Here is a 57,671-nt window from a genome sequence, read left to right as displayed (position 1 = left end):
ACGGCAGAAATGCCGCTGGAAATCGAGTCGGCGAGGGCGGTGCGAAAACGGTAGGGCACGATCGGCGGTTGACCAAATAGTTGCCCCGCATCCCGAGCCAGAAGGATCACATCGGCAAGCCGTTGACGTCCCGCGAGCGACGAAGCTACAACACAACACCCCACGTCAGAGAGGCTCTCTGGTGTCGGGGCACGTTCGGGGATCCGGCCCTGCGCAGCACCCCGATCGCCTCGCTCACCGATTGAGCGCGGCGCAACATAGCCGACGATCGCCGGTTAACCAAACCGGCGAATGCACGCTACAACTGGAGCCATGGCAGCACGATCTCTGGAAATAGGGCCCGCAGGAATGCTGGCGGCTCGCACCATCGAAATCCTTCGCACGGAACGCGGCCTTGGGCAGCGCCAACTCGCCGCGCGGTGTACCGCTTTGGGCCGTCCTATGTCCAACACAATGCTGTCCCGCATCGAACTCGCCAAGCGGCGATGCGATATCGACGACCTCGTCGCCATCGCCACAGCCCTGCAGGTGTCACCCGCCGCCCTCCTCCAGGGGCCGGGTGCCGCCTGAGCCGCCCACGCAGCCCTCCCCAACCTCCCGACCAGGAGCCGCCCCCTTGCACCGATCCACGCCCGCGCCCGTCCCCCACAGGCCGTCCGACGCCCCTCCACCCCGCCTCTACCGCCCCGAAGAGATCGCCGACACCCTCGGCTGCTCGGCCTGGTGGGTCAAGGACCGAGCGCGACGGCGCCTGATACCGCACACCCGGGTCGGTCGTGCCTACCGCTTCACCGCCGAGCACCTCGCCGAGATCATCCGCCTCTACGAGCAGCGGCCGGCCCAGCCCGCGCAGACACCCGCACGGGCGACCGAGCCGCTCTCCGAGCCCGGTACGCAGACCGGCTCCGCGCAACCTCGCCGCCCTGCCGTTGCTCCGACGACCCGCCTACGGGCCCGCCCGCCGCGTCGACAGCAGCAGTACGGCACTGTCGCGTGACCCGATCGAACCTGCCGTAGCCGAGGACAACCAAGAGGGGGACAGCGGAACTTGGGTTTCGCGGAGAAGCGCGGAAACTACTGGCGTGGCCGGTACAAGGTCGCGCCCGGCAAGCACAACACGGTCGTCGACAACAACGGCAAGGCGATCAGGTTCGCCACCAAGGGCGAGGCCCAACGGGCAGCGGCCGAGGCCGAGAACAAGTACCGTCGCGGCGACTGGCGCGACCCGGCCCTCGGCCAGGAGACCTTCGGCGAGTACGCGAACCGCTGGTACGAGGCCCAGGACCTGGCCGCCTCGACCATGCAGAACTACAAGCGCCACATCGAGGAGCACCTGCTCCCCGAGTTCGAGGACAAAGCGCTCGCCGGCATCCTGCGCACGGACGTCGACCTGTGGGAGAAGAAGGAGAAGGCGCTCTATGCCGCTTCCAGCGTAAAGACCTGGCGCTCGACGCTCCACCTGATCTTCGAGGACGCGATCGACGAGGGCCTGATCACGTCCAACCCGGCCGCTCGGCGGCGCGGACGGGGTAAGCGCGCCGGCCGCTCCCGAGACCGTGGTCCGGAGAAGGTGGTCACCGACGCGCTCGGCATCCTGCTGACCGCCGAGCGCGCCGCCCTGCTCTCCGGCCGCGACGACGAGTTCGTCGCCGTGGTCCTCAAGGGATACACCGGCATGCGCTGGGGCGAGATCGTGGGCCTGGAGACCGCGTTCGTCCGCCCTGGAGCCGTCCGGGTCGAGTGGCAGCTGTACGAGCTCGACACGGGGGAGCTGGTGCGCTGCCCGCCGAAGGACGACAGCTACCGCACCATCGACTCGATGGACTGGCTGTCGGCGCTGGTCGCCAACCACATCGCCCGCACGAAGCCCAAGCCGTGCCCCTGCCACGGCAAGACCTACGTCTTCCGAGGACAGGGCGCGGCCCGCACAGGCGGCCACCAAGGCGCGAAGCTCGTCGACGTCGCCCGCCGTGCCGACGTCTCGACCGGCACGGTGTCCAACGTGCTCAACCACCCGGAACGGGTCACCGAGGCCACGCGAGAGAAGGTCGAGCAGGCCATCGCGGACCTGGGGTTCGTGCGGGGCGGCGTCGTACCGGAGCATGCCGCCCACTGGCGCAGGAACGGCTTCGCGACCTGGCTGTTCACGCCGGCGGTCTCCGGCTGGTACCCGAAGAAGGCGCCGCAGGAGCCACGGCCGGTGCCCCTACTCGGCGAGCCGTGGCCCGGCGTTCCGGCTCGAGGCCGAGGTGCCACCGATCGGGCCGACGCCTGCTGGCTCCCGATAGCCAAGGGACTTACGCCCCACGGCCTTCGCCACACCCACCGGACGATGATGGAGGACCTGGGAACCGAGAAGGTGCTCATGGACGAACGCATGGGCCACATCGACGGCTCGGTCTCGGCACGCTACGCGCACGTCACCCATGGCATGCGAAAGCGGCTTATGGTCGGGCTGACCGAGCAGTGGGAGATGGCACTCGACGCCCGGCTGGCGATTCATCCCGCGTCCCCGGTGCGCGTCCTTAACAATCTCCTGCACGCGCGGGAGGAGTCCGCAGTCTGACGACGCCTAAGTGATGCGTGACACCCGCCCCCACGCGATTCACCGTGTGGGGCACAGTGCTTGCTTCGTGTAACCGCTGCTTCGATTGTCTGGGATGAGATGGCGAAAGCTTCACTCCCGTACGAGGCAGTGACAAGGGTTCATGACCTGTGGCGCGTTCGAGCGGTTCCTCGTCGTATCGGCGGACGGCGCGAGTGCGCATCGAACTGGATAAGTCCGAGCCCGAGGAGGAGCCAGTAGATGTGCTCGCCATGGCGGACTAGGAGAAGGAACTGGGCCCGGACTGACGGCGCTTACCGGAACGTACCGCAGCAAGATCGCGGAACCGCAGGTGCCCGGCAAGGCGGAGGCGCCGAGCCGGAGGATTCGCCAAGTAGTCGTTCATGCGCTCCCAATCTTGCCGGTCGATCGGAAGGGCCTCATACCAGGCAACACCGCGCATGTTGCATCCGGCGCACAGGAGGCCCCGGACACACCCGCCGCAAATGAAGTCCCACGGCTGACAGCACTGGTGGTCGTGGTCGACGTGCCAATACGAAGTCTCTTCGTCTCCTCGGGGCCCCCGCCCACACAATGCACATACATGGTGTTGGTGTTCCAGGATGGCGTGCATGTCGCTCGCCTCTAGGTTGTACCGCCGCGCCTGACGCGCTATGACGCTACAGCTCAGGCAATGGCCCCTAACCCGTCCGCCGACGCCAAACCGGTAGGGGGCATCGCACGCCTCACAGTCCAGCAACGACTCGTCGGTGAGCGGAATCCCGTAAGACATGCCCTGACAGTAGCGGGAGCCACTGACACCAGTTCACTCTCGATCGCGCAGGCTTCACTCACCGCGCACGGGAAACGCGGGGGCTGAACTCTGCGTGAGTGGATCACTGCCGAACAGATTGAGACCCTGGAGCCGACGTTCATCGGGCCCACGCGACTGAAGGACTCTGACGGCTTCTGGACATTGCCCGATTGCCCCCTTGGCTGTAGATCGCGGGTTGGTGTGCTGAGTCCTCATTGGGGAGGATGGCGGCCGCTGGCGCTCCCCCGGGCCTTTGGCTGCGGCTGGCCTGAGGAGCCCGTTCCGCGCTGCTTCCGCAGAGCCGCCGGTTCCGGCTGGTCCGGATGATGACCGTGTTCCGGGTAGGGGCGTCCGCGTCAGTGATCTCCGCCCGACACTTCCCATTTTGCTGGGCATGGTGATCAGGCGCCGCTCCTTGAGCGCGCGGGCGGCGAGAGCGAACCCGGGCTGTCCGATGTGACGGAGCCGGTTCTGTCCCCGACCCGAGTGAGGGGTGTGAGCTGCCGGTCACTCATCCCGCTGGGAGCCCCTGGGGAGCCGCTCCCCGAAGTCGGCTCCCAAATGGCTCCCAAAACGGGGCCACAAAGCAAATCAGGCCCGGTGCTGATCTCTCAGCACCGGGCCTGACCTGGTGTTTCTCTGTCGGGGTGGCGGGATTTGAACCCACGACCTCTTCGTCCCGAACGAAGCGCGCTGCCAAGCTGCGCTACACCCCGGTGTCGCTGCTTCCCGCGGCGACGACGTTTACTTTAGCCCACTGGGGGCTGTAGACGAAATCCGGTTCAGAGGCGGTGGCGGGTGGGGGACGGGCGGGTGTGGTCCAGGGCCACCAGGAGGACCGCCAGGGCGTAGATCCCGAGGCCCAGGAGGAGGGCGTTCGCCAGGGTGCCGCGGTAGCCGTGGGCCGTCACGTCCAGGAAGGGATAGAGGTGGCGGGAGGGGTCGGACGGTGACAGGAGCGCGGCCCGGGTGAAGGTGAAGGCCAGGTAGGCCAGGGGGTACAGGAGCCAGGCCGCTGCCTGGCGCAGACGCAGGCGGGCCGCCGGGGTGAGCAGGAGCCAGTCCAGTACGGCCGCCGCCGGGACCAGGACGTGGAGTACCTGGAGCGCCGTCCACTGGGAGTGCCAGCGTTCCGGGGCCGTCGTCGCGCCGGTCATGGAGAACGGCGGCGTCGTGTGGGCCAGGAGCAGGTGGTAGACCAGGGCGCCGATCACCACGTAGAGGAGCGCGGCACCGGTCACCGCCGGCGGGAGGGGGCGGCGGGCCCGCCAGGCCCTCGTCGCCGACAGGAACGTGATCACGGCCAGCAGCGCGGTGGCCTGGACGCTGAAGTAGCTCAGCATGCGGGGCGGGCTGCCCAGCAGCAGTTCCAGCGCGACCCCGCCCGCCGCCGTCACCGCGATCAGCAGGCGGAACACCGCGGCCGTCGGGCGGCGCACCGGGGCCACCACCGCCGTGGCCGGGACCGGGGCGGGCAGCAGGACGGGCGGGCCCGGGACCGCGGGCAGGTCCGGGATGTCCCTGGGTATCGGGGCGGTCATGCCCTTCACGCTAGGAGCGGGGGAGGGGGGCGGCCAGGCGGATTGGGCCGGGTGGGTTACGGAACGGCGACCGGCTTCTCCGTCATGCCCGCCTGTCCGTCACGCCGGCTTCTCCGTCATGCCCGTCTCTGCGTCAAGCCCGCCTCTGCATCAAGCCCGCCTCTCCGTCACGTCGAACTCCCCGGCCTCTCCGCCCGTCACAGGCCTCTCCGCCCGTCACACCTTCTCCACCAGCGTCAGCAACGTCGCCTCCGGCGGGCAGGCGAAGCGGACCGGGGTGTAGCGGTTGGTGCCGCAGCCGGCCGAGACGTGGAGGTAGGACGTACGGCCCTGCGCCGTGTGCGTGGACAGGCCCTTCACGCGGTCCGTGTCCAGGTCGCAGTTGGTGACCAGGGCGCCGTAGAACGGGATGCACAGCTGGCCGCCATGGGTGTGGCCGGCCAGGATCAGGGGGTAGTCGTCCGCCGTGAACGCGTCCAGGACCCGCAGGTACGGCGCGTGGACCACGCCGAGCGAGAAGTCGTACGCCCCGGAGGGTCCGCCGGCCACCCGGGCGTAGCGGTCCCGCTTGATGTGCGGGTCGTCCAGGCCGGTCAGCTCGATGGAGACGCCCTCGACCTTGAGGACCCCCCGCGTGTTGGTCAGGTTCAGCCAGCCCGCCGCGTCGAAGCCGTCCCGCAGGTCCTCCCACGGGTTGTGGATCGCGCCCACCGCCGGCGCGTTGCCGTTCAGCCCGTGGCGTCCGCTCGCCTTCTCCAGCAGGTAGCGGGCGGGGTTGCGCAGCTTGGGGCCGTAGTAGTCGTTGGAGCCGAAGACGTACGCACCCGGGAACTCCATCAGCGGGCCCAGTGCGTCCAGCACCTCCGGGACGCCCTCGGGGTCGGACAGGTTGTCGCCGGTGTTGATCACGAAGTCGGGGCGCAGCCCGGCCAGCGACTGCAGCCAGCGCTGCTTCTTGCGCTGGCCGCCGACCATGTGGATGTCGGAGACCTGGAGCACACGCAGCGGGCGCATGCCCGGGGGCAGGACGGGGACGGTGACCCGTCGGAGGCGGAAGGAACGGGCCTCGAAGCCCGCCGCATAGACCAGGCCGGCGGTGCCGGCCGCCACGATTCCCAGGGGGATTCCATATCGCGCGCGCATCTGTCCATCGTGTCAGACGGGTTGGGCGCGCCGGGACCGGCCGCCACCGGTCGAGCGGACGGACCGACAGGTGGGCGGGTGGGTGGCGGCGGTCATGAGGGGGCGGGCGCGGGTGACCGCCCGCCCCCGGCTAAATGGACGGGCACGGGTGACCCCGCACCTGCGACAATCGGGCCATGACCACCACGCTCAAGTCGAAGCTGCAGGACGACCTCAACGCCGCGATCAAGGGGCGCGACGAGCTCCGCTCCTCGACGCTCCGGCTGACCCTCGCCGCGATCACCAAGGAAGAGGTCGCGGGCAAGGAGAAGCGGGAGCTGTCCGACGACGAGGTCCTCAAGGTGATCACCCGCGAGGCGAAGAAGCGCCGTGAGGCGGCCGATGCCTTCGCGCAGGGCGGCCGTACCGAGCAGGCCGAGCGGGAGAAGGCGGAGGGCGAGGTGCTCGCCGACTACCTGCCCAAGCAGCTGTCCGACGAGGAGCTGAACGAGATCGTCGCCCAGGCGGTGGCGGAGGCCAAGGCGGCCGGTGCCGAGGGGCCGCGGGCCATGGGTGCCGTCATGAAGATCGTGAACCCGAAGGTGGCCGGCCAGGCCGAGGGCGGCCGGGTCGCCGCCGCGGTGAAGAAGCTCCTCCAGGGCTGAGCCCCGGGGCCGGTCCCTTTCCGAGCCGAGCCCCCGGGCCGGCCTCTTCCAGGACCGGCCTCTGTCTCCCTTGTCTCCCGTTTCTACGACGTCGTCGGCGTCGTCTCCACGGCATCTCTACGGCCGCGGGGCCGCACCCCTCCCAGAGGTGCGGCCCCGCTCACCCGGCTCCGAACTTGATCGGCCGGCCCGTCCTAGTGCCGCCGGCCCCCGTTGCCGTTGCCGTTGTTCCCGCCGATGCCGCCGCCGTTCCCCTGCCCCTGGATGATGTTCTCGGGGAGGGAGAACGTCGGCGTCGGGAACGAGCCGCCGAGGGCTCCCGCGGTGGGGCCGCCGTCAGCGGTGCCGCCGTTCGTCAGGCCGCCGAGCAGTCCCCCGGTCACCCGCCCCCTCGTGTCCCCGTTGTGGTCGTCCGTCTCCCCCCGGTCGCCTTTTCCCTCGTCGTCCTCGTCGTGGCTGTCGTCGGGAAGGTCGACCAGATGGAAGTCCGGGGCGGGCCGGCCCTCCAGCGCGCCGGACATCATGTCGCGCCAGATCGGACCCGGCACCTCACCGCCGTAGACCTTGTCGTGCGGGACGCCGCCGATGGTGATGTTGGTCATCTTGCGCTTGTGCTGCGGGTCGCCGACCCAGACCGCGCCCGCCATGTTCGGGGTGTAGCCGACGAACCAGGCCGCGAAGCGCTCGTCCGTCGTACCCGTCTTGCCCGCGCTCGGGCGGCTGCCGAGGCCGGCCTCCTGGCCCGTACCGTCCTCGACCACGCCCTTGAGGAGCGTGCTGATCGTGTCCGCGGTGTTCTCCGACATCGCCCGTGAGCAGGTCGACTTCGGCACCTGGAGGGATTTCTGCTCGCTGCCGACCTTCTGGGTGACCGACTCGATGGCGACCGGGGTGCAGTACATGCCGCGCGAGGCGAAGGCGGCGTACGCGCTCGCCATCGTCAGCGGGGACATCTCCTGGGTGCCGAGCGCGATGGAGGGCGCCTGGACGATCTTGCGGCCGTCCGCGCGGGCCACGCCCATCTTCTTGGCCATGTCGATGACCGGGCAGATGCCGATGTCGCTGATCAGCTGCACGTAGTAGGTGTTGACCGACTTCGCGGTGGCCTCCGCCATGCCGTACGGGCCGCGCTCGGAGTCGTTCTCGTTCTTCAGCTTCTCCGGCCGCCGCGGGTCGTTGCGCCACACCTTGCCGTCGCACGCGGCCACCGGGCTCGGGTACGCCATCTCGTACGGCGACGAGTACTCCTGCGTCGCGGGCTTGCCGCCCTCCACGGCCGCCGCGGCGACGATCGGCTTGAACGTGGAGCCGGGCTGGTAGCCGGCGCCGCCGCCCATGTCCTGGTCCACGGACAGGTTGATCGTCGTCTCGCCGTTGTTGACGTTGACGCCGTACGGGCGGGACTGGCCCATGGCGAGGATCTTGCCGGTGCCGGGCTCGACGATGGTCGCGGCGGTCGCCACGGCGTCGCTGCGGTAGACGTGGTCCTTGACGGAGTCCTGCACGGACTCCTGCGCCTGCGGGTCGAGCGTCGTACGGACCGTCAGGCCGCCCCGGTTCCAGAGCTTGGCCCGCGCCTCCTTCGTCTTGCCGAAGACCGGGTCGGTGAGGATGACCTGGCGGACGTAGTCACAGAAGAAGCCGGCGCCCTTGACCGCGGTGATGCAGCCGTTCTTGGGGCGGCTGGTGTGCAGGCCGAGCGGTTTCCGCTTCGCCTGGTCGGCCTCCTGCTGGGAGATGTCGCCCAGCTCCGCCATCCGCTGGAGCACGATGTTGCGCCGCTTGGTGGCCTCGGCCTCGTCGTTGACCGGGTCGTACCGGCTCGGGGACTGCACGATGCCGGCCAGCAACGCCGACTCCTGGAGGGTGAGGTCCTTCGCGTGCTTGGAGAAGTAACGCTGGGAGGCCGCCTCGACGCCGTAGGCCTGCTCGCCGAAGAACGTGATGTTCAGGTAGTTCTCGAGGATCTTCTTCTTGCCGAGCTTGTCCTCGATCTGAATGGCGTACTTCAGCTCGCGGATCTTGCGGCCCAGGGTCTGCTGGGTGGCCTCGGCGACCTTCGTCGGGTCGTCGCCGGCCTCCTCGATGAAGTAGTTCTTCACCAGCTGCTGGGTGAGCGTGGAGGCGCCCTGGGCGACCCCGCCCTCCTGCGCGTTCTTGTTCACGGCGCGCAGCACGCCCTTGAGGTCGACGGCACCGTGCTTGTAGAAGCGCGAGTCCTCGATCGCGACGATCGCCTTCTGCATGTACGGCGAGATGTCCTTGAGGTCCACCACCGTACGGTCGCGGGAATAGACGGTCGCGATCTGCTTGCCCTGGCCGTCCAGGATGGTGGTGCGCTGGCTCAGCTGGGGGCTCTTCAAGTTGGCCGGGATCTCGTCGAAGCCCTTGACCGAGCCCTTGGCCGCGAGGCCCAGCGCTCCGGCCGCGGGCAGCGCGATGCCCGCCATGACGGCTCCGGCGAGCACACTGACACCGAGGAACTTGGCGGCCTGCTGCATGGGCGACAGGCCACCGCCCGAGGGCTTCTTTGGCATGGAGGCAGCCTAATCCGTACTGTTGAGCGTTCCGAGGGAGCGACCGCTTCTCGGGATGTTCCGAGTGCCGATCGTGACGTACCGCCGAGGGCTCGCCGGTGCGCCGGCCTCCGTCATGGCCCCGTGAAGCGGCCCGCGAAGACGCCCCCCGTGGAGACGCCCCGCAAAGACGGCCCCGTGCAGACGTCCCGCAAAGATGCCCCGCAATGATGCCCCGCAAAGAGGGGATGTCCGCGTTCCCATTCGCCGGACACGCGCACAGGCATTGGCCTAAGCTGCTCTCGACTGTCACAACCGTGCGGTCGCCCATTCCTGCGTCCGGCTCCCCCGAATCGTTCCGGACACGGCCGGGAATTCCGGGGCAACGGCCCTGTTTCCCTGTCGGGGACCGGCACGAGCCGCGCCCCGAGTGCCGTCCGGCGCCTGGTGCGGCCCACCGCGACTGCCCCGGTTTGCCGGGATGATCACGCATGTCGCCAGGTCACTCCCGCGGGTGATCTGCCGCTTACCCATAGTCCGTTCGGGCCATTCAAGATTGGGCCCGAAGGGGGTGTTGCACTGTCCCCACCTTCCGTAACGTCCTCAACTGGCGGCGGTGAATATGCCGCTGCCGCCGTGGGGGAGCCTCGATTCGGGAGAGGACGGCGCCGGTATGGGCTGGGTAACCGACTGGAGTGCGCAGGCCGCCTGCCGCACTACCGATCCAGATGAACTGTTCGTTCAGGGAGCAGCGCAGAACAGGGCCAAGGCGGTGTGCACCGGATGCCCGGTACGCACCGAATGCCTGGCCGACGCGCTGGACAACCGCGTGGAGTTCGGCGTGTGGGGAGGCATGACGGAGCGTGAGCGCCGTGCGCTGCTGCGTCGGCGGCCCACCGTGACCTCTTGGCGCAGACTCCTGGAAACCGCCCGCTCGGAGTACGAGCGGGGAGCGGGGATCGTATCCCTCGACAACGACGAGGTGTACGAGAACTACGCCGCGGTGAGCTGAGGGCTTCCCCGCTCGGGCTCGCCGCGTCTTCCCGTGGTGCCCACACACAGGTACGTGCCGCACGTACGCCTGTACGCCTGTTCGCGTGACGCGAGCCGTGGCCTAAGCCGCGACGCAAGCCGTCTGCGTGTCCGTCCGCGCCGATGCAAGCCGCGGTGCGGTGCCGTGGGGTGCCGTGGGGTGCCGTGGGGTGTCGTGGGGTGCCTATATGTGCTCCGTTCGTTCAGGTCGTCGGGCCGCCAGCCGGTCTCCGATGTCGCGCAGGCCCGCCAGGTCGTGGACATCACCGGGCAGCGCGGGTACCTCGACCATCGCCACCTCGGGGTGGCGGGCGGTGAAGCGGTCGCGTGTGCGCCGCTCGCGGGCGAGCAGCCGCATGCGCTCGGCGTGCAGCCTCAGCAGGCCCGCGGTGAGCCGGTCGACCGAGCGCTCCGTGTCGGCGGGGGAGCCTTCCTCGGGAGCAGGGGCCGCGGTCTCCGGTGCGGAAGAGTGCGAACTGCCTTGCGTGTCGGGAGAGTTACGAAGTCCAGCTTTCCCGCCCCCCTGATCCACAATGCGGGGGTCCTCAAGATTTTCCGCGGCCGCGAGCGCCCGCTCGGCCGACAGCGAGCCCGCACCGCTGCCATGGACGCGGTTCAGCACCAGGCCCACCAGGGGCATGCGCTCCGCGGCCAGCCGCTCCACGAAGTACGCGGCCTCGCGCAGCGCGTCCCGCTCCGGGGCGGCCACCACCAGGAACGCCGTGCCGGGCGCCTGAAGAAGCTTGTAGGTGGCGTCCGCGCGGGTGCGGAAGCCGCCGAACGTGGTGTCCATGGCGGCCACGAACGTCTGCACGTCCTTCAGCAGCTGACCGCCCAGCAGCTTGCCCAGCGTGCCCGTCATCATCGACATGCCGACGTTGAGGAAGGCCATCCCGGCCCGGCCGCCGAGCTTCGCCGGAGCGGTCAGCAGGCGGATGAGCCGGCCGTCCAGGAAGGAGCCGAGCCGCTTGGGCGCGTCCAGGAAATCCAGCGCCGAGCGGGAGGGCGGGGTGTCGACCACGATCAGGTCCCACTCGTCCCGCGACCGCAGCTGGCCCAGCTTCTCCATCGCCATGTACTCCTGCGTGCCCGCGAAGCCCGCCGAGAGCGACTGGTAGAAGGGGTTCGCCAGGATCGCGGCGGCCCGCGCCGGGTCCGCGTGCGCCTCCACGACCTCGTCGAAGGTGCGCTTCATGTCGAGCATCATGGCGTGCAGCTCGCCGTCGCCCTCGGTGCCCTTCACCCTGCGGGGCACGTTGTCGAGGGAGTCGATCCCCATCGACTGGGCCAGCCGCCTGGCCGGGTCGATGGTGAGGACGACCACCTTGCGGCCCCGCTCGGCGGCCCTGAGCCCGAGCGCCGCCGCGGTCGTCGTCTTGCCGACCCCGCCCGAGCCGCAGCACACCACGATCCGGGTCTTCGGGTCGTCCAGCAGCGGGTCCACGTCCAGCACGCGCGCGGAAGACAGGCGGCGGGCCCGCTCGGGCTCCTGTGCCGGCTCGGATGCCTCGGCCGGGTCCGGACTCATGACAACCCCTGCTTCCGCAGCTCGGTGGCGAGTTCGTACAGGCCCGCCAGGTCCATGCCCTCGGCGAGCCGCGGGAGTTCGTGCAGCGGCAGGCCCAGCTCGGTGAGGACCGCGCGCTGCTCCTGCTCCAGCGTGTACCGCTCGGTGTACTCCGCGGCCTGCTCCAGCAGCGGGTTCACCAGCTTCTCGGCGTTCCCGCCGCGCCGGGCCCCGCCCAGCCCGGCCGCCGAGAGCGCCTGTGCGACCGAGGAACGCTCCACGGTCCGTACGAGTTCCAGGTCGGCCGCGTCCAACACCTGCGGCCGGACCATGTTGACGATGACCCGGCCCACCGGCAGCCGGGCCGCGCGGAGTTCGGCGATGCCGTCGGCGGTCTCCTGGACCGGCATCTCCTCCAGCAGCGTCACCAGGTGCACCGCCGTCTCCGGCGACTTCAGCACCCGCATCACGGCCTGCGCCTGATTGTGTATCGGGCCGATCTTCGCCAGGCCCGCCACCTCGTCGTTCACGTTCAGGAAGCGGGTGACACGGCCGGTCGGCGGGGCGTCCATGACCACGTAGTCGTACGCGAACCGCCCCGAGCGGTCCTTGCGGCGCACCGCCTCGCACGCCTTGCCGGTCAGCAGGACGTCCCTGAGACCGGGCGCGATGGTGGTGGCGAAGTCGATCGCGCCGAGCTTCTTCAGGGCCCGGCCCGCGCCCCCGAGCTTGTAGAACATCTGGAGGTAGTCCAAGAGGGCCAGTTCGGGGTCGATGGCCAGGGCGTACACCTCCCCGCCGCCCGGAGCGACCGCGATCTTCCGCTCTTCATAGGGCAACGCCTCCGTCTCGAAGAGTTGTGCGATGCCCTGCCGGCCCTCGACCTCCACGAGAAGCGTCCGCTTCCCCTCGGTCGCGAGGGCCAGCGCGAGTGCGGCGGCGACCGTCGTCTTTCCGGTCCCGCCCTTGCCGCTGACGACCTGGAGCCTGCTCACGTCTTCGAGACTAACCAGTCCGGCCGACGGTCACGCGCGAGGCTGTGGATAACGCAGGTCACCGTCCCCGTGGCCACAGCGGCTACAGTCGGCCCATGACCAAGTGGGAATACGCAACCGTGCCGCTGCTCGTCCACGCCACGAAGCAGATCCTGGACAACTGGGGCGAGGACGGCTGGGAACTCGTCCAGGTCGTCCCCGGGCCGAACCCGGAGCAGCTGGTGGCCTACCTGAAGCGGGAGAAGCAGGCGTGAGCGCGGTCGAGGCCAGGCTGGCCGAGCTGGGCCTGACCCTGCCGGAGGTGGTACCGCCGCTGGCCGCCTACCAGCCGGCCGTGCGGTCCGGGGCGTACGTGTACACCGCCGGGCAGCTGCCGATGGTGGAGGGCAAGCTGCCGGTCACCGGCAAGGTGGGCGCCGAGGTGACGCCGGAGGAGGCCAAGGAGCTGGCCCGCACCTGCGCGCTGAACGCGCTGGCCGCCGTGAAGTCCGTCGTCGGCGACCTGGACAGCATCGCGCGCGTGGTGAAGGTCGTCGGCTTCGTCGCCTCCGCGTCCGACTTCACCGGGCAGCCCGGTGTCGTCAACGGCGCCAGCGAACTGCTCGGCGAGGTCCTGGGCGAGAAGGGCGTGCACGCCCGCAGCGCGGTCGGCGTCGCGGTGCTGCCGCTGGACGCGCCCGTCGAGGTCGAGATCCAGGTGGAGATCGCCCAGTAGACCGCCGCCCTCCCCGCCGGCCCCGGGCACCTCTCGAACAATCGCCCGGCACGGGATAGCCTCCGGCCATGGCGAACGGTCAGTGGTATCCCCCGGAGTGGCCGGACCGCATCCGCGCGCTCGCGGACGGCTCGCTCACCCCGGTGGCCCCCAGGCGCGCGGCCACGGTGCTGCTCCTCAAGGACACCCCGGACGGCCCGGTCGTCCACATGCTGCGCAGACGCGCCTCCATGGCCTTCGCCGGAGGCGCGTACGCGTATCCCGGCGGCGGTGTCGACCCGCGCGACGACGACCGGCAGATCCGCTGGGCGGGCCCCCCGCGCGCGTGGTGGGCACAGCGGCTCGGCGTCGACGCCGCGGCCGCCCAGGCGATCGTGTGCGCGGCCGTACGGGAGACCTACGAGGAGGCCGGCGTGCTGCTCGCCGGTCCCCGCCCGGACTCGGTCGTCGGCGACACCACGGGGGACGACTGGGAGGCCGACCGCGCCGCCCTGGTCGCGCGTGAGCTGTCCTTCGCGGAGTTCCTCGACCGGCGCGGCCTGGTGCTGCGCTCGGACCTGCTGGGCGCCTGGGCCCGCTGGATCACCCCGGAGTTCGAGGCCCGCCGCTACGACACGTGGTTCTTCGTGGCCTCCCTTCCCGAGGGGCAGCGCACCCGCAACGCCTCCACGGAGGCCGACCGCACGGTGTGGATCCGCCCCGCCGAGGCCGCCGCCGGGTACGACCGGGGCGAACTGCTGATGATGCCGCCCACCATCGCCGCCCTGCGCCAGTTGCTGCCCTACGGCACCGCCGCCGAGGCACTGGCCGCCGCGCCCGCGCGCGAGATGACGCCGGTACGGGCGACCGCCCGCCTCCAGGGCGACGAGATCGTCCTCTCCTGGCCGGGGCACGAGGAGTTCACCAAGCACATCCCGGCGGCTGCGGAGCCGGTGCGGCCCACGGACCCGGGGTCGATGGGGCCGACGGGGTCGACGACCGCCGAGCCGTCGCGGCCCACGGCGCCGGAGACAGCCGTAGCGCCCACGACGCCGACGGTACCTACGACGCCCACGACGCCTACGACGTCCGAGGCGCCCACGGTGCCCGGGACGCCGGCGGGCGGTCCGGCGGGCGCCTCGGCCGGCATCCGCCCCGCCGTGCCCACGACCATCCCCACGACCACCCCCTCGACCCCCGGTGGAGGTCCCGCATGACCGACGCCAGCGCGCTGCCGGGTCAGCCCCGGGGCGGAGCGCTGTCCGGGCCGGCCACCGCACGGGCGGTGAACGTCCTCGCGCCCAACGCCTCCGCGATGACCCTGGACGGCACCAACACCTGGATCGTCGCCGAGCCCGACTCCGACCTGGCCGTGGTGATCGACCCCGGCCCGCTCGACGACGGCCACCTGCGCAACGTCGTGGACACGGCGGAGAAGGCCGGCAAACGCATAGCCCTGACCCTGCTGACCCACGGTCACCCCGACCACGCCGAGGGCGCCGCCCGGTTCGCCGAGCTGACCCGTACGCGCGTGCGCGCCCTGGACCCCGCCCTGCGGCTCGGCGACGAGGGCCTGGCCGCCGGGGACGTGGTCGCCGTCGGCGGCCTGGAGCTGCGGGTCGTCCCCACCCCCGGGCACACCGCTGACTCGCTGTCCTTCCATCTCCCGGCCGACCGGGCGGTGCTGACCGGCGACACCATCCTCGGGCGCGGTACGACGGTCGTGGCGCACCCGGACGGCAGGCTCGGGGACTATCTGGACTCCCTGCGGCGACTGCGGTCCCTGACGGTGGACGACGGCGTGCACACCGTCCTGCCGGGCCACGGTCCGGTCCTGGAGGACGCCCAGGGCGCCGTGGAGTTCTACCTCGCCCACCGCGCCCACCGGCTCGCCCAGGTGGAGACCGCGGTGGAGAACGGCCACCGCACCCCGGCCGAGGTCGTCGCCCACGTCTACGCCGACGTGGACCGCTCGCTGTGGCCGGCGGCGGAACTGTCGGTCCGGGCCCAGCTGGACTACCTCAGCGAGCACGGGCTGATCTAGCCCGGGCACGACAGCGGGGCCCGGCTCGTGCGAGCGGGGCCCCGGGGACGTACGGCGGAGGCCGGCGTCAGCGCGACCGCTTGGCCAGCCGCTCCACGTCCAGCAGGATCACGGCGCGCGCCTCCAGGCGGAGCCAGCCGCGCTGGGCGAAGTCCGCGAGGGCCTTGTTCACGGTCTCGCGGGAGGCGCCGACCAGCTGGGCCAGCTCCTCCTGGGTGAGGTCGTGGACGACGTGGATGCCCTCCTCGGACTGCACGCCGAAGCGGCGCGAGAGGTCCAGCAGGGCGCGGGCCACCCGGCCGGGGACGTCGGAGAAGACCAGGTCGGACATGGCGTCGTTGGTCTTGCGCAGACGGCGGGCGACGGCCCGCAGCAGGGCGCCGGCCACCTCGGGACGGGCGTTCAGCCAGGGCTGGAGGTCACCGTGGCCGAGGCCGAGCAGCTTGACCTCGGTCAGCGCGGTCGCGGTGGCGGTGCGGGGGCCCGGGTCGAACAGCGACAGTTCGCCGATGAGTTCGCCGGGGCCGACGACGGCGAGCATGTTCTCCCGGCCGTCGGGGGAGGTGCGGTGCAGCTTGACCTTGCCTTCGGTGACGACGTACAGCCGGTCCCCGGGGTCGCCCTCGTGGAACAGGGAATCGCCGCGTGCGAGGGTCACCTCACTCATGGAGGCGCGAAGCTCCGCGGCCTGCTCGTCGTCGAGAGCCGCGAAGAGCGGGTTGCGCCGCAGAACGTCGTCCACGAGTTCTCTCCTTGTCGACCTGCTCAGGGGATCTTGCTCCCCCGTGTGCCAGGGGACCGTGTTCCCCATTTTGCCGGACGGTCCAAACAGTGTGATCTGTCACAAGGATGCCGCACCCGTCTCCCGGGGTAAGCGTCAGGGGTCCGATCGGGGGCCGCTTCGCGGGGTCCGGGGCGGATGTCGGTGCCGGGCTTTAGGCTGGCCGGGTGTCCAAATCGCCGGTGACAGCACAGGACAAGGGGGCTGGGCGGGTGGTTGTACGTCGCGATTCCGCTGTGGGCGAACGCGAGCCCGATGGAAGTAGTAAAACGGGCAAATCGGCTAAAAAGGCTGTCGGTGCGGAGGGCGGGACCGCGTCGGTGAAGAAGACCGCGAAGAAGGTCACGAAGCGGGCCGCCACGCCCGCCGCGAAGTCCGCCGAGACACCGACCGAGAAGCCGACCGAGACGCCGACCGGGAAGCCGACCGGGAAGAAGGCGGCACCGGCGGCCAAGAAGACGACCGCCGGCAAGAAGGCGGCTCCCGCGAAGAAGGCCGCGCCTTCCGAGTCCGCCGCCGAGAAGAGCGCGCCCGCCAAGAAGGCCGCGGTCACCAGGAAGGTGAAACCGGCCGACGTGGTCCTCCCCGCCGATACCGCCGTCAAGGCCGATGCCGCCGGCAAGAAGGCCGCGTCCGTCAAGAAGATCGCCGTCCGGCCGCCGGGCGGCGAGTCCCCCACGGCCCTGGTCCGCCGCGCCCGCCGCATCAACCGCGAGCTGGCCGAGGTGTACCCCTACGCCCACCCCGAGCTGGACTTCGAGAACCCCTTCCAGCTGCTGGTCGCCACCGTGCTGTCGGCCCAGACCACCGACCTGCGCGTCAACCAGACCACCCCGGTGCTCTTCGCCCGGTACCCCACCCCCGAGGACCTCGCCGCCGCCGACCCGGAGGAGGTCGAGCAGATCCTGCGCCCCTGCGGCTTCTTCCGGGCCAAGACGAGGTCGGTCATAGGGCTCTCCAAGTCGCTCGTCGAGAACTTCGGCGGCGAGGTGCCCGGACGGCTGGAGGACCTGGTCACGCTGCCCGGCGTGGGCCGCAAGACGGCCTTCGTCGTCCTCGGCAACGCCTACGGCCGGCCCGGGATCACCGTCGACACCCACTTCCAGCGGCTCGTGCGGCGCTGGCGGTGGACCGACGAGACCGACCCCGACAAGATCGAGGCCGCCGTCGGCGCGCTCTTCCCGAAGAGCGAGTGGACCGACCTGTCCCACCACGTGATCTGGCACGGCCGGCGCATCTGCCACGCCCGCAAGCCCGCCTGCGGCGCCTGCCCCATCGCCCCGCTGTGCCCGGCGTACGGCGAGGGCGAGACCGACCCGGAGAAGGCGAGGAAGCTGCTCAAGTACGAGAAGGGCGGCTTCCCGGGCCAGCGCCTGAACCCCCCGCAGGCCTATCTCGACGCCGGCGGCAAACCGGCGCCGCCCCTGGGGGCCGCGTGACGGAACGATCTCGGTGCCCTCGGGCGTTGGAGAGGGCAGGACGACGGGGGTGGCGATGACGAGGACGAGCGGTACACAGGACGGTCCGCTGACGCTCAGCAGCGCGGGGCTGCCGGACTGGCTGGCGCCGATCCTGCGGGTCGCGGAGACGGTCGAGCCGACGCAGCTGAGCCGCTTCCTGCCGCCGGAGAACGGCTCGGGACGGCAGTCGGCCGTGCTGATCCTGTTCGGCGAGGGCGAGCGCGGCCCGGAGCTGCTGCTCATGGAGCGCGCGGGCTCCCTGCGCTCGCACCCCGGCCAGCCGTCCTTCCCGGGCGGCGCGCTGGATCCGGAGGACGGCGATCCGCAGGGTGACGGGCCGCTGCGGGCCGCGCTGCGCGAGGCACGGGAGGAGACCGGGCTGGATCCGGCGGGCGTGCGGCTCTTCGGCGTGCTGCCCCGGCTGTACATCCCGGTCAGCCGTTTCGTCGTCACGCCCGTGCTGGGCTGGTGGCGCGAGCCCAGCCCGGTCGGCGTGGTCGACCCGAACGAGACGGCCCGGGTCTTCACCGTGCCCGTGGCGGATCTCACCGACCCCGCCAACCGCGCCACCGCCGTCCACCCCAGCGGCCACACCGGCCCGGCGTTCCTGGTCGAATCCGCCCTGGTGTGGGGCTTCACGGCCGGGGTGATCGACCGCCTGCTGCACTACGCGGGCTGGGAGCGTCCCTGGGACCGGGGAAAGCAGGTCCCGCTCGACTGGCGCGCGTGACAGGGTGATCCCCGTGCTGAATCCCCGGGGGGCGGCCCCGGGCCCGGCCGAGCTGCTGGGAGCGGAGTGAGTAGGCGAGGCCTGAAGCAGTGAACGTGCTGGACATCCTGTTGCTCGTCGCGGCCGTGTGGTTCGCGGTGGTGGGTTACCGCCAGGGCTTCGTCGTCGGCATCCTGTCGGTGACCGGGTTCCTCGGCGGCGGTCTGCTCGCCGTGTACGCGCTGCCCGTGATCTGGGACGCGACGACCGGCAAGGAGGAGGTCGGCACCACCGCCGCCGTCGTGGCCGTGGTCGTCGTGATCGTCTGCGCCTCCGTGGGCCAGGCCCTGACCACCCACCTGGGCAACAAACTGCGCCGGCACATCACCTGGTCCCCGGCCCGCGCCCTGGACGCCACCGGCGGCGCCCTGGTCAACGTCGTCGCGATGCTCCTGGTGGCCTGGCTGATCGGGTCCGCCCTGGCCGGTACGACCCTGCCCACGCTCGGCAAGGAGGTCCGGAGCTCCAAGGTGCTGCTCGGTGTCTCCCGGGCGCTGCCCGAGCAGGCCGACACCTGGTTCGCGGACTTCTCCTCCGTGCTCGCGCAGAACGGCTTCCCGCAGGTCTTCAGTCCGTTCGCGGACGAGCCGATCAAGGACGTGCGGCCGCCCGACCCGGCCCTCGCGGGCAGCCCGGTCGCCCAGCGCGCCCGGAACTCCATCGTCAAGGTCACCGGGACCGCCCAGAGCTGCGGCAAGGTCCTGGAGGGCAGTGGCTTCGTCTTCGCCGACCGGCGCGTGATGACCAACGCGCACGTGGTCGGCGGCGTCGACGCGCCACGGGTGCAGATAGGCGGTGAGGGCCGCAAGTACGACGCCCGGGTGGTGCTGTACGACTGGGAGCGCGACATCGCCGTACTCGACGTGCCCGACCTGCGGGCGACCGCCCTGCGGTTCACCCGTGAGGACGCGGCCGGAGGGGACGGCGCGATCGTCGCGGGCTTCCCCGAGAACGGCGCGTACGACGTGCGCGCCGCGCGCGTGCGCGGGCGCATCACGGCCAGCGGCGCGGACATCTACCACCGCGGCACGGTCCGCCGCGATGTCTACTCGCTGTACGCCGTCGTCCGGCAGGGCAACTCCGGTGGCCCGCTGCTCACTCCGGACGGAGAGGTGTACGGAGTGGTGTTCGCCAAGTCACTCGACGACGCGGACACGGGGTACGCGCTGACGGCGGACGAGATCCGGGCCGACATCGAGCGGGGTCGTACGGCGAACGAGCAGGTGGGTACGGACAGCTGCGCCCTGTAGTGCGGCGCGGTGGCGGTCAGCCGCGCGGGTGACGCAGACGCACCGAGACCCAGCGGGCCCGGCGGCGCAGGATGCGCGGAATCCCCACCCTGGGGTCGGCTACCGCCAGTTGCGGCGTGACCCGCTGGGGCGTGCCCGGGCTCATGGCCGAGCGGCGGTTGCGGGGTGCGTCACTGTAGTCGTGCGTCCAGCCCATACCCCGACGTGTGCCCCCGCCCGAAGGTCGATAACCTCCCGCGCGCCCCCTAATTGGCCTATGCGCAAGGCATGTGGCGGTTTAAGGGACACGGGTGTGCAGCCGGATGCCGGACGCGGCGGAACCCGCGCCGGACGGTCACCGGTCCGGCTCGGGATCCTTCAGCCAGTTGACCAGTTCCGTGGAGAACGCGGCCGGGTCCTCCTCGTGCGGGAAGTGGCCGAGACCGTCGAACAGGCGCCAGCGGTACGGTGCTTCGACGTACTCTCCGGAACCGGCCGCGCTGCGGGTCCGGGTCACCGGGTCCAGCGAGCCGTGCAGATGCAGCGTCGGCACCCGTACGGGCCGTTTCATCCTGCGGTAGAACTGCACACCGTCGGGGCGGGCCAGGGAGCGCACCAGCCAGCGGTACGGCTCGATGGAGCAGTGCGCGGTGGAGGGGATGCACATGGCCCGCCGGTACGTCTCCACGGCCGCGTCCTCCGGCGGCCGCGGCCCGGACCAGTCCCGGATCAGCCGGCCCACCAGCGCGCCCCCGTCGGCGGTCAGTTGGCGCTCGGGCAGCCACGGCCGCTGGAATCCCCAGATGTAGGAGTTGGCGGCCGTCTGCCGGGCGTCCCGCAGCATCGCCGCGCGCCAGCGCCGCGGGTGCGGCATGGACACCACCGCCAGGCGCCGGACCAACTTGGGCCGCATGGCCGCCGCCGTCCACGCCAGATAGCCGCCGAGGTCGTGGCCGACCAGCGCGGCGTCCGGCTCGCCGAGCGAGCGGATCACCCCGGTGACGTCGAGCGCCAGGTTGGCGGGGTCGTACCCGCGGGGCGTGCGGTCGCTGCCGCCGACGCCCCGCAGGTCCATCGCCACCGCCCGGTAACCCGCGCCGGCGAGGGCGGTCAGCTGGTGCCGCCACGTCCACCAGAACTGCGGGAAACCGTGCAGGAGCAGCACCAGGGGCCCGTCGCCCAGCTCGGCGATGTGGAAGCGGGCGCCGTTGGCGGCGACATCCCGGTGCGTGACCCGTGTCCCGTCCGGGAGGTCGATCCGCACGGGCGAGGGGGCGGCTGGGTCCGTCATGACGACGAGCGTGCCACAGCCTCGATGGCGGCGGGAGCCGGTTCACCGGGCAGCTCCGGACGCGGGTGCGGCTTGGCGTTCTGCAGGACGCCCGCCGACTCCTTCATCGAGGCGGCCACCTTCTGCGGGCCCTTGCCCTTCTTGGCCTTCTTCGCGAACACCACGCCGATGAGCCCGAGCAGACCGGCCACCAGCACGTTGGCCGCGAAGGACAGCACGAAGCAGATCGCCAGGTTCCAGTGGCTCCAGGTGCGGATGCCGTACGCCAGGGCGAAGTTGAGCATCGGCAGGGAGAACACCAGGACCGCGCCCGCCATCGAGAAGGCGCCACCGCTGACCGCGCCGCGCTTCACGTCCTGCTTGAGCTGGGCCTTGGCCAGCGCGATCTCGTCGTGCACCAGCGCCGACAATTCGGTCGTCGCCGAGGCGAACAGCTGGCCGATGCTGCGTTCGGCGCCGACCGGGCTGCCGTCGGGTGCGCTCATCGCGTTCTCCCTCAGAGGTTCTCGTGCCCACATGCGCTGTGGGGACGGCCGTGGTGCTCGTACGGCCATCCGGGTAGCCGTCGCGCGTGCGGCCGTCTTGTTTTGTACCGTCTCGTCAGATCATGCCGGACGGTCGCTCTCCTCGCCTGCCCCGCCCGGCACTTCCGCAAGCCCGTGGCGTGCCTCGGCGGCCAGCCGGCGGTGTTCGGCGGCCTTGCGCTCGTGGATCTGCGCCATCCGGAGGTGGTACGCCGGGTCGCCCTGCTCGTAGACGTCCGGGATGCCGTCGAGGTCCTCGTCGCGCTCCTCTTCCTCGCACAGCCTGCGATACCGGTCGTTGCGCAGCTTCAGCAGCATCGTCGCGCACACCGCCGCGATCAGCGATCCGATGAGGACGGCCGCCTTCACCTCACCGGTCAGGACGGTGTCGCTGCCGAAGGCCAGCTCGCCGATCAGCAGCGACACCGTGAAGCCGATCCCGGCGAGCGAGGACATCGCGAAGACGTCGGCCCATGCCAGCTCCTCGCTGAGCCGCGCGCGGGTGAAGCGGACGGTCAGCCAGGTGCCGCCGAATATCCCGAGCGTCTTGCCCACGACCAGGCCGAGGACGACACCGAGCGTCTCGGGCTTCGCGAACACGTCCCCGAGCGCCCCGCCGGATATCGACACACCGGCGCTGAACAGGGCGAACAGCGGTACGGCGAGCCCGGCGGACAGGGGCCGCACCAGATGCTCGATGTGCTCGCCCGGCGAGTGCTGCTCCCCCTCCCGGGTGGTGCAGCGGAGCATCAGGCCCATCGCCACGCCGGCGATGGTGGCGTGCACGCCGCTGTTGTACATCAGCGCCCAGATGACGACGGCGAGCGGTACGTACACGTACCAGCCGCGTACGCCCTTGCGCAGCAGCAGCCAGAAGACGGCGAGCCCGGCGGCGGCCCCGCCGAGCGCGGGGAGGTTCAGCCGGTCGGTGAAGAAGATCGCGATGATCAGGATGGCGAAGAGGTCGTCGACGACCGCAAGGGTGAGCAGGAAGGCGCGCAGGGCGCTGGGCAGGGAGGTGCCGATGACCGCGAGCACGGCGAGCGCGAAGGCGATGTCGGTGGCGGTGGGCACCGCCCAGCCCTGGAGGGAGCCGTTCCCGGCGACGTTGGTGAGGGTGTAGACGAGCGCGGGTGCGGCCATCCCGCACAGGGCCGCCACCACGGGCAGCACGGCCGCCTTCGGGTCGCGCAGGTCCCCGGCGACCAGTTCGCGCTTGAGTTCGATGCCGGCGACGAAGAAGAACACCGCGAGCAGCCCGTCGGCGGCCCAGTGGGCGACGGACAGGTGCAGGCCCAGCGCGCCGGGGCCGAAGTGGAAGTGGCTGACCGTCTCGTAGCCGTGGTGCAGGCCGGGGACGTTCGCCCAGAACAGCGCGGCCACGGCGGCCAGGAGCAGCAGGACGCCGCCGACGGTCTCGGTGCGCAGCGCGTCCGCCATGAAGGTCCGCTCGGGCAGGGACAGGCGGCCGAGGGCCTTGCGGACGGTGGTGGGGGTGCGGGGCGCGGTCACGGGAGACCTCCGGAGGCAGGCAGGCGGAATCACATGCCGACCAGACTTCCCGGCGCACCTGACGTGTCACGTCACTGCGACACTTTCCTTAGTTTACCTAAAGTAGCGCGCGCCGGTCCGATGATCTTCACGGTAGCCGCCCCTGGGGCACCCGGCACGTTCGCCGGCCGAGTGCCCCGTAGGACGCCGTTCGACTCCTCCCGGTCCGCTCAGTCCTCGCTGGGGCCGGCGGGCAGCTTGGCCTGGATGAGGTCCATGACCGTGCTGTCGGTCAGGGTGGTCACGTCGCCGAGCTGGCGGTTCTCGGCGACGTCCCGCAGCAGGCGGCGCATGATCTTGCCCGAGCGGGTCTTCGGCAGCTCGGCCACCGGCAGGATCCGCTTGGGCTTGGCGATCGGGCCGAGGGTGGCGCCGACGTGGCCTCGCAGCTCACCGATGAGCGTCTCGGTCTCCGACGCCGAGCCGCGCAGGATGACGAAGGCGACGATGGCCTGGCCGGTGGTCTCGTCCGCGGCGCCCACGACGGCGGCCTCGGCGACCGCCGGGTGCGAGACCAGCGCCGACTCCACCTCGGTGGTGGAGATGTTGTGCCCGGAGACGAGCATCACGTCGTCCACCCGGCCCAGCAGCCAGATGTCCCCGTCCTGGTCCTTCTTCGCGCCGTCGCCGGCGAAGTACTTGCCCTCGAAGCGGGACCAGTAGGTGTCGATGAACCGCTGGTCGTCACCCCAGATGGTGCGCAGCATCGACGGCCACGGCTCGGTCAGCACCAGGTAGCCACCGCCGCCGTCGGGCACCTCGTTCGCCTCGTCGTCGACGACCGTCGCGCTGATGCCGGGCAGCGGGCGCTGCGCCGAACCGGGCTTGGCCTCGGTGACGCCGGGCAGCGGCGAGATCATCATCGCGCCGGTCTCGGTCTGCCACCAGGTGTCCACCACGGGCGTGCGGTCGGCGCCGATGTGCTTGCGGTACCAGATCCACGCCTCGGGGTTGATGGGCTCGCCCACCGAGCCGAGGACCCGCAGGGAGGACAGGTCGTACTTGGCGGGGATGTCGTCGCCCCACTTCATGAACGTCCGGATCGCGGTCGGCGCGGTGTAGAGGATCGTGACCCCGTACTTCTGCACGATCTCCCAGAACCGGCCCTGGTGCGGGGTGTCCGGCGTGCCCTCGTACATCACCTGCGTCGCGCCGTTGGCCAGCGGGCCGTACACGATGTACGAGTGGCCGGTCACCCAGCCGACGTCCGCCGTGCACCAGTACACGTCGGTCTCCGGCTTGAGGTCGAAGACGGCCCAGTGGGTGTAGGCCGCCTGGGTGAGGTAGCCGCCGGAGGTGTGCAGGATGCCCTTCGGCTTCCCCGTCGTGCCGGAGGTGTAGAGGATGAACAACGGGTGCTCCGCCTCGAACGCCTCCGGGGTGTGCTCGGCGGACTGCCGGCCCACCACGTCGTGCCACCACAGGTCCCGGCCCTCGGTCCAGGCGACCTCCTGGCCGGTACGGCGCACCACCAGCACGTGCTCGACCTGGGCGGCCTTGCCGAGCGCCTCGTCCACGGCGGGCTTGAGCGCGGACGGCTTGCCGCGCCGGTAGCCGCCGTCGGCCGTGATGACGACCTTGGCGTCCGCGTCCTGGATGCGGGTCGCGAGCGCGTCCGCCGAGAAGCCGCCGAAGACGACCGAGTGGGCCGCGCCGATCCGGGCCGTGGCCAGCATCGCGACCGCGGTCTCCGGAATCATCGGCATGTAGATGGCGACCCGGTCGCCCTTGCGCACGCCGAGCTCCAGCAGGGCGTTGGCGGCCTTGGAGACCTCGTCCTTCAGCTCCGCGTAGGTGATCGCGCGGCTGTCCCCGGGCTCGCCCTCGAAGTGGATGGCGACGCGGTCGCCGTGACCGGCCTCCACATGGCGGTCCACGCAGTTGTAGGCGACGTTCAGCTCGCCGTCCTTGAACCACTTCGCGAACGGCGGGTTGGACCAGTCCAGCGTCTCGGTCGGTTCCTTGGCCCAGGTCAGCCGGCGGGCCTGCTCGGCCCAGAAGCCGAGCCTGTCAGCCTTGGCCTGCTCATACGCCTCCGCGGTGACATTGGCGTCTGCGGCCAGGTCGGCGGGGGGCGCGAACCTGCGTTCTTCCTTCAGCAGGTTGGCCAGGCTCTCGTTGCTCACGACATCTCCCTTTCCAAGGGTGTCCGTTGTGTCCCAGGCCACAGCTCATCAGACCCGGGGGGCCGATGACAAGGGTCGCCGGAAAAATTGGTTTAGACCTGTCGAGAGGCTGTTGTCTGTCACCTCCGGCCTCTGGAGGGCCAGTTGGCCGGACCGTGCCCGGCCGCACCGATTCGGTAAAGGAATAGTAATGCCACGTAAAGGTACGGAATAGGTTTTCGGCGTAAATGGAGGAAAGGATCCCCTCTGGGAGTGAATTAATCATTTGATCGGCTTGTCATCTTCATCCCTTCTCGACCCCATGCGACCTTGGCCGCGCCGCCGGGACAAGTCCGGCACATCTCCAGAAACGGTCCAAGTCAGCGTGTGCCTGAGAGAAGGAAGAAGGTGGGCGGAACATGGCCGCCACCCAGAGGATCGCCGTCGGCGCCATGGTCGCCGCGGCCTGTGCGGCGTCACTCGCCGGCTGCGCGGGAGACGCCACCGCCGTGAAACCCGGGGCGCCCGGCCCGGAGCAGGGCGCCCCGGCGCCGGGCAGCGTGTTCCGGCCGATCGGCGACGGATCGACCGCGTACACCGGAGCCCAGCCGCATCTGCCCGGGCCGGAACGGCTGAGCCCTGGTCAGAAGCCCCCGCAGTTCGTCGTGTTCTCCTGGGACGGCGCGGGCGAGGACAGCCAGAAGCTGTTCTCGCACTTCCGCGAGGTCGCCAAGGAGAACAACGCGACCATGACGTACTTCCTCAGCGGGGTGTACCTGCTGCCGGAGGAGAAACGCGACCTCTACAAGCCGCCGCAGCACTCTCCGGGCCGCTCCGACATCGGGTTCAACGACGAGCGGGGCATCGCCGACACCCTTGAGCAGCTGCGGCTGGCCTGGCTGGAGGGCAACGAGATCGGCACCCACTTCAACGGCCACTTCTGCGGGCCCGACGGCGGGGTGGGCACCTGGTCGGTGGAGGAGTGGAAGAGCGAGATCGCCCAGGCCAAGAGCTTCGTGAAGTCCTGGCGGTCCAACACCGGCATGCGGGCGGAGGACCCGCTGCCCTTCGATTACGACAAGGAGCTGATCGGCGCCCGCACCCCCTGCCTGGAGGGGCGGAAGAACTTCGTGAAGGCCGCCCGCGACCTCGGCTTCCGCTACGACTCCAGCGGAGTCAACGACCAGGTCTGGCCCAAGAAGAAGGACGGGCTGTGGGACCTGTCGATGCAGCTGGTGCCCTTTCCCGGCCACACCTATGAGCAGCTGACCATGGACTACAACTTCATGGTCGGCCAGTCCGGCACCCAGACCCAGGGCGACCCCGACAAATTCGACTACTGGGGCGACCAGATGCGCGACGGACTCCTCAAGGGCTTCTACCGCGCCTACGACGGCAACCGCGCGCCCCTGATCATCGGCAACCACTTCGAGTCCTGGAACGGCGGCACGTATATGCGCGCCGTGGAAGAGGTGGTGAAGGAGGTGTGCACCAAGCCCGAGGTGCGCTGTGTCTCCTTCCGGCAACTGGCCGACTGGCTCGACGCCCAGGACCCGAGGACGCTGGCGCGGCTGCGTTCCCTGGAGGTCGGCGAGGCGCCCCGGCAGGGCTGGGCGTCCTTCCTGTCCGGCAGCCCGGCCCCGGCGCCCAAGGGAGTGCCCGGGGCGCCGGCGGACCGGCGGTAGGCGTCAGGCGGGGGTCGCCACACTCTCGCCGAGCACGAAGCCGGGGTCGACCTGCGCCGCCAGGTCGGCCCCGGTGCGCTCGTTCCCCCAGGACTCGGCGTTTTTCAGGTGGAAGTGCACCATCTGACGGGTGTAGCGCTCCCAGTCGCGCCGCTCGTACGTGGCGTCCACGGCGGCCCGGAGGGTCTCCAGGGCACGGGCGTTGGCCTCCTCCAGGAGGTGGAACCGGGGCGGACGGCCCTTCTCCATGGCGCGCACCCATTCCGAGCGCCCGACCGTCACGAGCAGGTCGTCCCCGACCTCCTCGCGCAGGAAGTCGATGTCGTCCGGTTCCTGGATCTTGTTGCCGACCACCTTCAGGGCCACGCCGAAGTCCCGGGCGTACTCCTTGTACTGGCGGTAGACGGAGACGCCCTTGCGGGTCGGCTCGGCGACGAGGAACGTCATGTCGAAGCGGGTGAACATGCCGGAGGCGAAGGAGTCCGAACCGGCCGTCATGTCGACCACGACGTACTCGTCGGGGCCGTCGACGAGGTGGTTCAGATACAGCTCCACCGCTCCCGTCTTGGAGTGGTAGCAGGAGACCCCCAGGTCGGAGTCCGTGAAGGGCCCCGTGACCATCAGCCGGACGGCGCCGCCGTCGAGTTCCACCGGACGCGCGCAGGCGTCGTAGACCGGGTTGGGCTCGCGCACCCGGACCAGCCGCGATCCCTCGCCGGGCGGGGTCGTCTTGATCATCGTCGCGGCCGAGGCGATGCGCGGGTTGGTGCCGCGCAGATAGTCCTTGATCAGCGGGAGCTGTTCGCCCATGGCGGGCAGCGCCGCCGCCTCGTCCTCGCCGAGGCCGAGGGCGGGGCCGAGGTGCTGGTTGATGTCCGCGTCGATGGCGACCACCGGGGCGCCGGCGGCGGTGAGATGGCGGATGAAGAGGGAGGAGAGCGTCGTCTTGCCGCTGCCGCCCTTCCCGACGAAAGCAATTTTCATGTTCACCAAGGGTAGTCGGGTGATAGCTGTATGTGTCACGCTCACGTGAAGAAGACCACTCCTTCGTGGGGTGGGCCGCCCGGGTGCGTACTGTCGTACCCATGAGTACGACAGGCGCGACCGCCGACCCGCTCTCCGCCTTGGGCGCACTGCCCGGTGTGGCCGAATCCGTGGAGTCCGTACGCAAGGCCGTGGACCGGGTCTACGGCCACCGCGTCATGCGGCGGCGCAGCAACGAGATCACCTCCGAGGCGGCCCTGCGCGGCGCCCGTGGCTCGGCGGCGCTGTCCGGGGCGGACTGGGCCCTGGAGGAGGTGCGGCGGCGCACCGACTTCGGCGTCGACGCGGAGGCCCGCGCGATGGGCGCGGCCCTGCGGCTCACCGCCGAGGCGGGGCAGCTGCTGTCCATCTGGCGCCAGTCTCCGCTGCGGGTGCTGGCCCGGCTGCACCTGGTGGCCGCGGCCGGCGCCGCCGAGCAGGTGGGCAGGCCGCGTCAGGCCGGCGAGCCGGTGGACGAGCCGTTGATCGAGCTGCCGCTGCCGGACGCCGGGGAGGTCTCCGGCCGCCTGGAGGGGCTGGCGGACCTGATCATCGCCGGCACCTCGGCCCCCGCGCTGGTGACGGCCGCCGTCGTGCACGGCGAGCTGCTGGCGCTGCGCCCCTTCGTGTCGTACAACGGCCTGGTCGCGCGCGCGGCCGAGCGGATCGTGCTGATCGGCAGCGGTCTGGACCCGAAGGCGGTCTGCCCGGCCGAGGTCGGCCACGCCGAACTGGGCCGCGCCTCCTACCTGGCCGCCCTGGAGGGCTACGTCTCCGGCACGCCCGAGGGCATGGCGGCGTGGATCGCTCACTGCGGACGGGCGGTCGAGCTGGGCGTGCGCGAGTCCACGGCGGTCTGCGAGGCGCTCCAGCGCGGCGCGGCCTGAGGGAACGAAGATGCGGCGGTACGAATTCTCGTACCGCCGCTGGCATGCCCACCGGGTTACCAAGCGTCCTCGATATGTCGCCCATCAGGTCGGGGTGCTTTGCCCGTCCTGGTGCGGCTGGCCCGTAATCGACGGGTCGACGTCGCGTGGGTGCCCGGTGTTCATGCGAGGTCCGTGGGCCAAGTGCGTTGAGACAGGGAATCCTCCCGGATGTCCTTTTGGTCTCGCGGGCCTACGTTCTTTGTACCGCGAGCCGGGAGGAAGCGGAACCCCTGCCCGCACTTCTTTACTTTCGCCTTCAAACAGGGTGAAAGGGGTTCCGCTCGGGGTGAAACTGGCGCTGCTCAGGCCGTGGCGCGGCGCCGGCTGGCGTACCAGACGAGCCCGGCGGTCGCCGCCGCCGCGCCTATGGCCGCGGCCGCGACCAGCGCGGGGCGCGGCGGTACCGAGAACGCCGGCAGCCGCTTCTTGAGCGGGACCGGGCGGCGGAACTCCAGGACCGGCCATCCGTGCGCGAGGGCTTCGCGGCGCAGTGCGCGGTCCGGGTTCACGGCGTGCGGGTGCCCGACGGCGCGCAGCATCGGCAGGTCGGTCGCCGAGTCGCTGTAGGCGTAGCAGCGGTCGAGGTCGTAGCCCTCGGACGCGGCCAGCTCCCGGATGGCCTCGGCCTTGGTCGGGCCGTAGGCGTAGTACTCCACCTCTCCGGTGAAGCAGCCGTCCTCGCCCACGACCATGCGGGTGGCGACGACCCGGTCCGCCCCCAGCAGTTCGCCGATCGGCTCGACCACCTCCGCGCCCGAGGTGGACACGATCACCACGTCCCGGCCGGCCATGTGGTGCTCCTCGATGAGGGAGGCGGCCTCGTCGTAGATGATCGGGTCGATCAGGTCGTGCAGGGTCTCGGCGACGATCTCCCGCACCTGCTGGACGTTCCAGCCGCGGCACAGCGCGGAGAGATACTCGCGCATGCGCTCCATCTGGTCGTGGTCCAGACCGCCGGCCAGGAACACGAACTGGGCATAGGCGGTACGCAGGGCGGCCCTGCGGTTGATCAGGCCGCCTTGGTAGAAGGACTTGCTGAAGGTGAGCGTGCTCGACTTCGCAATGACCGTCTTGTCCAGGTCAAAGAAGGCCGCGGCGCGGGGCAAGGAGTGGTTTTCCACACCCCTGAGCATAGGGGCCCACCATTCGGCGTAAGGTGGGGCGCGTGGGTTTGCCTGAGAGGGCTCTCGGGTACACCATGGAAGTCACGGATCGTTCGCGACCGTGCTAACCCGGTCCGACTCCTCCCCCCCCCCGAGTCGGCCGTGGGGACGACCCCCGCTCTCCCCCCCGGCGGGGGTCGTCGCATGTCCGGGCGGGTTTTCTCGCTCTTCCCCGTTCCTCACGCGGCTGTACGGCCGGCGTCACGCCCCCGTTGCCGCTCCTTCGGCATGCCCATGATCGCTTACCGAGAGTAATCGTCGGGCTGCTCTGTGGAAGTCGCCCGCGGATCGGCGCAGGGGTCACCGGTATGGGTGACGAAGTTATTCACAGGGCCTGGGTTGTCCACAGTTTTCCACCAAGATCCACTTTATTTCGCCGTTCGCGCCACCGTGTTTCCAGCGCGCTCCGGTCGCGGCGAGTTCTTGGCCGGTTCCGATTGCCCGCAGCGCGTATGGCCGGTTTCCGCCCGCCCTTCACAGGGAGGACGCCCGCCGGTTCTTCACACCTTTGGAAATCGCGTGGCCGAGGAAGTCACGCGGCCCACCCAGCGAAGGGGGAACACCCGTGACCGGAACCGTCACCCACGGCCCGCCACCCGGCCCCGCGGACCGGCCCGGACGGCCGCTCATCATCACCGAGGACGCCGACCTCCTGGACGATCTGCTGCGCCTGTGCGCGGCGGCGGGCGCCACTCCGGAGGTCCGCCACGACGTGCCGGATGCCGGCGGCGGCTGGGCGGCGGCCCCGCTCGTGCTCGTCGGCGACGACGCCGCCCGCCGGCTGAGCGGGGCCGCGCGCCGGCCCGGCGTGGTGCTGGTCGGCCGCGACCAGGACGACCCCGACGTGTGGAAACGGGCCGTCCTGATCGGCGCCGACCACGTCCTGATGCTTCCCGACGGCGAGGCCTGGCTGGTCGACCGCCTCGCCGACGTCGCCGAGGGCATCGGCCGTCCGGCCCTCACCGTCGGGGTGATCGGCGGCCGGGGCGGGGCCGGGGCGTCCACGCTCGCGTGCGCGCTCGCCGTCACCTCCGCGCGCGAAGGGCTGCGCACCCTGCTGGTCGACGCCGATCCGCTCGGCGGCGGACTCGACGTGCTCCTCGGCGGCGAGAGCGCCGAAGGGCTGCGCTGGCCCGCCTTCGCCGCCTCACGAGGCCGGGTCGGCGGCGGCGCCCTGGAGGAGTCGCTGCCCGCACTGCACTCCCTGCGCGTGCTCAGCTGGGACCGCGGGGACTGCGTCGCCGTGCCCCCGCCCGCGGTGCGGGCGGTGCTGGCGGCCGCCCGGCGGCGCGGCGGCACGGTCGTGGTCGACCTGCCCCGCCGGCTCGACGACGGGGTGGCCGAGGCCCTCGCCCAGCTCGACCTGGTCCTCCTCGTCGTCCCGGCCGAACTGCGGGCGGTCGCCGCGGCCGGCCGGGTCGCCTCCGCCGTCGGCATGGTCGTCCGCGATCTGCGGGTGGTGGTGCGCGGCCCCTACGCACCCGGACTGGACGACCACGAGGTGGCCCGGCTGCTCGGTCTGCCCCTGGCCGGCCAACTGCCCGTCGAACCGGTGTTGCTGCGCCCGCAGGCAAGCGCCAAGGCCCCCGGCGCGACCGGGCGCGGCCCGCTCGCCCGGTTCTGCGCGCACTTCTGGGAGCGCGTGCTGGTCGAGTCGGGAGGCACCCGATGAGCCTGCCCGGACTCGACCGGACCGACGGCGCGGCCCTGCTCGACGGCGTCCGCCGCTGGCTCGCCGAGAGCGGTGCCGAACCCACGCCCGCGCGCGTGGCCCAGGCGCTGCGCGAACAGGGCCGGGTGCTCGGCGACGCGGAGGTGCTCGGCGCGGCGGAGCACCTGCGGTCCGAACTCGTCGGCACCGGCCCCCTGGAGCCACTGCTCGCCGACCCGGACGTCACCGATGTGCTGGTCTCCGCCCCCGACCGGGTATGGGTGGACCGCGGCGGCGGCCTGGAGCTGACCACGGTCACCTTCCCCGACGCGGCGGCCGTACGGCGTCTCGCGCAGCGGCTGGCCGCGGTGGCCGGACGCCGGCTGGACGACGCCCGGCCCTGGGCGGACGCCCGGCTGCCCGACGGCACCCGGCTGCACGCGGTGCTGCCCCCGGTCGCCGTCGGCTGTACCTGCCTCGCCCTGCGCGTGGTGCGGCCCCGGGCGTTCACCGTCGGGGAACTCGTCGCGGCCGGCACGGTGCCGCCCGGCGGCGACCGGATCCTGGAAGCGCTGGTCGAGGCCCGGCTCTCGTTCCTCGTCAGCGGCGGCACCGGCTGCGGCAAGACCACCATGCTCAGCGCCCTGCTGGGACTGGTCGGACCGGGCGAGCGGATCGTGCTCGCCGAGGACTCGGCCGAGCTGAGGCCGGACCATCCGCACGCGGTCCGGCTGGAGACCCGGCCCGCCAACCAGGAGGGAGCCGGCCTGGTCACCCTCGAGGACCTCGTACGGCAGGCGCTGCGGATGCGGCCGGACCGGCTCGTCGTCGGCGAGGTGCGCGGAGCCGAGGTCGTGCATCTGCTCGCGGCCCTCAACACCGGTCACGCCGGCTGCTGCACGGTCCACGCCAACGCCGCCGCCGACGTACCGGCCCGGCTGGAGGCGCTGGCCACGGCAGCCGGGCTGGACCGGGCCGCGCTGCACAGCCAGCTGGCGGCCGCCCTCTCGGTGGTGGTGCACCTCGTGCGGGACCGGTCCGGGCGGCGCCGGATCGAGGAGGTCCACGTCCTGGAGCGGGACCCCACCGGGCTGGTGCGGACGGTACCGGCCCTGCGCTGGGGCGAGCGGGCGTTCGTCCGGGAGCGGGGGTGGGGTCGGTTGCGGGAGCTGCTGGGGCCTGGTGCGGAGGCCGGGGGCGAGTGAGGACCGGCCGGTGAGGGCCGGGGACGGACGTGATGCGGAAGGGGCGGGCGTGCCCCGGGACCGGCGGGGCCGCCAAGAGGCCGTGCCCGGAGCGACGAGAGAGGGCGAGGGGATCGGTCGGATGGCGATGGAAGTGATCGGCGCGGTGTCGACGGGGGCCGCGGTGCTCTGCCTCGGCGCGCTGGTCCGGCTGCTGGGCGGCCGGCACCACGGGGTGCGGCGGGCCCGGCTGCTGCTGGCCGGCGGCGGGGTGGTGGCGGCCGGACCGCCCGCCTGGCAGCAGGCCCTCATGGACCTGCGGCGAGGGCGCGGCCGATGGGGACCCGAGTGGGCGGCCCTCGGCGTCGGGCTGGTGATCGCCCTGTGGGGCGCCTCGGTGATTCCGGTCGTCGCGGGGGCGGCCGGGGTGCCGGTGCTGCGCCGGGTGCGGCTGGCCCGGCAGGCCCGGGACGCCCGGGAGCGGCGGGCCGGCGCGGTGATCGCCCTGTGCGGGGTGCTCGCCGGAGAGGTCCGGGCCGGACGGCAGCCGGGGGCGGCGCTGTCGCGGGCCGCGCGGGACTCGGACGGGCTCGGTGACGCCCAGGCCGCGGTGGTGGCGGCGGCGCGGTTCGGCGGAGACGTGCCGGGTGCGCTCGCGGCGGCGGCCCGGCAGCCGGGTGCCGAGGGGCTGCTGGCACTCGCCGCGTGCTGGCGGGTGGCCGTGGACCAGGGCGCCGGACTCGCCGCGGGCCTGGACCGGCTGGACGGTGCCCTGCGCGCCGAGCGGGACGGCCGGGCCGACCTGCGCGCCCAGTTGGCGGGCGCCCGGGCCACCACGGTGCTGCTCGCCGCACTGCCCGTCCTCGGGCTGCTGCTCGGCACGGCCATGGGCGCGGACCCGGCGCGCGTCCTGCTGCACACCGGGGCCGGCCTGGGCTGCCTGACGGCCGGGGCGGTGTTCGAGGCGGCCGGGATGTGGTGGGCGACGCGGATCGTCCGAGGGGCGGAGGCGGTGTGAGGGCGGAGGGGAGGGCCGTGGGAAAGCGGCTGGTCCGTGTGGCGGGGCGGGGAGATCGGTGCGGGACGAGAGAGGGGTGGGCCGGGTGAGCGGGGACGTTGTCCACAGGCTGGGGATGGTCGGAGCTTTCGTGCTGGCCCTCGGCTGGGGTGTCCGGCGGCTGGAGCTGGCGCGTCGGCGGCACCGGGCGCGGCGCCGGGTGGCCGGGTTGCTGGGGCGCGAGGTGCCGCCGGGTCCGGTGGGTGCGGTGCCGTTCGCGATGCCGCGTGGCGTAGGGCGGTTGCTGGTCCCGGCCGGTGCGGCGTGCGGGGCGTGGGCGTTGGTCGGCGGGGTCTTCGGAGTGCTGCTGGGGCTGGGCGTCGGGGTCGCGCTCTGGCGGTGGCGGGACCGGCGGGCGGCGGCCGGGCGGTTCGAGACGGTCGACACCGCCGAGGCCGCGCGCCGGCTTCCGCTCGCGGCCGATCTGCTGGCCGCCTGCATCGCCGCCGGTGCCGCTCCGGTGATCGCCGCGCACGCCGTGGGGGAGGCCCTCGGCGGGCCCGTCGGGCAGGCGTTGGCGCGCGGCGCCGCGGAGGTCCGGCTCGGTGGCGCCCCGGCGGACGCCTGGCGCGGCCTCGCCCTGCTGCCCGGCGCCGGTGCCCTGGCCCGGCTGCTGGAGCGGGCCGACGACTCCGGGCTCGCCGCGGCCGGCCCGGTCGCCCGTCTCGCGTCGGACGCCCGCGCGGAGTGGGCCCGTACGGCGACGGCCCGGGCGCGGCGGGCGGCCGTACTGATCTCCGCGCCGGTCGGACTGTGCTTCCTGCCCGCGTTCGTCGTGGTCGGGGTGGTGCCCGTCGTGATCGGTCTGGCGGGCGGAGTGACGGGAGGGGGGTGAGAACGAGGCGGAGACGAGAACGGACGAGCAGGAAGCCGTCCGGCAAGCACGGAGAACGACTGAAGACCCTAAAGACCCGAAACCTTACGGGGGTTGGGATGTTCGGAAAGATCAGGAAAGCGGCGGCGAGGCTGCGTGGGACGTGCCGGCAGGACACCGGAATGGTGACGTCCGAGTACGCCATGGGAATCATCGCGGCCGTCGGGTTCGCGGTGCTGCTCTACCAGGTGGTCACCAGCGGCCAGGTCCAGGCGGAGCTTCAGGCCATCGTGAAGAAGGCCCTCAGTGCGCGGATGTGAGGAAGGAGGAGAGCGGGGCGGGGACCACGGTTTCGTGACCGTGGAGGCGGCCATGGTGCTGTCCGTGCTGGTGGCGTTCACGATGGCGCTGGTCTCGGTGCTGCTCGTGGCGGCTGCGCGGATCGAGTGCGTGGACGCGGCCCGCGCGGGCGCCCGGGCCGCCGCCCGGCAGGATCCGCCCGACGCGGTGGTGCGGGTGACGCGGGAAACGGCTCCGCGAGGAGCGCGGGTGACCGTCGCCCGCGAGGACGACCGGGTCCGGGTCACGGTGGTGGCCCGGACCCCGCTCCTGAACCGGCTGCCCATCGAACTCCGCGAGGAGGCGGTGGCGCTCGCCGAGGACACCGTGCGCACGGGGGAGGAGGGGCGGTGAAACGCGGGTACGAGCCGACCGGCGGACAGCGGCCCGCCGACGGCGTAAGGGAAGACGCGAGGTCGCCCGGGCGCGGCCCGCTGGGCCGGTGGCGGGCCGGTCGACGGCAGGGTGAGGAAACGCCCGGTCCAAGGCGTGGCCGGCGAAGGTGTGGTGGGGCCCGTGAGCGCGGGCGTGCGCCGTCGGGCCGGTGGTGGGCCTGCGCGGAGGCGGGGCGGGCGGTGTCTTGGCGGCCGGGGTCCGGCCGGAGGCGTCGCGCGTCGGTGCCGGGCCGCGTGCCCGCGGGCGTGGCGCGGCGGTGGGGGACCGACCGGGGGTCGGCCACCGTATGGAGCCTCGGGGCGATGGCCTTGCTGTGCGCGGTGTTCGGCGCGGTGCTCGCTTACGGGCAGGCCGTCGCCGTACGGCACCGGGCGGCCGGCGGCGCGGACCTGGCGGCGCTCGCGGCGGCGGACCACTGGGCCGAGGGCGGCCCGGCGGCCTGCGCCCGCGCCGGACGGCTGGCGGCGGTCCAGGGGGTACGGCTGGTGCGGTGCGCGATCGTGGGCGACACCTCGGACGTGACGGCGACCGTGCGGACGGGGCCGTTCACGGCGCAGGCCAGGGCGAGAGCGGGCCCGCCGGGTCCGGTGCCGCCAGGGAGTCCTGAGGGACTCCAGGCCGTACCACCTGCGCCCGCACCGCCGGGGCCGCTGCCCCCGGATATCCCGGACGGGTTCCGGGCCCTGCCGCCCGCCGAGCTTGGACCGCCGGGGCCGGTACCGGTGCCGCCCGGGATTGCGGACGGAGTCCGGACCGTCACCGCCTGTCGGCCCCCGAACGCCGGGGCCGCTGCCGCCCGGGATCCAGGACGGCCCCCGGAGCGTGCCGCCCGCCGAACCGGGAACGCCGTCGGATCCGCCCAGCCCCTGACCAGCACCCGCCCTGTCCGTCAACCAACACCCGCCCCAACCCCTAACCGGCCCCCGCCCTCTCCGTCCCCTCCGTGGGCTCCGTCGCCGCTCCCCGCAGCAGCGCCGTGAGGAGGCGTACCGCGCCCCTCTTGTGCAGTGGGTCGTTGCCGTTGCCGCACTTGGGGGACTGGATGCAGGACGGGCAGCCGGCCTCGCACTCGCAGGAGGCGATGGCCTCGCGGGTGGCGGACAGCCAGGTGCGGGCGGTGTGGAAGGCGCGCTCGGCGAAGCCCGCACCGCCGGGGTGACCGTCGTAGACGAAGACCGTGGGCAGCAGGGTGTCGGGGTGCAGCGGCACGGACACTCCGCCGATGTCCCAGCGGTCGCAGGTCGCGAAGAGCGGCAGCATGCCGATGGAGGCGTGCTCGGCGGCGTGCAGGGAGCCGCCGAGGATCTCCGGGGTGATCCGGGCCTCGTCCAGCTGGTCCTCGGTGACCGTCCACCACACCGCGCGGGTGCGCAGCGTACGAGGAGGGAGGTCGAGTTTCGTCTCGCCCAGCACCTCGCCGGTGATGAGGCGCCGGCGCAGATAGGAGACCACCTGGTTGGTGACCTCCACCGAGCCGAAGCACAGGCGGCCGGAGCCCCACGGGATCTCGGTGTCCGTCTCCAGGATGGAGATCGACGTGGTGTCGCGGGCGACGGTCGAGTACGGCGGGTCGGCCTGCTCGACCAGGGCGACGGAGTCCTCCAGGTCCAGGGAGCGCACCAGGTAGGTGCGGCCCTGGTGCAGATGGACGGCGCCCTCGTGGACCGTGGAGTGCGCGGCGCCCGCGTCGACCGTGCCGAGCAGCCGGCCCGTGCCGGACTCCACGATCTGCACCGGGCGGCCCCCGGCGCCGCGGATGTCGGTGAGGTCGGCGGCCCGCTCCCGGCGGGTCCAGTGCCAGGCCCGGGTGCGGCGGCGCAGCAGCTTCGCGGCCTCCAGCTGCGGCAGCACGTCCGCGCAGCCGGGACCGAAGAGCTCCAGGTCCTCTTCGGTCAGCGGCAGCTCCGCGGCGGCGGCGCACAGGTGCGGGGCGAGGACGTAAGGGTTGTCGGGGTCGAGGACCGTCGATTCCACCGGTTGGTCGAACAGGGCCTCGGGGTGATGGACGAGGAAGGTGTCCAGCGGGTCGTCGCGGGCGACGAGGACCGCGAGGGCGCCCTGGCCGGCACGGCCCGCGCGGCCCGCCTGCTGCCACAGGGACGCGCGCGTGCCCGGGTAGCCGGCGATCACCACCGCGTCCAGGCCGGAGACGTCCACGCCCAGTTCCAGGGCCGTCGTCGCGGCGAGGCCGAGGAGTTCGCCGGAGTGCAGCGCGCGTTCCAGGGCGCGGCGTTCCTCGGGGAGGTAGCCGCCGCGGTAGGCCGCGACCCGCCGGACCAGGGAGCGGTCGACCTCGGCGAGCCGCTCCTGGGCGATGACCGAGATCAGCTCGGCGCCGCGCCGGGAGCGGACGAAGGCGACCGAGCGCACACCCTGCACGGTCAGGTCGGTGAGCAGATCGGCGGTCTCGGCGGTGGCGGTACGCCGTACGGGGGCGCCCTTCTCGCCCTGCAACTCGGTGAGCGGGGGCTCCCAGAGGGCGAAGACCAGCTCCCCGCGCGGGGAGGCGTCGTCGGCGACCTCCACCACGGGCAGGCCGGTCAGCCGGCGGGCGGCGGCCGCGGGCTCGGCGGAGGTCGCCGAGGCCAGCAGGAACACGGGGGAGGAGCCGTAGCGGGCACACAGGCGGCGCAGCCGGCGCAGCACCTGGGCGACGTGCGAGCCGAACACGCCGCGGTAGGTGTGGCACTCGTCGATGACGACGTACCGGAGCGACTTCAGGAAGGAGGACCAGCGCGGGTGGGAGGGAAGTACCCCGCGGTGCAGCATGTCCGGGTTGGTGAGGACGTAGTTGGCGTACTGGCGGATCCACTCCCGTTCCTCGAACGGGGTGTCGCCGTCGTACACGGCCGGGCGTACCGAGGTGCCGAGAGATTGTGAAAGTTCCTTCACCGACCGGCACTGGTCCGCCGCGAGCGCCTTGGTGGGTGCCAGGTAGAGGGCGGTGGCGCCGCGCCCGTTCGGGGCCTCGGCCCCGTCCAGAAGGGTGGACAGGACGGGCACGAGATAGGCGAGGGACTTGCCGGAGGCGGTGCCGGTGGCGACGACCACCGAGTCGCCGTCCAGGGCGTGCTCGGCCACCCGCGCCTGATGTGCCCAGGGATGCTCGATTCCGCACGCCTGGACGGCCGCGATCACCTCGGAGCGAATCCGGTCGGGCCAGACGGCATGGCGGCCCGGGCGCGGGGGCAAGTGCTCCGTATGAGTGATGCGCGCAGCCCGGCTCGGCCCGGAGGCGAGCCGGTCCAGGACCGCGCCCGGAGACGGTCGGGACGCCGGGTCCGCCGGGGTTCGATCGGATCGGTGATTCTTGGCCATCGGCACCGAGTGTGTCACTGGTGTGACGGACAATGGGGTCAAGGCGTCGTGCACGCCTGCCGGTAAGTGATTGAATGCCATCGCGGCTGGCGAAGCGTCCCGGGGGCCGCAAGCCGAGGTGCCCGAGGGACAAACGCTCGATAGCAAGGTGCTGGAGGATCCGTGGACCTGTCCCTGTCGACCGAGACCATCGGCGATCGTACGGTCGTCCGAGTCGGTGGCGAAATCGACGTGTATACCGCGCCCAAGCTGCGCGAGCAGCTGGTCGAGCTGGTGAATGACGGGAGTTTCCACCTCGTCGTCGACATGGAGAGCGTGGACTTCCTCGACTCCACCGGGCTCGGCGTGCTGGTCGGCGGTCTGAAGCGAGTGCGTGCCCATGAGGGCTCGCTGCGCCTGGTCTGCAACCAGGAGCGCATTCTCAAGATCTTCCGTATCACCGGCCTGACCAAGGTGTTCCCGATCCACACCTCGGTCGAGGAAGCGGTGCAGGCCACCGACTGATCGGCCGCGGGCCGATCCCGGACCTGTCGCCGGCGCGGGCTCCAGCCGGGGCCCGTCGTCGGCAGGTCCCGTCCTGGCCGCGCCGACGACCGCGCCGACGGCGCGGATGACGCAGACCAGACGCTGCGGACGGGGCGGCCCGGGGTACAGAAGGACACCAGGGGGTGCGGTCGCCCTGCGGCGGCCCCGACCCCGACCGCACGCCCGTAGTCGCGAGGGGGATGCATGGCCACCGTCGAACTCCGCTTCAGCGCGCTGCCCGAACACGTCCGGACCGCCCGGCTGGTGGCGGCCGCGGTGGCGCGCAGGGCGGGAGCGGACGAGGCCGTCCTGGACGAGGTGCGCCTGGCCGTGGGGGAGGCGTGCTCCCGCGCGGTCGGACTGCACCAGAGCAGTGGTGTCACGGCACCGGTGAAGGTGGCGCTGATCGAAGAGGAGAAACAGTTCTCCATCGAGGTCGGCGACGAGGCGCCGCACGCCGTCGCGGGCGGCGACACGCCCGGCACCGCGCAGGACGGCGAGACCGACGTCGAGGAGGACGAGATGGGCCTGGCGGTCATCAGCGGCCTCGTCGACGACGTGGAGGTCACCACCGGACCGAACGGCGGACTGATCCGCATGACCTGGCCGACCACACCGCCGGCCACGGCGCTCGTCTGACCGACGGCGTAGCCGCACCCGCGAGGGCCCTGCTGAGCAGGGCCCTCGTCGTATTTTCCGAGCGCTCCGGGAATTCGTGAAGGAATTCACGATCAATAGCCCGATAATTTGATCAAGCGCCAATGCGGCCGTCAATGCCCTGAGGGCATTACTTCTTTCGGGTTCCATGTCGTTCTCTCGATCATTTGCTGTAGAGCGCGAGCAGGCCGAATCCGTTTACCGTCCCCTGTTTAGATCACTCCGCGGTACCTACAATCCGTCCACATCTTGAGCTCAGCCCAAGCGTCAAGGAGGACGAATGGCGGGGCTTTCTACCCCTCATCTGGGCCATCCCACTTCTCTCGCAGCAGCGGTCCTGACCGACGACAATCGGATCATCGTCGCCGTTATCGCGGCCGTCGCCCTGGCCGCGCTGGTGGTCGCGGGGATCCTGGTCCGGCAGGTACTCGCGGCGGGCGAGGGAACCGACAGCATGAAACGGATCGCCGAGGCGGTCCAGGAAGGTGCCAAGGCCTATCTCGCCCGGCAGTTGCGCACGCTCGGCGTATTCGCCGTCGTCGTGTTCTTCCTGCTCATGCTGCTGCCCGCGGACGACTGGAATCAGCGGGCCGGCCGCTCGGTGTTCTTCCTGATCGGAGCGGCTTTCTCGGCGGCCACCGGCTATATCGGCATGTGGCTCGCCGTGCGCAGCAACGTGCGGGTCGCCGCGGCGGCCCGGGAGGCGACTCCCGCGGAAGGCGAACCCCGAAAGGATCTCACCACCGTCTCGCACACCGCGATGAAGATCGCGTTTCGCACCGGCGGCGTCGTCGGCATGTTCACGGTGGGGCTCGGCCTGCTGGGCGCCTCCTGTGTGGTGCTGGTGTACGCCGCCGACGCGCCGAAGGTGCTGGAGGGCTTCGGCCTCGGCGCCGCCCTGATCGCCATGTTCATGCGAGTGGGCGGCGGCATCTTCACCAAGGCCGCCGACGTCGGCGCCGACCTGGTCGGCAAGGTCGAGCAGGGCATTCCGGAGGACGACCCGCGCAATGCCGCGACCATCGCCGACAACGTGGGCGACAACGTCGGCGACTGCGCGGGCATGGCGGCCGACCTCTTCGAGTCGTACGCCGTGACCCTGGTGGCCGCGCTGATCCTCGGCAAGACCGCCTTCGGCGACTTCGGACTGGCCTTCCCGCTGCTGGTGCCCGCCATCGGTGTGATCACGGCGATGATCGGCATCTTCGCGGTCGCCCCGCGCCGCGCCGACCGCAGCGGCATGAGCGCGATCAACCGCGGCTTCTTCATCTCCGCGGTGATCTCGCTGGCGCTGGTCGCGGCGGCCGTCTACGTCTACCTGCCGGGAAGCTACGCCGGCCTGGACGGCGTCACCGACGCGGCGATCAAGGGCAAGGACGGCGACCCGCGCGTCCTCGCGCTGGTCGCGGTCGCCATCGGCATCCTGCTCGCCGCCGTCATCCAGCAGCTGACCGGCTACTTCACCGAGACCAACCGCCGCCCGGTGCGGGACATCGGCAAGACCTCCCTGACCGGGCCGGCCACCGTCATCCTGTCCGGCATCTCGGTCGGTCTGGAATCGGCCGTGTACACCGCCCTGCTCATCGGGCTCGGTGTGTACGGGGCGTTCCTGCTCGGCGGCACCTCGATCATGCTGGCGCTGTTCGCGGTGGCCCTGGCCGGCACCGGCCTGCTCACCACGGTCGGCGTGATCGTCGCCATGGACACCTTCGGGCCGGTCTCCGACAACGCGCAGGGCATCGCCGAGATGTCCGGCGACGTCGAGGGCGCGGGCGCGCAGGTGCTCACCAACCTGGACGCGGTCGGCAACACCACCAAGGCCATCACCAAGGGCATCGCCATCGCCACCGCCGTCCTCGCCGCGTCGGCGCTGTTCGGGTCGTACCGCGACGCGATCACCACCAACGTGCACGACGTCGGGGTCAAGCTGACCGGGCCGGGCTCGCCGCTCAGCCTGTCGCTGGACATCTCGCAGCCCAACAACCTGGTCGGACTGGTCGCGGGCGCCGCGGTCGTCTTCCTGTTCTCCGGGCTGGCCATCAACGCCGTGTCGCGCTCCGCCGGTTCGGTGGTGTTCGAGGTGCGGCGGCAGTTCCGCGAGAAGCCCGGGATCATGGACTTCACCGAGAAGCCCGAGTACGGCAAGGTCGTCGACATCTGCACCAAGGACGCCCTGCGCGAGCTGGCCACGCCCGGTCTGCTCGCCGTCATGGCGCCGATCTTCATCGGGTTCACGCTCGGCGTCGGCGCGCTCGGCGCCTACCTCGCCGGTGCCATCGGCGCGGGCACGCTGATGGCGGTGTTCCTCGCCAACTCCGGCGGCGCCTGGGACAACGCCAAGAAACTGGTGGAGGACGGCCACCACGGCGGCAAGGGCAGTGAGGCCCACGCGGCCACGGTGATCGGGGACACGGTCGGTGACCCCTTCAAGGACACCGCCGGACCCGCGATCAACCCACTGTTGAAGGTCATGAACCTGGTCGCGCTGCTCATCGCGCCGGCGGTGATCAGGTTCTCCTACGGCGACGACAAGAACCTCGGCGTACGGATCGGTATCGCGGTCTTCGCGCTCCTGGTGATCGTTGTCGCCGTGTACGTCTCCAAGCGGCGCGGCATCGCCGTCGGTGACGAGGACAACGCCGAGCGGGTCACCAACTCGCCCGACGCGGCGGTGGTCTCCTAGCCCGGACCGGCAGGACCCGGGTGACGGACGGGCGGGCGGCGCGTGCTGACGCGCCGGCCGCCCGTCTCGCCGTGTGGGCCCGGCCACGTCGTGAGCCTTCTCTCTCATGGCACAAAAGGTCATAAAAGCTGACCGATCTCTCGGCCGGTAGCGGGGCCGGGGCCGTCCGCCGTGTAGATTCCGGGGGCCGAGAGCCATGGAAGGGACCAATCCGGTGAACAAGAAGCTCGCGGCCGCACTGTCCGGCGGTGCGGTACTGGCAGTCACGGTGACGGGGTGTGGCGGCGGCGAAGACAAGGGGCCCGACCCCAAGCTGGTGTCCTGGGCCAAGACGGTGTGCGACGCCGTGCCCGCCCAGAGCGCCAGGATCAAGTCGGCCAACGCGTCGATCGCGTCCATCGCCACGGACGGCAACCTTCCGCCCAAGGACGCCCAGAAGACGTACGTCGAGGCCTTCCAGAACCTCGCCGACGGCTACAAGGCCCTCGCGGACGCCCTCGACAGCGCGGGAGCGCCCCCCGGGATCGACGGCGGCGCCAAGCTCCAGAAGGACGCCGCCAAGAACCTGGCCGGCCTCTCCACGTCGTACGCCGACCTGAAAAAGACGGTCGAGGGGATCGACACCAAGGACCAGGGCAAGTTCGCCAAGGGTCTCAAGGCGGTCGCCGGGCAGACCAAGGAGATCGGCGAGCAGGGCGACGACGGCACGGAGGCGCTGAAGCGGCTGGAGCAGGGCGAGGTCAAGGAAGCCATGGCCGAGCAGCCCAGCTGCAAGGTCGCCGCGTCCGCGGCGGCACAGCCCACGGCCCCGGCGACGACCGGCTGACGTCGGCGAACGGCCCGCGCGGAGTCCGCCCCGGCGGGCCGCCGCGGGCCACAATGGGGGCGTGACTGACACCGGACCCGCTTCCCTGCCCGCCGCCGACCGGCCCGACATCGCCGCGCGCCTGAGGGACGCGCTGCTGGCCGCCTCCTTCACCGCCGACGGACTGCTCGACCTGCTCGGCGCGCCCGCGTACGCGGCACTGGCCCGCAGCGAGACCGTGCCCGCCCTGCGGGCGACCCGCGGCGACACACCGCTGGAGACGCTCGTACGACTGTTCCTGCTCCAGCAGCCGGTGCCGCACGCGCGTGTGGCGGCCGTGCTGCCGGTCCGGGAGGCGCTGGAGGCCGGCTGGCTGCGGCGCGTCGGCGGCGACGAGGTGGCCGCGACCGTGGACGTACGGCCCTACGGCGGTCCCGGCGGCGAGGACTGGTTCATCGTCTCCGACCTCGGCTGCGCGGTCGGCGGGGCCGGTGGCATCGGGCAGCACGACGAGGGCGTCGTCCTGGGCGTCGGCGGAGCCTCCACCACCCTCGCCGGCATCACCGTGCGCACCCCCGTCGCCTCCGCCCTGGACCTCGGCACCGGCTCCGGCATCCAGGCGCTGCACGCCGCCCAGCACGCCACGCGCGTGACGGCGACCGACCTCAACCCGCGCGCGCTGCACATCACGGCGCTCACGCTGGCGCTGTCCGGGGCGCCCGCCGCCGATCTGCGTGAGGGCTCGCTCTTCGAGCCGGTCCGCGAGGACGAGAGGTACGACCTGATCGTCTCCAACCCGCCGTTCGTGATCTCCCCGGGTGCCCGGCTGACGTACCGGGACGGGGGCATGGGCGGGGACGATCTGTGCCGCTCGCTCGTCCGGCAGGCGGGGGAACGGCTGACCGAGGGCGGGTTCGCGCAGTTCCTCGCGAACTGGCAGCACGTGGCGGGGGAGGACTGGCAGGACAGGCTCAGGTCGTGGGTGCCGCGCGGCTGCGACGCCTGGATCGTGCAGCGCGAGGTGCAGGACGTCACACAGTACGCCGAGCTGTGGCTGCGGGACGCCGGCGACCACCGCGGGGACCCGGCGGAGTACCAGGCGCGCTACGACGCCTGGCTCGACGAGTTCGAGGCGCGCAAGGTCCGGGCGGTCGGCTTCGGCTGGATCACCCTGCGCAGGACCGGCTCCGCCGAGCCCGTCGTCACCGTGGAGGAGTGGCCGCACCCGGTCGAGCAGCCGCTCGGCGAGACGGTCCGGGCGCACTTCGACCGGCTCGACTACCTCCGGGCCCACGATGACGCGGCGCTGCTGGACAGCCGCTTCAAGCTCGCCCCCGAAGTGGTCCAGGAGCAGGTCGGGCTGCCCGGCGCCGAGGACCCCGAGCACGTCGTGCTGCGCCAGCACCGCGGGATGCGGCGGGCTACGAAGGTGGACACGGTCGGCGCCGGGTTCGCGGGCGTGTGCGACGGCACGCTGAGCGCGGGCCGCATCCTGGACGCCATCGCGCAGCTCGTCGGCGAGGACGCGGTACTGCTCCGCGACCGCACCCCCGCCCAGATCCGGCTGTTGGTGGAGCAGGGCTTCCTGGAGCCGGCGGCGGACTGAGCGGCCGCGTGCCCCGGTCGTCCACCGACGCACACCGACGTGCACCGCGCTCCGGGCCCCGGAAAAGGGTCCCGGAGCCGCGGGGCGCACCGCTCTTCGGAAAACGGCCGGAAAAATATGGCCGGGGATGCGGAGGGTGCCTGCCCGCTTGCATGTTCGATTATGCGCAGACCCTCCGTTCACCCCCGTGTCGCCCGTCCGTTCCCCGTGCGTGCCACTCTCCCCACGCCGGGCGGAGCCGGCGGCGGAAATGGGGTGGGCGGCCGATGGAGAGTGGACCGGCGATCTTCGCGGGAGCGGTGTTCGCCCTGTTCGGAGCCGGTGTGCTGACGTGGACCGGGGCGCGGCTGCGACACCGTGAACCGGTGGGCCTCGGTGTGAGCCGGATCGCATCCGCCGCCCTCGCGGGACTGGCCGGAACCGTCGCCCTAGCCCTGGGCGGGTACTGCCTGACCCGGCTCTGAGGCCGTGGAACGCCACTCCGGCGGGTAAGGGGAGCGTTACGCTCCGGACAGGGGTACGGAGGCGGCCGGGCAGTCCGGGCGGCAGGAATGCCGGTAGTCGGGTTACCGTTCGAGTGGCCGTTGTGGGCTTTTCCCGTTTGACACGGGGGCGGGATGTAGCGTCACACTCCGCAGCGTCACACGAGCCAGCAGTACGCCGCGACCCCGGGACCAAGGCCTGGGGAGGCCCCAGCGTCGACCGGAGAGAAGAGCGAAGTTGTCCCCGACCAGCGAGACCGCACACGGCGGTCGCCGACTCGTCATCGTCGAGTCGCCTGCCAAGGCGAAGACGATCAAGGGCTACCTCGGCCCCGGTTACATCGTCGAGGCGAGCGTCGGGCACATCCGCGACCTTCCCAACGGTGCCGCGGAGGTACCCGAGAAGTACACCGGTGAGGTCCGCCGCCTCGGTGTGGACGTAGAACACGACTTCCAGCCGATCTATGTCATCAATGCGGACAAGAAGGCCCAGGTAAAGAAGCTCAAGGACCTGCTGAAGGACTCCGACGAGCTGTTCCTCGCCACCGATGAGGACCGGGAGGGCGAGGCGATCGCCTGGCACCTCCAGGAGGTCCTGAAGCCGAAGATCCCGGTCAAGCGGATGGTGTTCCACGAGATCACCAAGGACGCGATCCGCGCGGCCGTCGCCAACCCGCGCCAGCTCAACCAGAAGCTGGTCGACGCCCAGGAGACCCGCCGCATCCTCGACCGCCTCTACGGCTACGAGGTCTCCCCGGTGCTGTGGAAGAAGGTCATGCCCCGGCTGTCGGCCGGCCGCGTGCAGTCCGTCGCCACCCGGCTCGTCGTGGAGCGGGAGCGCGAGCGCATCGCCTTCCGTTCCGCCGAGTACTGGGACCTGACGGGCACCTTCGCCACCGGCCGCGCCGGAGACCCCTCGGACCCGTCGTCGCTGGTCGCGCGGCTTCAGACGGTCGACGGCAGGCGGGTCGCGCAGGGCCGCGACTTCGACTCCGTGGGTCAGCTCAAGGGCGCCAACATCCTGCACCTCGACGAGGCGACCGCCCGCGGCCTCGCCGCCGCCCTGGAGAACACCCGCTTCTCCGTGCGCTCCGTCGAGTCCAAGCCGTACCGCCGCTCGCCGTACGCCCCGTTCCGCACGACGACGCTCCAGCAGGAGGCCAGCCGCAAGCTCGGCTTCGGCGCGAAGGCGACGATGCAGATCGCGCAGAAGCTGTACGAGAACGGCTACATCACGTACATGCGTACGGACTCCACGACCCTGAGCGAGACCGCGATCTCCGCGGCCCGCGCCCAGGTCACGCAGCTGTACGGCGCCGACTACCTGCCGCCGCAGCCGCGCACGTACGCCGCCAAGGTCAAGAACGCGCAGGAGGCCCACGAGGCCATCCGTCCCTCGGGTGATCGTTTCCGCACGCCCGCGGAGACCGGCCTGACCGGCGACCAGTTCAAGCTCTACGAACTGATCTGGAAGCGGACCGTCGCCTCGCAGATGAAGGACGCGACCGGCAACAGCGTCACGGTGAAGATCGGCGGCACGTCCGCCGACGGCCGGGACGTCGAGTTCAGCGCGTCCGGCAAGACGATCACCTTCCACGGCTTCCTGAAGGCCTACGTCGAGGGCGCCGACGACCCGAACGCCGAGCTGGACGACCGCGAGCGCCGGCTGCCGCAGGTCGCCGAGGGCGACGCGCTGTCCGCCGAGCGGATCACGGCCGACGGCCACGCCACCAAGCCTCCGGCCCGGTACACCGAGGCCAGCCTGGTCAAGGAGCTGGAAGAGCGCGAGATCGGCCGCCCGTCCACGTACGCGTCGATCATCGGCACGATCCTGGACCGCGGCTACGTCTTCAAGAAGGGCACGGCCCTGGTGCCGTCCTTCCTGTCCTTCGCCGTGGTCAACCTGCTGGAGAAGCACTTCGGGCGGCTCGTCGACTACGACTTCACCGCCAAGATGGAGGACGACCTCGACCGGATCGCCGCCGGTGAGGCGCAGGCCGTGCCGTGGCTGAAGCGTTTCTACTTCGGCGAGGGCCGGGTCGGCGTCGGCAGCGCGGCCGACGCGGGCAACGGCGACGGCGACCACCTCGGCGGCCTCAAGGAACTGGTGACCGACCTGGGCGCGATCGACGCCCGCGAGGTCTCCTCGTTCCCGGTGGGCAACGACATCGTGCTCCGCGTCGGCCGCTACGGCCCGTACATCGAGCGCGGCGAGAAGGACACCGAGGAGCACCAGCGCGCCGACATCCCGGAGGATCTGGCGCCGGACGAGCTGACCGTCGAGCTGGCCGAGGAACTGCTGGCCAAGCCCAGCGGCGACGTCGAGCTGGGCACCGACCCGGAGACGGGCCACCAGATCGTCGCCAAGGCCGGCCGCTACGGCCCGTACGTCACGGAGGTGCTGCCGGAGGGCACCCCCAAGACCGGCAAGAACGCGGTCAAGCCGCGGACGGCCTCGCTGTTCAAGTCCATGGCGCTCGACACGGTGACGCTCGAGGACGCGCTGAAGCTGATGTCGCTGCCGCGGGTCGTCGGCACGGACGCCGACGGCGTGGAGATCACCGCGCAGAACGGCCGCTACGGCCCCTATCTGAAGAAGGGCACGGACTCGCGTTCGCTGCAGTCCGAGGACCAGCTCTTCACGATCACGCTGGAAGAGGCCCTGGCGATCTACGCCCAGCCGAAGCAGCGGGGGCGGGCCGCCGCCAAGCCGCCGCTGAAGGAGCTGGGCGAGGACCCGGTCTCCGGAAAGCCGGTCGTGGTCAAGGACGGCCGCTTCGGCCCGTACGTCACCGACGGCGAGACGAACGCGACCCTGCGCTCCGGCGACAGCGTCGAGACGATCACTCCTGAGCGTGGTTTCGAACTGCTCGCCGAGAAGAGGGCGAAGAGCCCGGCCAAGAAGACCGCGAAGAAGGCGACGGCCAAGAAGACCGCTCCGGCGAAGAAGACCGCCGCCAAGAAGACGGCCGCCAAGAAGACGACGGCCGCCGCGAAGAAGACGACCGCCAAGAAGACGGCCGCGAAGAAGACCACGGCCTCCAAGGCGTCGGGTTCCGGGGCGGAGGACTGACGGCGGACCCGGGGGCGGCGGCCGGCTGAGGCCTCCCGGCTCCCCGGGGCCGTCCGCTGCGGGCTTCTTCGGGGGTGGCCGGTGTCGGTTCCTCCGCGGGGGACGTGTTCGCGCACGCTGCCCCGGCCGGCCGCCGCCGCGCTTCGCACTCGGCTTCGCGAAACGTACGCCCGCCCCGGTGCCCCCGCGGTGCCGGGGCGGGCGTACGTCCGGACACGCGAGGTGTGGTGTCAGCGGCTGCGGATAGGCTGAACGCATGACGCGAGCCGAGCAGCCAACGGCCCACCCCACAGCCCCGGACGACGCCCTGGTCGCGGACTCCCGCGAGCGCGCCGTCCGTTCCCTGCTGCGCCGACCGCAGCTGAGGCGCCTGTGGAGCGCGCAGCTGGTGAGCGGTGTCGGCGACACCCTGTCCCTCCTCGTCCTCGTGGTGCTGGTCCTCCAGGCGTCGGTCGCCGAGGGTGCCCTCGGCGGCGGCTACCGAGGCGTGGCGTTCGCAGTGGCGACGGTGTTCGCCGCGCGCATCCTCGCCACGCTGCTCTTCGGCGCCGTCCTCCTCGGCCCGCTGACCTCCCTCATCTCCGAGGAGGGCCCGCTCGACCGCCGCTGGACGATGGTCGGCGCCGACGGGCTGCGCGCCGCGCTGCTGATCGTCGCGCCCCTGTGGATCGACTGGATCCCGGGTGACGCGCTCACCGTCCTGCTGGTCACCGCCTTCGTCACCGGCGGCGCCGAGCGGCTGTGGACGGTGTGCCGGGAGAGCGCCGCACCCGCCCTGCTGCCGGCCCCGCCCCCCGAGGGCGCGACCGTGCGGCCGCTGCCGGACCACCTGGACGCCCTGCGCCGCCTGACCCTGCGCACCACCTTCCTCGCGGTCCCGCTGGCCGCCGCGGCCCTGATCGCCGCCGCCCTGCTGAACAACCTGCTGGGCACCGGCGTGGCCTGGTTCGACCAGCACCATGCGGCCCTCGGGTCGTATGTCGCGGCGGGCCTGTTCGCCGCCTCCCTGTCCGTGCTGACCTCCCTGGAGGTGCCCGGCACGCGCACCCCGCGCGCGCGGTCCCCGCTGGAGGGCCTGCGCCGGCCGCGCACCGGCACCGGTGTCGACAAGGGCCGTACGGGCGCCGCCCCGCTGCTGGTCCCGGCCTGCGCCGGGGTCGCCGGCGCGATCGCCGCGGCCGTCTCGGTGTGCGTGCTGCACGCCCGGGACCTGGGCGGCGGCCCGGTCCTCTACGGCCTGCTGGTGCTGGGCCTGACCGGCGGTGTCGCCGTCGGCATCCGGACCGCCCCCGCGCTGCTGCCCTCCCTGTCCCGGCGCCGCCTGCTGGCCCTGGCGATCGCCGTCACCGGTATCGCGCTGCTGGCCGCCGGCCTGGTCCCGGACGTCACCACGGTCCTGCTGATCGTCACGCTGGCCGGTGCCGCCGCGGGCGTCGCCGCGAACACCGGGCACACCCTGCTCGACCAGGAGACCGAGGACTACCGCCGGGCGCGCACCACCGAGCACCTGCACGCCGTGGTCCGCGTCTTCATAGCGCTCGGCGTCCTGATCGCGCCGCTGTTCGCCGCGCTGATCGGCCCGCACCGGCTGGAGAACGGCAAGTTCGTCTTCGCGCACGGCGGCGCCGCCTTCACGCTCATGCTCGTCGGCGCGCTGCTGCTGCCGGTGGCCGCGCTGGTGCTCGCCAAGGTCGACGACCGCTCCGGTGTGCCGCTGCGCCAGGACCTGAGGGACGCGCTGCTCGGCGGCGACGACCCGGTCACGGCACCGGCGGCCGGCGGCTTCTTCATCGCCCTGGAGGGCGGTGACGGCGCCGGCAAGTCCACCCAGGCCGAGGCCCTCGCCGAGTGGATCCGCGCCAAGGGCCACGAGGTCGTGGTCACCCGCGAACCCGGTGCCACCCCGGTCGGCAAGCGGCTGCGCTCCATCCTGCTGGACGTGTCCTCGGCGGGGCTGTCGCACCGCGCGGAGGCGCTGCTGTACGCCGCCGACCGCGCCGAGCACGTCGACACCGTCGTACGGCCCGCCCTGGAGCGCGGCGCGGTGGTCATCTCCGACCGCTACATCGACTCCTCCGTCGCCTACCAGGGCGCCGGCCGCGACCTGTCCCCGACCGAGATCGCCCGCATCAACCGCTGGGCCACCAACGGCCTGGTCCCGCACCTCACCGTCCTGCTGGACGTCTCCCCGGAGACCGCCCGCGAGCGGTTCACCGAGGCGCCGGACCGGCTGGAGTCGGAGCCGGCGGAGTTCCACGCGCGCGTGCGGGCCGGTTTCCTCACGCTCGCCGCGTCCGACCCCGGCCGCTACCTGGTGGTGGACGCCGGACAGGAACCCGAGGCCGTCACCACCGTGATCCGGCACCGGCTGGACATCGTGCTGCCGCTGTCCGAGGCCGAGATCAAGGCCCAGGAGGAGGCCCGGCGCAAGGCCGAGGAGGAGGCCCGCCGCAAGGCCGAGGAAGAAGCCGCCCGCAAGGCCGAGGAGGAGCGCCTGGAGCGCGAGCGTCAGGAGCAGCTCGCCAAGCTGCGCGCCGAGGAGGAGGAGCGCAAGCGCCGCGAGCTGGAGGAGGCGCAGCGCCGCGAGGCCGAGCGGCAGGCGGAGGAGGCCCGGCAGCGGGCCGAGGAGGCGCGTCGGCGCGCGGAGGAGGAGCGGCAGCGGCTGCTCGCCGAGGAGAAGGCGCGCGCCGAGGCGGAGGCCCGCCGCAAGGCCGAGGAGGAACAGCGCCGCAAGCAGGCCGAGGAGGAGGCCCGGCTGCGCGCCGAGGAAGAGGCCAGGCAGGCCCGGCTCCGCGCCGAGGAGGAAGCCCGGCAGGCGAAGCTGCGCGCCGAGGAGGAGGCGCGGCGTCTGGAGGCGCAGCGCAAGGCCGAGGAGGCGCTGCTGCGCGCCGAGGAGGCCCGGCGGCAGGCCGCCGAGGCCGCGGCGGCGGCCGACGCGGCGGCCCGCAGGCCCAGCGCGCCGCTTCCCACGGCACCGGCCGTGACGCCGGACGCCGCCACGGCCTCCACGCCGGCGGTGGCCCCGGGCACGGCCCCCGGCGCCGAGGGCGTCGACGAGACCGTCCCGACGCCGGCGGTGTCGCCGGACGCGCGGACAACGGGTACGGACGCGCGGACGACAGGTACGACGGGACGGCGTACGGACGGACCGGCCACGGACGACACGACGGTGCTGCGCCCGGTGCGCGAGGAGCGCGACCGGCCGGCCGACGGCATCCGTGACACCTACCCGGACTCCGAGGTGACCGCCGAGCTGCCGCAGCCGCCGGCGCCGGCGCCCGCCGGACCGGGGGAGGAGACGGCGGTGCTGCCGCGGGTGACCCCGGGCGCGGCGGACGAGACGGCCGTGCTGCCGCCCGTACGGAGCGACGACCCGGCGGACCGGGTGCCGCCCGGCTTCTTCCGGGACGAGCGCCCCGCCGCGGGCCCCGACGGTTCCGAGGCACGCACGCGTGAGATGCCCCAGCTCGACGCCGACGGCACGCCCCGCCGCCGCCCGCGCCCGGACTGGGCCGAGGAGACCCCGCTGGACGACCTGCCGTCGCTGGCCGACGAACTGCTCGGGTCGTACGACGAGGGGGAGCACGGCGAGCGGCAGTACGGCGAGCCGCAGTACGGCGACGGGGGCGGGAGCGAGGAGCAGGGCGGCCGGGGCCGAGGCCGGGGCAGGGGCCGGGGTCGACGGAGCTGACTGGCCGGCGGCTGACGGGCCGGTCGGGGACGAGCGGGTCGCGTGGTCGGGTGCGGGGTCTTCCGGTCCGGGACGTTCGGCCGGTGCCCCGTCGCCCTCGGCCGGTGCCCGGTCGCCCTCGGTCGGCGTCCCGTTGTCAGTGGCCACCCGCACAATGGATTCCGGAACGCGGAATGTGACGGAAGGGCGGCGTGACCCATGACCGTGTGGGACGACCTCGTCGGGCAGGAGAAGGTGAGCGCGGTGCTCGGTGCGGCTGCGCGGGACGCCGACGCCCTCGTCACGGCCGCCTCGGCGGAGCAGCCGCTGCCCGAGGCGTCGAAGATGACCCACGCCTGGCTGTTCACGGGCCCGCCCGGCGCGGGCCGGAACCAGGCGGCCAGGGCCTTCGCCGCGGCCCTGCAGTGCGTGAGCCCCGACCGCGCGCTCGGCGGCGCCCCCGGCTGCGGATTCTGCGACGGCTGCCACACGGCGCTGCTCGGCACCCACGCGGACGTCACGACGGTCGCCGCGGTCGGTGCCGAGATCCTGGTCAGGGACATGCGGGACACGGTCCGCAAGTCGTTCACCGCCCCGGCGAACGGCCGCTGGCAGATCATCCTGGTCGAGGACGCCGAGCGGCTGAACGAGAAGTCGGCCAACGCCGTCCTCAAGGCCGTGGAGGAGCCGGCCCCGCGCACGGTCTGGCTGCTGTGCGCCCCCTCCATCGAGGACGTCCTGCCCACCATCCGCTCCCGCTGCCGCCACCTCAATCTGCGCACGCCCTCCGTCGACGCGGTCGCCGACATGCTCGTACGGCGCGACGGCATCGAGCCGGAGGTCGCCGCGTCCGTCGCCCGCGCCACCCAGGGCCATGTCGACCGGGCCCGCCGGCTGGCCACCGACCCGGCGGCCCGCGAGCGCCGCGCCGCCGTACTGCGGCTGCCGCTGCGGCTGGACGAGGTGGGTGCCTGCCTCAAGGCCGCCCAGGAGCTGGTCGACGCCGCGGCGGAGGACGCCAAGCAGCTCGCCGAGGAGATGGACGGCAAGGAGACCGAGGATATGAAGGCGGCGCTCGGCGCGGCCCAGGGCGGCCGGCTGCCGCGCGGGACGGCCGGGGTGATGAAGGACCTGGAGGACATGCAGAAGCGCCGCAGAACCCGCACGCAGCGCGACAGCCTGGACGTGGCCCTCGGTGACCTCACCGCCTTCTACCGCGATGTCCTCGCCCTCCAGCTCGGCACGCGCGTGGCGATCGCCAACGCCGACGCCGAGGACGCCCTGGAGCGGCTGGCGCGCGGCAGCAGCCCCGAGTCCACGCTCCGCCGCATCGAGGCGATCTCCGCGTGCCGCGAGGCCCTGGACCGCAATGTGGCCCCACTGCTGGCGGTGGAGGCGATGACGATGGCACTGCGGGCGGGCTGAGAGGGTGACACCGCGGGGCTGACGCGCTCAGGAACAGTGAAGCGTGGAGCCGGGGTCGGGAAACCGGCAGTCGGCCCGGGTGGCGCGCGTGTCCCCCGTAGGAGGCACAATGCCCACGCACCGCACCCGACGCATCGCGGAGCGTTACGCTCGCCTGATGCGAACCAGGCCATCTCCCCGTACCAGCGGTCCCCGCCGCGCCCACCGGATCCGAGGCGCCCGCCCCCGGGCGACGGCCCGTCTCACGGCCACCCTGCTCGCGGCCGCCGCACTGCTGGTCTCCGCCTGCTCCCCCGGGAACCCGGCGGCGTCGGCCGACAGGACGGTACAGGCGGCACTCGCCGCGCTGCCGCGTACGACACCGGCGGCGCTGACGCCGTACTACAGCCAGCGGCTGCGCTGGCGCGAGTGCGGTGTCCCCGGATTCGAATGCGCGACGATGAAGGCCCCGCTGGACTACGCGAGCCCCGACGCGGGCACCGTCCGGCTCGCCGTCGCCCGCAAGAAGGCCACCGGTACGGCCGGGCGGCTGGGATCGTTGCTGGTCAACCCGGGTGGGCCGGGCGGCTCGGCGGTGGACTACCTCCAGCAGTACGCAGGCCTCGGCTACCCGGCGCGGATCCGCGCCCGCTACGACATGGTGGCGATGGACCCGCGGGGCGTCGCCCGCAGCGAGCCCGTGAAATGCCTCGACGGGCGGCAGATGGACGCGTACACACAGACGGACATGACGCCCGACGACCAGCGGGAGCGGGACGCGCTGGTGACGGCGGACCGCAGGTTCGCGGAGAGCTGCGGGGCCCACTCGGCGCGGCTGCTGCGGCACGTCTCCACGGTGGAGGCGGCCAGGGACATGGACATCCTGCGGTCGGTGCTCGGGGACCGGAGGCTGAACTACGTGGGGGCGTCCTACGGCACGTTCCTCGGAGCGACGTACGCGGGGCTGTTCCCCGAGCGGGTCGGCCGGATGGTGCTGGACGGCGCGATGGATCCGTCCGTGGACGCCCGCAGGCTCAACCTGGACCAGACGGCGGGCTTCGAGACGGCGTTCCAGGCGTTCGCGAAGGACTGCGTACGGCGGACCGACTGCCCGCTCGGCGGCAGGGGCGCGGCGCCCGCGCGGGTCGGCGACCGGCTGCGGGCGTTCTTCCGCGAGCTGGACGCCCGCCCGTTGCGGTCGGGCGACGCGGACGGCCGCAGGCTGGGGGAGGCGCTGGCCACGACCGGGGTGATCGCGGCGATGTACGACGAGGGGACCTGGGCGCAGTTGCGCGAGGCGCTCACCTCGGCGATCAAGGAACGCAACGGCGCCGGCCTGCTGGCCCTCGCGGACACCTACTACGAGCGGGACCCCGACGGCCACTACAGCAACCTGATGATGGCCAACGCGGCCGTGAACTGCCTTGACCTGCCGTCGGCTTTCTCGGGTCCCGAGGAGGTCGAGAAGGCGCTGCCCGCGTTCGAGAAGGCGTCCCCGGTCTTCGGGCCCGGCCTGGCCTGGGCCTCGCTGAACTGCGCGTACTGGCCGGTGCGGGCCACGGGGGAGCCGCACCGCATCGAGGCGGAGGGGGCGGCGCCGATCGTGGTGGTCGGCACGGTCCGCGACCCCGCGACGCCCTACCGCTGGGCCCGCTCCCTGGCCGGCCAGCTCTCCTCGGCCCGCCTGCTGACCTACGCCGGCGACGGCCACACGGCGTACGGACGGGGCAGCGGCTGCATCGACACGGCGATCGACACCTACCTCCTCCGAGGCACCCCGCCACCCCCCGGGAAGCGCTGCTCCTGACCCCTCCCGCCCACCCCGGAACCCCCTGCTCCGGGGTGGGTACGAAGCACCCCCCGAAACTGTGTAGACTTACCGTCGTTGCCGATCGCACCATGGTGCGAGCAGCACGCCGCTTTAGCTCAGATGGCCAGAGCAACGCACTCGTAATGCGTAGGTCTCGGGTTCGAATCCCGAAAGCGGCTCCACCTCTGACCAGCGGTTTCCCTCGGGAAGCCGCTGAGTCGTTTCGGGCCTAGTTGCAACGCAAGTTGCGGTTACCGTTTCGTGTCGCACGCCCGCTCGAATTTCGGTTACCCCCACAGCGCGTCCCCCATCCGCTTCGCCGCGTCGTTCGCAAGGACGGAAGCGACGTGCGTGTAGCGGGTCATCATCCGCATGGAGCTGTGCCCAAGGATCTCCATCACCACCCGCGGCGAGACGCCGGCCTCGATCAGCAGCGTCCCCGCAGTGTGCCGGTTGTCGTGCACCCGCGCGTCCCGCAGACCCGCGGCGCCAAGGATGTCCTTGAACTCCTCCCAGTCCATCCGCGGATCGATCGGCCGGCCGTTGGGCTGGCAGAACACAAGGTCGTGCTCCTCCCACAGCTCGCCAGCCGCCAGACGCTCGCGCAACTGGTCCTTCCGGTGCGCCTTCAGCAGGGGGATCAGCGGCGGGGGGATGGGGGCCAGCCGCTTGTTCTTGCCCTTAGGCTCCCGGAACACCAGACCGCCGCCCGTGCGCTGTGGGCAAGACTTCGCATGGCCGGTGCAGTCCTTCGGGCAGGGCTTCGGGCAGCCGCGCTTGTAGTTCTTGTGGGCGGTGCAGCCCTTCCTGCACGCCTTCCGGTGGTGGGCGGCGCCGCAGGCATGGGGGTCGTCGCAACCGTGCTGCCACGTCAGCCGCTGGAGCTGCCACCAGACCTTGGCGACCCCGTTGTCCAGGTCGACGTACTTCCAGCGCAGCCCGAGGGCCTCGCCTTGCCGCAGGCCGAGGGCGAGCGCCACCGACCAGCGAGCGCCATTGCGGCGCTCGGCGGCCTCGGCGAGCAGCGCGCGCGCCTCGGCCTGGGTGAAGGGCTCGATCTCCTCTTCGGCGGCCTGCGGCGGTTCCACGAGGGTAGCGACGTTCCGTGTCACGATGTCTCGCTGCATGGCTACCTTGAGCGCACGGGCGATGATCCGGTGCGTCTTGAGCACCGTGCCGGACGCGAGTCCCTGCTTGATCATGCTCAGGTAGAGGGCGTCAAGGTGCTCGGCGGCGAGCTTGTCGACGCGGTGCTTGCCGATGCCGGGGAACAGGTACAGCTTGCACTTCGAGCGGTAGTCGTCCAAAGTCCGTGGGCTCATCGTCCCGTCGGCAACCTTCCGCGCGCACGCCGTGTCCATCCAGGTGGTGAGCCACTGCTCAACGGTCGGCGGCCGGCCGGCCTTCTTCGTCTTGCCGGCGTCGCGCTCGCGCTCCAGCTGTCGCACCTTCTCACGGACGACGGCCTCGTCCGACCCCATGCGGTGCCGACGGTCGGGGGCGCCATTTGGCTTCACGCCGACCGTCACCCAGCCGTGCCACTTCCCATCCGACTCGGAGAAGTAGACGCTGCTCTCTCCGTTGCCGCGACGTCCGCTCACCCGGCACGCCCCGTCCGCGCGGGCGGCAGGATGCCGCGCTTGCGGGCCTCGTATACCCAGCGGTGCACGGTGCGCACGGGCACCCCCGCCAGCTCGGCGAGAGCTGGAGCTGGAGCTTTTTGCGCGTTCGTAGCCCACCGATATGCGTCCGCTACGTCCTTCAGGAAGTCGTCCGTCATACGGCCTTCCGGGGCGGCTAGTTTGGGAACGCGCCCGCTTTCCGTAACAACCATGCCGCTCGGTACAGGGCTGAAGGTAATCATCCGGTACGCGTCGGTGGCCTCGAAGTAGTCGTCAAGTACGTCAAGGGACGGCGATGGAACGTCGGGTGCTCCGTGGGCGAACAGGTCTCGGTTGCGTTGCGCCGTTACCGCCGAGTGCGTCTCAGGCAGGGCGCTCGGCAATCGAATGAGTACCCAGGTGAGCCACTCCTCTAGTTGGGCTAGAGGGATGCGTCGCCACACACGCCCGCTGAGGGGCTCATCGGTGCCTGAACGCATGACGACGGAGCGCAGATCAAGACGTTCATGCCCCTCTTCGCCCACGACTCCGTAGCACAGATACACGGTTGGACCTTCGCCAGATCTCTCCCGGAGCCGTAGCCAGCCGTG

At 71.9% G+C, this 57,671-nt stretch carries 46 protein-coding genes, 2 tRNA genes and 2 pseudogenes (1 of these 50 cut by a window edge); 32 read left to right on the top strand and 18 right to left on the bottom strand.

Annotated elements, in window-relative coordinates:
- Window positions 1-312 precede the first annotated feature (312 nt).
- Genes IH25_RS0110530 through IH25_RS0110525 form a run of 3 tightly spaced genes read left to right on the top strand, consistent with a single transcriptional unit; the run spans window position 313 to window position 2,566 of the window.
- Window positions 313-570 carry a helix-turn-helix domain-containing protein gene (locus IH25_RS0110530; RefSeq protein ID WP_030606418.1) on the top strand — a complete coding sequence of 86 codons (258 nt, stop codon included), beginning with the start codon at window positions 313-315 and terminating at the stop codon, window positions 568-570.
- Window positions 571-616: 46 nt separating this feature from the next.
- Window positions 617-997: a helix-turn-helix domain-containing protein gene (locus tag IH25_RS39255; protein ID WP_078844199.1), complete on the top strand. Its 381-nt coding sequence runs from the start codon at window positions 617-619 to the stop codon at window positions 995-997.
- A gap of 51 nt (window positions 998-1,048) precedes the next feature.
- On the top strand, window positions 1,049-2,566 hold the full coding sequence (locus tag IH25_RS0110525; protein WP_030606415.1) for a LacI family DNA-binding transcriptional regulator: 1,518 nt from the start codon (window positions 1,049-1,051) through the stop codon (window positions 2,564-2,566).
- A gap of 259 nt (window positions 2,567-2,825) precedes the next feature.
- Here IH25_RS0110525 and IH25_RS43080 read toward each other — a convergent pair whose 3' ends face one another.
- The 4 genes from IH25_RS43080 to IH25_RS0110510 form a co-directional block, all read right to left on the bottom strand.
- On the bottom strand, window positions 2,826-3,338 hold the full coding sequence (locus IH25_RS43080) for an endonuclease domain-containing protein (protein WP_037654696.1): 513 nt from the start codon (window positions 3,336-3,338) through the stop codon (window positions 2,826-2,828).
- A gap of 663 nt (window positions 3,339-4,001) precedes the next feature.
- Window positions 4,002-4,075, bottom strand: a tRNA-Pro gene (locus IH25_RS0110520).
- 66 nt (window positions 4,076-4,141) lie between these two features.
- On the bottom strand, window positions 4,142-4,900 hold the full coding sequence (locus IH25_RS0110515) for a Pr6Pr family membrane protein (protein ID WP_030606413.1): 759 nt from the start codon (window positions 4,898-4,900) through the stop codon (window positions 4,142-4,144).
- A 216-nt stretch (window positions 4,901-5,116) separates the two neighbouring features.
- Window positions 5,117-6,043 carry a metallophosphoesterase gene (locus tag IH25_RS0110510; protein ID WP_030606411.1) on the bottom strand — a complete coding sequence of 309 codons (927 nt, stop codon included), beginning with the start codon at window positions 6,041-6,043 and terminating at the stop codon, window positions 5,117-5,119.
- A gap of 176 nt (window positions 6,044-6,219) precedes the next feature.
- On the opposite strand from IH25_RS0110510, the gene IH25_RS0110505 reads away from it, so the two are divergent.
- Window positions 6,220-6,687, top strand: coding sequence for a GatB/YqeY domain-containing protein (locus IH25_RS0110505; RefSeq protein ID WP_030606408.1), 468 nt, complete (start codon window positions 6,220-6,222; stop codon window positions 6,685-6,687).
- A gap of 194 nt (window positions 6,688-6,881) precedes the next feature.
- Here the strand turns inward: IH25_RS0110505 and IH25_RS0110500 are convergent, their stop codons facing one another.
- Window positions 6,882-9,224: a transglycosylase domain-containing protein gene (locus IH25_RS0110500; RefSeq protein ID WP_030606403.1), complete on the bottom strand. Its 2,343-nt coding sequence runs from the start codon at window positions 9,222-9,224 to the stop codon at window positions 6,882-6,884.
- 652 nt (window positions 9,225-9,876) lie between these two features.
- Between IH25_RS0110500 and wblA the strand changes: the two genes are divergently transcribed.
- Window positions 9,877-10,215 carry a transcriptional regulator WblA gene (gene wblA, locus IH25_RS0110495; RefSeq protein WP_030606400.1) on the top strand — a complete coding sequence of 113 codons (339 nt, stop codon included), beginning with the start codon at window positions 9,877-9,879 and terminating at the stop codon, window positions 10,213-10,215.
- Window positions 10,216-10,419: 204 nt separating this feature from the next.
- Here wblA and IH25_RS0110490 read toward each other — a convergent pair whose 3' ends face one another.
- The gene (locus IH25_RS0110490; protein WP_030606397.1) at window positions 10,420-11,763 is read right to left on the bottom strand and encodes an ArsA family ATPase; all 1,344 of its coding nucleotides are present in this window, start codon (window positions 11,761-11,763) and stop codon (window positions 10,420-10,422) included.
- Complete coding sequence (locus tag IH25_RS0110485; protein WP_030606395.1) at window positions 11,760-12,737, bottom strand: ArsA family ATPase; 978 nt, start codon at window positions 12,735-12,737, stop codon at window positions 11,760-11,762. Before IH25_RS0110485 ends, IH25_RS0110490 begins: the two co-directional genes overlap by 4 nt.
- Before the next feature lie 95 nt (window positions 12,738-12,832).
- On the opposite strand from IH25_RS0110485, the gene IH25_RS40600 reads away from it, so the two are divergent.
- The 4 genes and pseudogenes from IH25_RS40600 (at window position 12,833) to IH25_RS0110465 (ending at window position 15,475) form a co-directional block, all read left to right on the top strand.
- A complete protein-coding gene (locus IH25_RS40600; protein WP_086024262.1) occupies window positions 12,833-12,991 on the top strand; it encodes a DUF4177 domain-containing protein in 159 nt (52 codons plus the stop codon).
- Window positions 12,988-13,452, top strand: coding sequence for a RidA family protein (locus tag IH25_RS0110475; protein WP_030606393.1), 465 nt, complete (start codon window positions 12,988-12,990; stop codon window positions 13,450-13,452). The genes IH25_RS40600 and IH25_RS0110475 overlap by 4 nt, the downstream gene beginning before the upstream one ends.
- Before the next feature lie 68 nt (window positions 13,453-13,520).
- Window positions 13,521-14,417, top strand: a pseudogene (locus IH25_RS0110470) (NUDIX hydrolase); the annotation flags it as partial.
- Between the two features lie 227 nt (window positions 14,418-14,644).
- Complete coding sequence (locus IH25_RS0110465; RefSeq protein WP_030606387.1) at window positions 14,645-15,475, top strand: MBL fold metallo-hydrolase; 831 nt, start codon at window positions 14,645-14,647, stop codon at window positions 15,473-15,475.
- A gap of 67 nt (window positions 15,476-15,542) precedes the next feature.
- Here IH25_RS0110465 and IH25_RS0110460 read toward each other — a convergent pair whose 3' ends face one another.
- The gene (locus IH25_RS0110460; protein WP_014674022.1) at window positions 15,543-16,217 is read right to left on the bottom strand and encodes a Crp/Fnr family transcriptional regulator; all 675 of its coding nucleotides are present in this window, start codon (window positions 16,215-16,217) and stop codon (window positions 15,543-15,545) included.
- A 359-nt stretch (window positions 16,218-16,576) separates the two neighbouring features.
- Here IH25_RS0110460 and nth point away from each other — a divergent pair, with 359 nt between their 5' ends.
- From nth to IH25_RS0110445, 3 genes are all read left to right on the top strand, one after another.
- Complete coding sequence (nth, locus tag IH25_RS0110455) at window positions 16,577-17,695, top strand: endonuclease III (RefSeq protein ID WP_051753868.1); 1,119 nt, start codon at window positions 16,577-16,579, stop codon at window positions 17,693-17,695.
- A 55-nt stretch (window positions 17,696-17,750) separates the two neighbouring features.
- Complete coding sequence (locus tag IH25_RS0110450; protein ID WP_030606381.1) at window positions 17,751-18,446, top strand: NUDIX hydrolase; 696 nt, start codon at window positions 17,751-17,753, stop codon at window positions 18,444-18,446.
- Between the two features lie 89 nt (window positions 18,447-18,535).
- Complete coding sequence (locus IH25_RS0110445) at window positions 18,536-19,735, top strand: MarP family serine protease (RefSeq protein WP_030606379.1); 1,200 nt, start codon at window positions 18,536-18,538, stop codon at window positions 19,733-19,735.
- A gap of 16 nt (window positions 19,736-19,751) precedes the next feature.
- Here IH25_RS0110445 and IH25_RS42210 read toward each other — a convergent pair whose 3' ends face one another.
- The 5 genes from IH25_RS42210 to acs all read right to left on the bottom strand — a co-directional run bounded on the left by IH25_RS42210 (window position 19,752) and on the right by acs (window position 25,206).
- Window positions 19,752-19,931 carry a hypothetical protein gene (locus tag IH25_RS42210; RefSeq protein WP_078844198.1) on the bottom strand — a complete coding sequence of 60 codons (180 nt, stop codon included), beginning with the start codon at window positions 19,929-19,931 and terminating at the stop codon, window positions 19,752-19,754.
- Between the two features lie 138 nt (window positions 19,932-20,069).
- Window positions 20,070-21,005, bottom strand: coding sequence for an alpha/beta fold hydrolase (locus IH25_RS0110440; RefSeq protein WP_030606376.1), 936 nt, complete (start codon window positions 21,003-21,005; stop codon window positions 20,070-20,072).
- A complete protein-coding gene (locus IH25_RS0110435; protein WP_030606372.1) occupies window positions 21,002-21,490 on the bottom strand; it encodes a phage holin family protein in 489 nt (162 codons plus the stop codon). Before IH25_RS0110435 ends, IH25_RS0110440 begins: the two co-directional genes overlap by 4 nt.
- Window positions 21,491-21,610: 120 nt before the next feature.
- Window positions 21,611-23,041: a Na+/H+ antiporter NhaA gene (gene nhaA, locus IH25_RS0110430; protein WP_030606370.1), complete on the bottom strand. Its 1,431-nt coding sequence runs from the start codon at window positions 23,039-23,041 to the stop codon at window positions 21,611-21,613.
- Between the two features lie 209 nt (window positions 23,042-23,250).
- Window positions 23,251-25,206, bottom strand: coding sequence for an acetate--CoA ligase (acs, locus tag IH25_RS0110425; RefSeq protein WP_030606367.1), 1,956 nt, complete (start codon window positions 25,204-25,206; stop codon window positions 23,251-23,253).
- 398 nt (window positions 25,207-25,604) lie between these two features.
- Between acs and IH25_RS0110420 the strand changes: the two genes are divergently transcribed.
- Window positions 25,605-26,870: a polysaccharide deacetylase family protein gene (locus tag IH25_RS0110420; RefSeq protein WP_030606366.1), complete on the top strand. Its 1,266-nt coding sequence runs from the start codon at window positions 25,605-25,607 to the stop codon at window positions 26,868-26,870.
- A 3-nt stretch (window positions 26,871-26,873) separates the two neighbouring features.
- On the opposite strand, the gene IH25_RS0110415 is transcribed toward IH25_RS0110420, so the two are convergent.
- Complete coding sequence (locus IH25_RS0110415) at window positions 26,874-27,854, bottom strand: ATP-binding protein (protein ID WP_030606364.1); 981 nt, start codon at window positions 27,852-27,854, stop codon at window positions 26,874-26,876.
- Window positions 27,855-27,955: 101 nt separating this feature from the next.
- On the opposite strand from IH25_RS0110415, the gene IH25_RS0110410 reads away from it, so the two are divergent.
- Entirely contained in the window at window positions 27,956-28,780 is an 825-nt protein-coding gene (locus IH25_RS0110410; RefSeq protein ID WP_030606362.1) for a Fic family protein, read from the top strand.
- A 344-nt stretch (window positions 28,781-29,124) separates the two neighbouring features.
- Here the strand turns inward: IH25_RS0110410 and IH25_RS0110405 are convergent, their stop codons facing one another.
- Window positions 29,125-29,955 carry an HAD family hydrolase gene (locus tag IH25_RS0110405; protein ID WP_030606360.1) on the bottom strand — a complete coding sequence of 277 codons (831 nt, stop codon included), beginning with the start codon at window positions 29,953-29,955 and terminating at the stop codon, window positions 29,125-29,127.
- A 595-nt stretch (window positions 29,956-30,550) separates the two neighbouring features.
- On the opposite strand from IH25_RS0110405, the gene ssd reads away from it, so the two are divergent.
- The 7 genes and pseudogenes from ssd to IH25_RS42205 all read left to right on the top strand — a co-directional run.
- Window positions 30,551-31,657 carry a septum site-determining protein Ssd gene (gene ssd, locus IH25_RS0110400; RefSeq protein ID WP_030606358.1) on the top strand — a complete coding sequence of 369 codons (1,107 nt, stop codon included), beginning with the start codon at window positions 30,551-30,553 and terminating at the stop codon, window positions 31,655-31,657.
- Window positions 31,654-32,841 (top strand): TadA family conjugal transfer-associated ATPase, encoded by a 1,188-nt coding sequence (locus IH25_RS0110395; RefSeq protein WP_030606355.1) that lies wholly within the window; start codon window positions 31,654-31,656, stop codon window positions 32,839-32,841. The genes ssd and IH25_RS0110395 overlap by 4 nt, the downstream gene beginning before the upstream one ends.
- Before the next feature lie 121 nt (window positions 32,842-32,962).
- Window positions 32,963-33,838: a type II secretion system F family protein gene (locus IH25_RS0110390; RefSeq protein ID WP_030606354.1), complete on the top strand. Its 876-nt coding sequence runs from the start codon at window positions 32,963-32,965 to the stop codon at window positions 33,836-33,838.
- An 85-nt stretch (window positions 33,839-33,923) separates the two neighbouring features.
- Complete coding sequence (locus tag IH25_RS37455) at window positions 33,924-34,712, top strand: type II secretion system F family protein (protein WP_030606351.1); 789 nt, start codon at window positions 33,924-33,926, stop codon at window positions 34,710-34,712.
- Between the two features lie 161 nt (window positions 34,713-34,873).
- Window positions 34,874-35,011: a DUF4244 domain-containing protein gene (locus IH25_RS0110380; RefSeq protein WP_030606347.1), complete on the top strand. Its 138-nt coding sequence runs from the start codon at window positions 34,874-34,876 to the stop codon at window positions 35,009-35,011.
- A complete protein-coding gene (locus IH25_RS0110375; protein WP_280842473.1) occupies window positions 34,998-35,384 on the top strand; it encodes a TadE family type IV pilus minor pilin in 387 nt (128 codons plus the stop codon). The genes IH25_RS0110380 and IH25_RS0110375 overlap by 14 nt, the downstream gene beginning before the upstream one ends.
- Window positions 35,385-35,659: 275 nt before the next feature.
- A pseudogene (locus IH25_RS42205) lies at window positions 35,660-36,031 on the top strand (Rv3654c family TadE-like protein); the annotation flags it as partial.
- A 307-nt stretch (window positions 36,032-36,338) separates the two neighbouring features.
- Here IH25_RS42205 and IH25_RS0110365 read toward each other — a convergent pair.
- Complete coding sequence (locus tag IH25_RS0110365) at window positions 36,339-38,825, bottom strand: DEAD/DEAH box helicase (protein ID WP_078844197.1); 2,487 nt, start codon at window positions 38,823-38,825, stop codon at window positions 36,339-36,341.
- 81 nt (window positions 38,826-38,906) lie between these two features.
- On the opposite strand from IH25_RS0110365, the gene bldG reads away from it, so the two are divergent.
- From bldG to IH25_RS0110310, 11 genes are all read left to right on the top strand, one after another.
- Window positions 38,907-39,248 (top strand): anti-sigma factor antagonist BldG, encoded by a 342-nt coding sequence (bldG, locus tag IH25_RS0110360; RefSeq protein WP_030606337.1) that lies wholly within the window; start codon window positions 38,907-38,909, stop codon window positions 39,246-39,248.
- 225 nt (window positions 39,249-39,473) lie between these two features.
- Window positions 39,474-39,908, top strand: coding sequence for an ATP-binding protein (locus tag IH25_RS0110355; RefSeq protein ID WP_030606334.1), 435 nt, complete (start codon window positions 39,474-39,476; stop codon window positions 39,906-39,908).
- Window positions 39,909-40,206: 298 nt separating this feature from the next.
- Window positions 40,207-42,609 carry a sodium-translocating pyrophosphatase gene (locus tag IH25_RS0110350; RefSeq protein WP_030606332.1) on the top strand — a complete coding sequence of 801 codons (2,403 nt, stop codon included), beginning with the start codon at window positions 40,207-40,209 and terminating at the stop codon, window positions 42,607-42,609.
- A gap of 214 nt (window positions 42,610-42,823) precedes the next feature.
- Window positions 42,824-43,435 carry a hypothetical protein gene (locus tag IH25_RS0110345; protein ID WP_030606330.1) on the top strand — a complete coding sequence of 204 codons (612 nt, stop codon included), beginning with the start codon at window positions 42,824-42,826 and terminating at the stop codon, window positions 43,433-43,435.
- Between the two features lie 61 nt (window positions 43,436-43,496).
- Entirely contained in the window at window positions 43,497-45,020 is a 1,524-nt protein-coding gene (locus tag IH25_RS0110340; protein ID WP_030606327.1) for a N5-glutamine methyltransferase family protein, read from the top strand.
- Window positions 45,021-45,286: 266 nt separating this feature from the next.
- Window positions 45,287-45,484, top strand: a complete 198-nt coding sequence (locus tag IH25_RS41150; RefSeq protein WP_030606324.1) for a hypothetical protein — start codon at window positions 45,287-45,289, stop codon at window positions 45,482-45,484.
- Window positions 45,485-45,740: 256 nt separating this feature from the next.
- Window positions 45,741-48,575 (top strand): type I DNA topoisomerase, encoded by a 2,835-nt coding sequence (gene topA / locus IH25_RS0110330; protein WP_030606321.1) that lies wholly within the window; start codon window positions 45,741-45,743, stop codon window positions 48,573-48,575.
- Window positions 48,576-48,831: 256 nt separating this feature from the next.
- On the top strand, window positions 48,832-52,266 hold the full coding sequence (gene tmk, locus IH25_RS0110325; protein WP_030606317.1) for a dTMP kinase: 3,435 nt from the start codon (window positions 48,832-48,834) through the stop codon (window positions 52,264-52,266).
- Window positions 52,267-52,464: 198 nt separating this feature from the next.
- Window positions 52,465-53,670 carry a DNA polymerase III subunit delta' gene (locus tag IH25_RS0110320; RefSeq protein WP_030606314.1) on the top strand — a complete coding sequence of 402 codons (1,206 nt, stop codon included), beginning with the start codon at window positions 52,465-52,467 and terminating at the stop codon, window positions 53,668-53,670.
- Between the two features lie 157 nt (window positions 53,671-53,827).
- Window positions 53,828-55,456, top strand: a complete 1,629-nt coding sequence (locus IH25_RS0110315; RefSeq protein ID WP_030606311.1) for an alpha/beta hydrolase — start codon at window positions 53,828-53,830, stop codon at window positions 55,454-55,456.
- A gap of 108 nt (window positions 55,457-55,564) precedes the next feature.
- A tRNA-Thr gene (locus IH25_RS0110310) sits at window positions 55,565-55,641 on the top strand.
- Window positions 55,642-55,746: 105 nt separating this feature from the next.
- On the opposite strand, the gene IH25_RS0110305 is transcribed toward IH25_RS0110310, so the two are convergent.
- Window positions 55,747-57,060, bottom strand: a complete 1,314-nt coding sequence (locus tag IH25_RS0110305) for a tyrosine-type recombinase/integrase (RefSeq protein WP_030606308.1) — start codon at window positions 57,058-57,060, stop codon at window positions 55,747-55,749.
- Window positions 57,057-57,671: the 3' portion of a hypothetical protein gene (locus IH25_RS41145; RefSeq protein ID WP_157846962.1), read on the bottom strand. The gene runs 42 nt beyond the window's last position; 615 of the gene's 657 nt are visible here — the last part of the coding sequence; the start codon falls outside the window, past its right edge; its stop codon occupies window positions 57,057-57,059. Before IH25_RS41145 ends, IH25_RS0110305 begins: the two co-directional genes overlap by 4 nt.

Source organism: Streptomyces achromogenes subsp. achromogenes, assembly GCF_000720835.1.
GTDB lineage: Bacteria > Actinomycetota > Actinomycetes > Streptomycetales > Streptomycetaceae > Streptomyces > Streptomyces achromogenes.
The sequence above is the reverse complement of the archived record's forward strand: the minus strand, read 5'-3'. Positions and strand labels throughout refer to the sequence as shown.

Bases quoted from the DNA above. Each gene is read 5' to 3' on its own strand.
- IH25_RS43080 (WP_037654696.1), bottom strand. From the start codon at position 3,338: ATGTCTTACGGGATTCCGCTCACCGACGAGTCGTTGCTGGACTGTGAG.
- IH25_RS0110505 (WP_030606408.1), top strand. From the start codon at position 6,220: ATGACCACCACGCTCAAGTCGAAGCTGCAGGACGACCTCAACGCCGCG.
- IH25_RS0110405 (WP_030606360.1), bottom strand. From the start codon at position 29,955: ATGCTCAGGGGTGTGGAAAACCACTCCTTGCCCCGCGCCGCGGCCTTC.
- IH25_RS0110355 (WP_030606334.1), top strand. From the start codon at position 39,474: ATGGCCACCGTCGAACTCCGCTTCAGCGCGCTGCCCGAACACGTCCGG.
- IH25_RS0110380 (WP_030606347.1), top strand. From the start codon at position 34,874: ATGGTGACGTCCGAGTACGCCATGGGAATCATCGCGGCCGTCGGGTTC.
- IH25_RS0110420 (WP_030606366.1), top strand. From the start codon at position 25,605: ATGGCCGCCACCCAGAGGATCGCCGTCGGCGCCATGGTCGCCGCGGCC.
- IH25_RS42210 (WP_078844198.1), bottom strand. From the start codon at position 19,931: ATGGGCTGGACGCACGACTACAGTGACGCACCCCGCAACCGCCGCTCG.
- IH25_RS0110490 (WP_030606397.1), bottom strand. From the start codon at position 11,763: ATGAGTCCGGACCCGGCCGAGGCATCCGAGCCGGCACAGGAGCCCGAG.
- wblA (WP_030606400.1), top strand. From the start codon at position 9,877: ATGGGCTGGGTAACCGACTGGAGTGCGCAGGCCGCCTGCCGCACTACC.
- IH25_RS0110510 (WP_030606411.1), bottom strand. From the start codon at position 6,043: ATGCGCGCGCGATATGGAATCCCCCTGGGAATCGTGGCGGCCGGCACC.
- IH25_RS40600 (WP_086024262.1), top strand. From the start codon at position 12,833: ATGACCAAGTGGGAATACGCAACCGTGCCGCTGCTCGTCCACGCCACG.
- IH25_RS0110365 (WP_078844197.1), bottom strand. From the start codon at position 38,825: ATGGCATTCAATCACTTACCGGCAGGCGTGCACGACGCCTTGACCCCA.
- IH25_RS0110320 (WP_030606314.1), top strand. From the start codon at position 52,465: ATGACCGTGTGGGACGACCTCGTCGGGCAGGAGAAGGTGAGCGCGGTG.
- IH25_RS0110515 (WP_030606413.1), bottom strand. From the start codon at position 4,900: ATGACCGCCCCGATACCCAGGGACATCCCGGACCTGCCCGCGGTCCCG.
- IH25_RS0110415 (WP_030606364.1), bottom strand. From the start codon at position 27,854: ATGAAAATTGCTTTCGTCGGGAAGGGCGGCAGCGGCAAGACGACGCTC.
- IH25_RS0110410 (WP_030606362.1), top strand. From the start codon at position 27,956: ATGAGTACGACAGGCGCGACCGCCGACCCGCTCTCCGCCTTGGGCGCA.
- tmk (WP_030606317.1), top strand. From the start codon at position 48,832: ATGACGCGAGCCGAGCAGCCAACGGCCCACCCCACAGCCCCGGACGAC.
- IH25_RS0110435 (WP_030606372.1), bottom strand. From the start codon at position 21,490: ATGAGCGCACCCGACGGCAGCCCGGTCGGCGCCGAACGCAGCATCGGC.
- IH25_RS0110350 (WP_030606332.1), top strand. From the start codon at position 40,207: ATGGCGGGGCTTTCTACCCCTCATCTGGGCCATCCCACTTCTCTCGCA.
- IH25_RS0110395 (WP_030606355.1), top strand. From the start codon at position 31,654: ATGAGCCTGCCCGGACTCGACCGGACCGACGGCGCGGCCCTGCTCGAC.
- IH25_RS0110390 (WP_030606354.1), top strand. From the start codon at position 32,963: ATGGCGATGGAAGTGATCGGCGCGGTGTCGACGGGGGCCGCGGTGCTC.
- IH25_RS41150 (WP_030606324.1), top strand. From the start codon at position 45,287: ATGGAGAGTGGACCGGCGATCTTCGCGGGAGCGGTGTTCGCCCTGTTC.
- IH25_RS0110440 (WP_030606376.1), bottom strand. From the start codon at position 21,005: ATGACGGACCCAGCCGCCCCCTCGCCCGTGCGGATCGACCTCCCGGAC.
- IH25_RS0110465 (WP_030606387.1), top strand. From the start codon at position 14,645: ATGACCGACGCCAGCGCGCTGCCGGGTCAGCCCCGGGGCGGAGCGCTG.
- IH25_RS0110500 (WP_030606403.1), bottom strand. From the start codon at position 9,224: ATGCCAAAGAAGCCCTCGGGCGGTGGCCTGTCGCCCATGCAGCAGGCC.
- IH25_RS0110315 (WP_030606311.1), top strand. From the start codon at position 53,828: ATGCGAACCAGGCCATCTCCCCGTACCAGCGGTCCCCGCCGCGCCCAC.
- IH25_RS0110450 (WP_030606381.1), top strand. From the start codon at position 17,751: ATGACGAGGACGAGCGGTACACAGGACGGTCCGCTGACGCTCAGCAGC.
- IH25_RS0110530 (WP_030606418.1), top strand. From the start codon at position 313: ATGGCAGCACGATCTCTGGAAATAGGGCCCGCAGGAATGCTGGCGGCT.